Source organism: Corynebacterium sp. KPL3927, from assembly GCF_040225835.1.
Classification (GTDB): Bacteria; Actinomycetota; Actinomycetes; order Mycobacteriales; family Mycobacteriaceae; genus Corynebacterium.
This window is the reverse complement of the sequence record NZ_JBEHGD010000009.1, coordinates 1-57671: the sequence shown is the minus strand read 5'-3', so window position 1 is coordinate 57671 and position 57671 is coordinate 1. Positions and strand designations below refer to the sequence as shown.

Genomic DNA, 57671 nt, shown 5'->3' with positions numbered 1-57671 from the left:
TCAACGAACGGGTCCCAGCGGAAGGCTGCAGCAAGAAGCGTGGCCGCTACGGCGGAGAGCAGCGCGGTGGCAATCTGCTTCCATTCCCTGCGCACAAGGAAGTAAAGCAGCATCGCCAGAGGGGTTATCTTGATGGCGGCCGCCACGCCGATGAGGATTCCCTGCGGCAGGAATCGCTTGCGCGGAACGAGATCGAGGATAACCAGCGCCATGACCACGATATTGATCTGGGCAAAGCTGTTATTGAGGTCAACCGGCTCAAAGTGTAAGACAATCGCCCAGGTAATGCCGGTAGCGGGCAAGAGGAACTCCGTATTCTTGAGCACCGCTTTGAAAACGAAGTAGAGGCTAACGAGCACCAGGAGATCCGAAAGGATAACCATGATGTTGCCGGCCATGTTGTGGTCGATGGCGTCGAAGGCCGTGAGCGGGACCATCGCTAAGGCGCCAAAGGGCGGATAAATGAACGGCAGCTGAATATCGCCGGCAAGCATCGGCTCGCTGTAAACGGATCGGTGCTCGAGGAAGGCCTTGACTCCCTCGCGGTAGATCACCATATCGATGGGGAAGTCTGTGATGCGGGTGTCTTCAACGACCTGCCAGGCGCCGAAAAGGAGCCCCAGCAGGGCCACGGTATATCGGAATAACGGGGTATGAGCGAATTTCATCGCAGTACAAGGTATAGGAACTTCTGATACTGAGGTCGCACCCCACCGGGGTCCCAGCGATTTAGCAGCTAATTATGTTAATTTACAAAGCCATCTACCACGCGCACCGCGCCGCGATCTGCTGAGGTGGCCATTGCGGCATAGGCACGCAGTGCCTTGGTAATGGGGCGGTTGCGGTCCACCGGGGTCCACGGCTTTTCGCGCTGCTCTTGCGCGGCGCGGCGGCGCTCCAGAACATCCTCGTCCACGTCGAGCGTGAGCTCGCGCTCGTGGATATTGATGGAAATGGTATCGCCATTTTCAATGAGCCCGATGAGTCCCTGGTGGGCGGCCTCGGGAGAAATGTGGCCAATGGAGAGGCCGGAGGTGCCGCCGGAGAAGCGGCCGTCGGTAATCAAGGCGCAGGCCTTGCCCAGTCCGGCGCCCTTGAGGAAGGACGTCGGGTGGAGCATTTCCTGCATGCCGGGTCCGCCGGACGGGCCCTCGTAACGAATGACGACGACATCGCCGGGCTGGACCTCTTTATTCAAGATGATGGACACGGCCTGCTCCTGGGACTCCACCACGCGGGCAGGGCCAGAAAAGGTCCATAGCTCTTCCTCTACGCCGGCTGCCTTGACGATGGCCCCGTCCGGCGCCAAGTTGCCGCGCAGGACCACAAGTCCGCCGTCGGAAGAAAAGGCGTGGTCAGCATCGTGAATGCAGCCATTGACCGCGTCGGTATCCAGTTCATCCCACCGGTTGGACTGGGAGAATGGCTCCGTGGTGCGCACGCCGCCGGGAGCCGCGTAGTAGAGCTCGCGGGCCTGGTCGGTGACGCGTGGGTTGCGGATATCCCAATCATCGAGCCACTGCTCCGCATTGTCATAGAGGGCGGTGTGGACCTTGAGGTTGAGGTGGCCTGCGCGGCGCAGCTCGCCCAAGATGGCGGGAATGCCGCCGGCGCGGTGCACGTCCTCGATGTGGTAGGTGCCGTTGGGTGCGACCTTGGACAGGCAAGGCACGCGGTAGGAGATGTCATTAATATCATCCAGCGTGAAGTCCACTTCGCCCTCTTGCGCTGCGGCAAGGGTGTGCAGGATAGTGTTGGTGGATCCGCCCATGGCCATATCGAGGGCCATGGCATTGCTAAAGGCTTCCTTGGTGGCGATATTGCGCGGCAGGACGGACTCGTCTTCTTCGCCGTAGTAGCGCCGGCACATATCCACGATGGTAGAGCCGGCCTTTTCAAAGAGGTCACGTCGCGCGCTGTGGGTGGCCAGCGTGGTGCCGTTGCCCGGAAGCGCCAAACCGAGAGCTTCTGTCAAGCAGTTCATGGAGTTAGCGGTAAACATGCCGGAGCAGGAACCGCAGGTGGGGCAGGCGGATTCTTCGACCTGGGCCAAGCCGGAATCGCTCACGCTATCGTTTGCGGATGCGGTGATAGCGGTAATCAGGTCGGTCGGCGCATGGGCGACGCCATCGACCACGACGGCCTTACCGGCCTCCATCGGCCCGCCCGAGACAAAGATCGTGGGGATATTCAACCGCATTGCGGCATTGAGCATGCCCGGGGTGATCTTATCGCAGTTGGAGATGCAGACGAGGGCATCGGCAGTATGCGCATTGGCCATGTATTCGATGGAATCGGAGATGATTTCGCGCGAGGGCAAAGAGTACAGCATGCCGCTATGCCCCATGGCAATGCCGTCATCGACGGCAATGGTATTGAACTCCTTGGGTACGCCACCGGCTTCGCGGACGGCGTCGGCGACGATATCCCCGACGTTTTTCAGGTGCACGTGGCCGGGGACGAACTGCGTATAAGAGTTGGCGATGGCGACAATCGGCTTGCCAAAGTCATTTTCCTTGGTGCCAGTCGCGCGCCACAAGGCACGCGCACCGGAGGCTTGGCGTCCGACGGTAGTTACTTTAGAGCGCAGTGGGAACATGGATTAAGTCACTATTCCTTATAGATTGGTCAAATAGGGGAGAAAGTAGATTTAGTTTTCTGCCGAATCTTTAAGCTCGGGGTGCTTTTCTAGGTATGCAGCGTATTCCTCTTTACTTAAGAGGATCTGCTGCCCGTCGCGGTGTACGATGACGACCTTGTCGTCGGCTGCCTCGCGGCCCTGGGTGAGGGCATCGGGAATGCGCCCGCGGGATGCTTGTGCCAAGCGGGGCAGTGAGTTGAAGGTTACGCCAGGCAGGTTATGTTTCGCACCATTTTTAGTCTGCGCGAAGGCCCGGGCGCGCTGGAAGCCAATTCCGGCGAAATCATCCCATGCGATGGAAACGTTTTTCCGGAATGCATAAGAAATGGAGATGCCTTTCTCAGAGACCCGCGTGCGGGCCTTGATGACCCACCAGAGGCCGATAACGGGGATAATGAGCAACCACCCTAGGTATTTGGGCGCCCATCCAATGCTCAATAAGGCGATCGTGGACAAAATTAAAATGCCCAAGATGTGGTCGCGAGAAGGGGTGAAGACCTCTGCCTGGGTGGTGGACTGACGAGGTTGTTTGTCCTGTGCTGGTGGGGTCATAGTGTGCCAGCCTAATTGACCATGCGGTGGGGAAGCGAACCATTTTTTCGCCGTGTTTCAACGTATGAGAAAGTTTTCCCAAAAGGGGGTAACTGCTTCCAGATATAATTCTATCGGTATATAGTTGGAAATATGATCATTATTCGACTTCAGGTGGTACGAGCGCGGCGGTGACCGCGGCGTTTCCTGAACGTCGACGCTTTCGCCCCCGCAGACCACCGGCCCGCGGGGGCTTTAGTTGTAACTAGGGCGTTTTCCGATGATCAGTTTCCATGACAGACCAACCCAAGGAGCACATACACCGTGGTAACGACATCCTCGCCCACGCCTAGTTCCGCGGCCGCTGCGACTACCGCTGCGCCCACGGAGCGAATGAGTGGGGCTCATGCAATTGTCCGCACGCTGGAAGATCTGGGCACCGATCTCGTATTCGGTATTCCAGGCGGTGCCGTGCTTCCGCTCTACGATGCACTGCATGGTTCAACCAAGCTTCGCCACGTGCTAACTCGCCATGAACAAGGCGCCGGCCACGCCGCCGAGGGCTATGCGCAGGCCTCCGGAAAGGTGGGCGTGTGCATCGCTACCTCCGGGCCCGGTGCGACCAACTTGGTTACTGCGCTTGCCGATGCCAACTTGGACTCCGTTCCCATCGTCGCCATCACCGGCCAGGTGGGCAGTAACCTTTTGGGCACCGATGCCTTCCAGGAGGCCGATATCCGCGGTGTCACCATGCCAATTACCAAGCACAACTACATCGTGACGGATCCTGCAGAGATCCCTTCTGCTATTTCGGCCGCCTTCCACTTGGCCTCCACCGGTCGCCCCGGTCCGGTGCTCGTTGATATCCCGAAGGACGTGCAAAACGGCTTTGTGGATTATCGCTTCTCGGAAGCGCTGGACCTGCAGGGCTATAAGCCAGTCACCAAGCCGCACCACCGACAGGTGGCCCAGGCCATGGAATTGATGGGGCATGCGGAAAAGCCCGTGCTCTATGTCGGTGGCGGAGTCATTAAAGCCAACGCCTCCCAGGAGCTGTTGGAGTTTGCAGAGCTGACGAATATCCCCGTGGTTACTACCTTGATGGCCCTGGGCTCCTTTCCAGATTCCCACCCACTGCACCTAGGGATGCCGGGCATGCACGGCACCGTCCCAGCCGTCGCGGCCATGCAGCGCGCGGACCTCATCATCGCCATTGGCGCCCGCTTCGATGACCGCGTGACCGGCGATACCTCTACCTTCGCGCCCAATGCGAAGGTCATCCACGCCGATATTGACCCGGCCGAGATTGGCAAGATCCGCGAGGTTACGGTCCCCATCGTCGGCGATGCGAAGAAGTGCTTGACCGCGTTGGGCAAGGAGTACCGCAAGAAGGACGTGCAGCCTGCCGCCGATGTGAAACAGTGGCACGATTACCTGCGCGGCATGCAGGAGCGTTTCCCGCGCGGTTATGAGCCCACCGATGATGGCCTGCTGAACCCACAATTCGTCTTGGAAAAGCTCAGCGAGACCGTTGGGCCGGAGGCTATCTACTGCGCGGGCGTGGGCCAACACCAGATGTGGTCCGCGCAGTTCTTGGACTTTGAACACCCGCGTTCCTGGATCAACTCCGGTGGCGCCGGAACCATGGGCTATGCGGTTCCCGCTGCCTTGGGTGCAAAGGCAGCGCGCCCTGATAAAGAAGTATGGGCGATTGACGGCGATGGTTGCTTCCAAATGACCAACCAGGAACTTACCACCGCCGCCTTGGAAGGCTTCCCGTTTAAGGTTGCTGTCATTAATAACGGCAACCTTGGAATGGTCCGGCAGTGGCAGACGCTGTTTTATGATCAGCACTATTCGCACACCAAGCTGCGCGAAGAAAACGCCTTCACCCCGGACTTCGTCCGTTTGGCGGAGGCACTCGGTTGTGAAGCCATCCGGGTAACGAGCGAAGAAGAAGTCGTTCCGGCCATTAAGCGCGCGCAGGCAATTAGCGATAAGCCAGTCGTCATTGACTTCATCGTCGGCCAAGATGCACAGGTGTGGCCGATGATCGGTGGCGGTGCCTCCAATGAGGAAATCCAGTACGCCCGCGGCCTGCGCCCGCTTTTTGATGAAGCTGAATCCGCCGCGGAGACCCCAGCTGAGATCGACGAAACCATCCAGGAGGCATAAACCATGACGCAAAACGAGGTAACTCGGCATACCTTATCGGTATTAGTTGAGGATGTTGAAAGCATCATCGCCCGCGTGGTGGGAATGTTTAGCCGTCGTGGCTATAGCTTGGTGTCCTTGGTGTCCGCGCATACGGAAACCCCCGGAATTAACCGGCTGACCATCGTCGTGGATGCTTCTGAGGTGATCATTGAGCAGGTAACAAAACAGCTCAATAAGCTCATTCCGGTCATCAAGGTCGTGGAACTCAAGGAAGATTCCACCGTTGCTCGCGCCATCATGCTGGTGAAGGTATCGGCCGATAATTCCAACCGCGCGCAGGTGGTGGATGCGGTGAATATCTTCCGTGCCCGCGTGGTCGACGTGGCAAAGGAATCGGTCGTCGTGGAAGCTACCGGTACGCCGGGCAAGCTCGCGGCGCTGCTCGAGGTCCTCGAACCTTTCGGGATTCGCGAACTCGTGCAATCGGGCCACGTAGCCTTGGGGCGCGGCCCGAAGGCTACGGCTCCCAAAAAGTAAATAAAATCTCACGATGTGAACACATTGTCCCGCGCAGTGATATATACTCTGCGTTAGGACGCTTCATTACAACTTTTCCTACCAAAGAATTGAGGATTTGAAATGGCTATTGATACCTACTACGACGACGATGCTGACCTGTCGATCATCCAGGGCCGCAAGGTAGCGGTCATCGGCTACGGCTCTCAGGGCCACGCCCACTCCCAGAACCTGCGCGATTCCGGCGTTGAGGTTGTTATCGGTCTGCGCGAGGGCTCTAAGTCTGCAGCCAAGGCAGAAGAGGCTGGCTTCGAGGTCAAGTCCGTCGCGGAGGCATCCAAGTGGGCCGACGTCGTTATGCTGCTGGCGCCGGATACCTCCCAGAAGGAGATCTTCGAAGAGCACATCGCCCCGAACCTGGAGGACGGCAACGCACTGCTGTTCGGTCACGGCCTGAACATCCACTTTAAGCTGATTGAGCCGACTGCGTCCGTCACCGTCGGTATGGTTGCCCCCAAGGGTCCAGGCCACCTGGTCCGCCGCCAGTTCGTTGACGGCAAGGGCGTTCCTTGCTTGATTGCCACCGAGCAGGATCCGAAGCACGAGGGTCATGACCTGACCCTGTCCTATGCCGCTGCCATCGGTGGCGCTCGCGCCGGCGTTATCCCCACCACCTTCGAGGCAGAGACGGTCACCGACCTCTTTGGCGAGCAGGCCGTCCTGTGTGGTGGCGTTGAGTTCCTCATCCGCAATGGCTTTGAGGTCCTCACCGAGGCCGGCTACGAGCCAGAGATGGCCTATTTCGAGGTTCTGCACGAGATGAAGCTCATCGTGGACCTCATGTTCGAGGGCGGCATTGCCAACATGAACTACTCGGTCTCTGATACCGCTGAGTTCGGTGGCTACATCTCCGGCCCACGCATCATCAACGCTGATACCAAGCAGCGCATGAAGGATGTCCTGTCCGATATCCAGGACGGCACCTTTACCAAGCGCCTGCTCGACAACGTTGAGGGCGGCAACAAGGAGCTGGAAGACCTGCGCGATGAATTTGCGCAGCACGAAATCGAAAAGACCGGCACCAAGCTGCGCGATCTCATGAGCTGGGTCAAGAACCCATTGGACGCTACTGCCTAGTCAGTCGCTGCTGTCATTGCGGCCCGCGGGAAACTCCCCGTGGGCCGCTTTGTGCTTTGGAAAGCTTTATCCCATCGCCTTAGTCTGTGAGGTGCCGCCGAGGTGTTGCGGGTAGTATTAGCCCTATGGGTTTTACGACGCCAAGCTATGATCTCAAGGATCTTTTTTCGCGGATCGACCGAGGCGATATCCAGCTTCCGGATTTCCAGCGCAGCTACGCCTGGGATGAAGACCGCATCCGCTCACTTATCGTTACGGTCCTGCGTGGTTACCCCATCGGAGCGCTGATGGCCCTGGATACCCGAAATGAAAAAATGCGTTTCCGCCCGCGGGTTTTGGCGGGCGCGCCCGAGGTTGGCGTCGAGCCCGGATTGCTCCTTCTGGACGGTCAACAGCGCCTTACCTCCCTGTATCACTGCTTTAACGGCGAGGGTTTTGTCAAGACCACCGATTTCCGGAAAAAGAAGGTCCACCGCCGCTTTTTCATTGACGTTCGTGCCGCGGTCAGTGGGGACTTGCTTGCCGATGACGCCATTTTCGCCGTCGACCAGAACGGCGAGATCTGCTCGCACTTCGGCCCCGATATTGATGGGGCTATCACCTGCCGCCAGGATGGGCTGGATAATATGTGCATTCCTGTGGCCTCGCTATTGAGTGAGGAAGGCATCAGCATGCTTTTCGAGCTTGCCGCCACTCACGAGCAGTATAGCGCCGAGCTTGCAGCGTTTAATAACCGCATCGTGCGACCTTTGGCCGGCTACGACATCCCGATGATCCGGCTATCCCGTGAAACGGAGCGCTCGGGAATCGGTTCTATCTTCGCCCAGGCGAACTCCGCCGGCCTGCAGATGGATGTCTTCGATCTCTTAACGGCCGTCTTTGCTTCCGAAGACCCGACCTTCCACCTTGCTAACGATTGGCAGCAGGTGGAAAAGGACCTGCGGGATTCACCCGCGCTCGATGGCATCGGGCGCAATGAATTTCTTTCCGCAGTGTCTCTCTTGGTCACAGGGGAGAAGGGCAATGCCGGCGGTCAACGCGAAGACATTTTGAAGCTGTCCCTATCCGAGTACAAGGCGGCCGCGCACGACCTGCGCATCACCTTCCACGAGGTTGCCGAATTCTTGGCGCAGCGCCGAATTCTAAGCCTGGATCAAGTTCCTTATACCGAACAGATCGTGCCGCTGGCGGTCATCATTGCGCGCTTGGCAAAGCGGCCTGGAGCCCTGTCTAGCCAGCAGGCATGGGATCGCATCGACCAGTGGTTCTGGTGTGGCGTCTTTGGTGAGCTCTACGGTTCTTCCGCGGTGCCACTGCGCGCCGCCCGCGATGTGGACGAGGTAACGGAGTGGGTTGCTGGGGCCACCAATGACGTTCCCAAGACGGTCGCAGATGCAGGATTCCGGGAATCCCGCTTGCTGTCGGTCGATGAAAACGATGGCGTATGGCACGGTATTTATGCCCTGCTCATGGCCCGAGGCGCGAAAGATTGGCGGACGGGCAGCGAATTTACTCGCCACACCTTTGAAGAGCTGCAACCAGGGTTTTTCCCGGTATTCCCACTGAATTGGTGCCAGCGCCACGGGGTGGATTCGGTCTTGGCCCATTCGGTCATGAACTACACCCCGATGGGCAAACGCACAGAGGTCGTCCTCGATGGATTCGCACCGAATCGCTACCTGCCACGCGTGCAATCCAAGTCCATCATGGAAGACGAGGAATTTGATGCCGTCTTGGCGTCGCACGACCTCGATGTCGCTAACCTAAGGGAGTCAATGGTTCAGGAATTCTTGGCGGATCGGCGCCATCGTTTTGTGAACCTGGTGGAAGAAACCTTGGGCATTCCCGTCATTCGAGATGTCGATGAAGCAAACCTGGCCGGCGGTGAAGAGGGGCCACATGCATTTGGCCGCTAAGAGGTTCCGGGCGGCTGCAGCGGTTATCGCAGCCTCCCTTGTACTTGTCGGCTGCGGCGATGCCTTGCAGGAGCCCAAACTGGTAAAGCGTGGGCTGTCGGATCTCTCCGAGTCCGACGTTGAGCTTGAGCGCGCCAAGTCAGAGAATCAAAACCGCCTTATCGATCCCAAATTCGCTGGCAAGTTTGAAATCATCGATGATCCTAGCGGCATTGACGCTGCGCGGACTTTTTTCGAGGATTCTGACTCGATGGTGCTCTTTGCACCCGATGCTAAATCCGAACTGCGCGCGGCGACGTTGGCTATTAACCAGCACCTGCCGGCCGTGGAATACGATCGCTCGCGCCGCGGTGACATCCTCAACCTGGTAGGTGACTTGGAAGTAAAACGACTCGTCATCATTGGCGATATTCCATGGACACAATCCAGCGGTGATTTCACTGTCATCAAGGACCCGGGAACGCACGAAGCGTTGGGAGATTTCACGGCATTCCAATATGAGTCCAAGGTGGTCGCCTCGCCGAAACAAATGGTCAAGGACATCGCGCGGCTGGATAAAACACCTTACGTTGAGTTGCGCCCTGCCTGGATTCCTTATGAGGGTGAGCCCGACGACGATGGTAAAAAGTTATCGCCCGTTCCGGCACAGTCGCGGCGCGATGGCCAGATGGCGCCCAATATTGTGGCCACGGCGGATAGCCCGGTAGCCAATGTCATTACGGCCGCGGCCTATGGTGGCTCGGTATTGGTGATGCCGACGGCAGATCCGCTGGAAGATAAGCGGAGTATGGCCATGGTGGCGGGGCTGGACGAGGGGTCACTGATTGCTTTGGGCCCGGAATTCGGTCAAGTGAAAGAATTTAAGGAAAAAATAAGGCAGGGCACCCCAAACTGAACTACACTTCCTTCACACGCGGTGATTTTCGCGTAATGCACAACGAATTGAAACGAAGGATGATATGTCGAAGCCGGTAGTTCTTATCGCCGATAAATTGGCCCAATCCACAGTGACGGCTTTGGGGGATTCTGTCGAGGTGCGCTGGGTAGATGGCCCGAACCGCGAGGAATTGCTTGCTGCGGTTCCAGAAGCAGATGCGCTGCTCGTGCGCTCTGCCACCACGGTCGACGCTGAAGTTCTAGAAGCCGCGCCCAAGCTTAAGATTGTGGGTCGCGCGGGCGTGGGACTCGATAACGTGGATATTGACACCGCCACCAACAAAGGCGTCATGGTGGTCAACGCTCCTACCTCCAATATCCACTCTGCGTGCGAGCAGGCGATTGCCTTGCTTTTGGCCACTGCCCGCCAGATTCCAGCGGCGGATCAGTCCTTGCGCGAGGGCGAGTGGAAGCGCTCTTCCTTCAAGGGCGTGGAGGTCTACGGCAAGACTATTGGTATCGTCGGCTTCGGCCACATCGGTCAGCTTTTTGCACAGCGGTTGAGCGCCTTTGAAACGAAGATTATTGCCTACGATCCTTATGCCAATCCGGCGCGTGCGGCAGCGCTTGGCGTGGAATTGGTCGAGCTGGAAGATCTGATGGCGCAGGCAGATTTTGTCACCATTCACCTGCCCAAGACGCCGGAGACCGCCGGTATGTTCAATGCGGAGCTTTTGGCCAAGGCAAAGGAAGGCCAGATACTTATCAACGCCGCCCGCGGCGGCCTCGTAGACGAGCAGGCCTTGGCAGATTCCATTACCTCGGGTCACCACCGCGGTGCGGGTTTTGATGTGTACTCCACGGAGCCGTGCACGGATTCCCCGCTCTTTAAGCTCCCGCAGGTCACGGTGTCGCCGCACCTGGGTGCGTCCACTGTGGAGGCACAGGATCGCGCTGGTACCGATGTCGCTGCCTCGGTACTCAAGGCCCTTGCCGGCGAGTTCGTCCCTGATGCGGTCAACGTCTCTGGCGGCACGGTGGGCGAAGAGGTCGCCGGCTGGCTCGACCTTGCCCGCAAGCTGGGTCTTACCGCAGGGCGCCTGCTTGATCAGGCTCCCGTCGCCGTGGAGATTGAGGCCTGCGGCGAGCTGTCCACTGAGGATGTGGACGTGCTGGGCCTTTCGGCCGTACGCGGTCTGTTTAGCGGTGTGACTTCGGAGCCGGTTACCTTTGTCAACGCGATGCAGATTGCTGAGAGCCGTGGGGTCGAAGTTTCGGTCTCCACCAACCCAGAATCCAAGGGGCACCGTTCTTCCTTGCAGGTCAAGGTCATTAGCGCAGAGGGCGTGACGTCCTCGCTCACCGGTGCGCTCATCGGTATCGATGGCACCGAAAAGTTTGTGCGCATCAATGGCCGTGGCGTGGATATGCGGGCCGAGGGCCGCAACCTGTTCTTCCGTTATGCCGATGCCCCAGGCGCGCTGGGTACCGTGGGTACCAAGCTGGGTGCGGCGGGTATCAACATCATCGCTGCAGCCCTGACGCAGGGAAAGCAGGAATCCGATGCCGTGCTCATTTTGCGCGTGGAGTCCGAGGTGCCAGATTCTCTCATCGAGGAGATCAACTCCGCCCTTGGCGCTACGTGCCAGCAATTCGATATGGATGAATAACCTCACCGCAGGCTAGGACGATTAGCCTAACCGCGTACTCATGCCCGCCCATCGCGCAGACTTACTGCGATGGGCGGGTTTTCTTTGGTAGGCTAATGCCTAATCCACTATGTGAGAAAGGAATCCTATCCAATGAAATTAGCGGTTATTGGCGGCGACGGTATTGGGCCGGAAGTAACGGCGGAAGCCCTGAAGGTGTTGCGCGCGGTGCGCAGCGATATTGAAACTACCGACTATGACTTGGGCGCGCGGCGATACCTGCGCAATGGCGAGCTTTTAACGGACGCAGACTTAGCCAGCTTGCGCGAGCACGATGCCATTTTGCTGGGTGCCATCGGCGCGCCAGGCGAGGTTCCTCCAGGCGTTTTGGAGCGCGGCCTGCTATTGAAGATGCGTTTTGCGCTCGATCACCACGTGAACCTGCGCCCTTCCATTTTGTATCCCACGGCCCACTCGCCGTTGGCTAACCCTGGCGAGATTGACTTCGTCGTGGTGCGTGAAGGCACCGAGGGCCTGTACTGCGGCAATGGTGGCACGCTGCGGGAAGGAACGCCGCACGAGGTAGCCAGCGAGGTTTCGCAAAATACCCGCTTCGGGGTAGAGCGCGTGGTGCGCGATGCTTTCGAGCGGGCATCGCAGCGCCGCCAGCACCTGACCCTGGTGCACAAGACCAATGTGCTCGTCAACGCCGGCGATCTGTGGCACCGCACGGTAGAAGAAGTTGCGAGGGAATATCCGCAGGTGGAGGTGGACTACAACCACATCGATGCCGCGACCATCTACATGGTGACGGATCCTGCCCGTTACGATGTCATCGTGACCGATAACCTCTTTGGGGACATCTTAACGGACTTAGCAGGTGCTATTACTGGCGGAATTGGGTTGGCTGCTTCGGGCAATATTGATGCCTCGGGCGAGAACCCCTCCATGTTTGAGCCAGTGCACGGTTCGGCACCCGATATTGCTGGACAAGGCATCGCGGATCCGACTGCGGTTATCTTGTCGGCGGCGATGCTTTTGCGGCAGTTGGGTGATGAAGCCAATGCACAGAAGGTGGAAAAGGCGGTGGCGGAGGACATCGCCAAGCGCGGCGATGCCCCAATCAAGACCGTCGAGGTAGGAGACCGCATCGCGGCGAGCCTGCAAGCTTAAGCGCGAGGAGTCCTTTGTGTGAATGCGGTGTTGGCAGCGAACTGAATAATCTTTGCAAATTAACACCGCAAACTTTGCATACATGTAAAGGCTACCTTTTAGTAGGATGGCCGTTATGCGTTTAGGACGAATTGCACACCCAGAAGGAATTTGCTTTGCCATCATTGACGGGCCACAAGACGCCCCGATGGAGGAGCTTGTAGCTAAAGAGATCTCCGGCACCCCGTTTACCCCGCCGGAGCCCACCGGCCGAGAATGGAAGCTGGGCGAGGTGCGGCTCTTGGCGCCGACCCTGCCCACCAAGGTAGTGGCGCTCGGCCGCAACTATGCCGACCACGTGGCGGAGGTATTTAAGAAGTCCTCCGATAAACTGCCTCCAACCATCTTCTTGAAGCCCTCGACTGCGGTCATCGGCCCTAATGAGGCCATCAAGATTCCGGATTATGCCACCAACGTGGAATTTGAGGGCGAGCTGGCCGTGGTTATTTCCAAGCCATCGAAGAGTATCAAGGCTGAGAACTGGAAAGACCACGTGCTCGGCTATACCATCTGCAACGACGTCTCCTCCCGTGACCTGCAGTTCAAGGACGGCCAGTGGGCGCGCGCCAAGGGCATTGATACCTTCTGCCCCTTGGGTCCGTGGATTGAAACGGACCTGGATAGCTTGGATCTTGATGATCAGAAGATCAATGCGTACCTGACCCACGATGGTTCCCGTGAGCAGAAGCAGGATTCCAATACGGATCAGATGATCGTCAAGATGGGCGGCATCTTGGAAGAGATTTCTGCCGCATATACTTTGCTGCCTGGCGATGTCATCACTACCGGCTCGCCCGCCGGAACCGCCCCGATGGTGCCAGGCGATACCATTGAAATTGAGATTCCAGGGGTTGGCACTTTGCGCAATACCATCTCTAGGGCGCAGTAGGTTCACCCAAAAGCAGCTGCCGCTGGCGAGGTACTGGTAGAAGGAGGACGGCGTGCCGGAGCATTCGCATCAAGGCAACCACGGGTCTGCGCCCAGCGCACAGGAAATGGAGGAGCGCTATCGCTCTGCTGCGCAGGTGTGGTCGGGGAGTCCGAATGCCACGCTGGTGGACTATGCCAGCGACCTTCCAGTCGGTACCGCGCTCGATATCGGCTGCGGGGAAGGCGCCGATGCCCAGTGGCTGCACGAGCGTGGCTGGCAGGTGCTCGGCATCGACTTTGCCCCGACGGCCGTGGCTCGGACCAAGGCGCGGGGAGTGCCCGCCGAGGTTGCCACCTTTGATGAATTCAGCCACGCCCCATTTGATTTAGTCACCGTGCATTACGGCAGTGTCCGTGCCACCGCACGGGAAGTAGCACTGCTGGAAAAGCTCGTCGCCAAGGGCGGAACCTTACTCTATGTTCACCATGACATGCAGTCAGAAGAGATTGCCATGCCGGAATGGCTGGCGGAAAACCTGACCGAATTGACGGTGCAGACCTTTCGGCGATCGCCGCGCCGTGTTTCTGGCGGCGCGGGAGCCCACCACACCAGCGATGTAATCCTCGTGGCGAAGCGGCTCTAAGTCGCACCGCTTAAAGGCTCAGCGCCCGTAAGATCGTCTGGAGCTTGGCGGTGGTTTCTTCCAGCTCCGCTTGGGCATTGGAGGCACCCACTACGCCGCCGCCGGCCCAGGCGCGGGCGGAGAGGCCATCGCCGGCAACTTCCGCGCAACGGATAGCTACCATGTACTCACCGTCGCCGGAGTTATCGCACCAGCCGACGGTGCCAGCATAGAAGCCGCGGTCGGTCTCTGCGGTCTCAATAAGCGCCTGCGCCGCTTCCGTCGGCGTGCCACAGATTGCGGGGGTGGGGTGGACAACTTCTGCCAATTCCAGGGCGGTGAGGTCTTTATCCCGCAAGGTACCGGTAACCGGCGTGCCCAAGTGCCACATTTCATTGGTGTGTATGAGCTGCGGGGTATCGGGGATATCGAGGCTGCTGCACAGTGGTTCTAGCACCTTGCGCAGGTGATCTACCACAAAGGAATGCTCGAGCAGATCCTTGGCTGAGTGCAAGAGGTCTTGGCTGGCAATGTGGTCCGCCGCTTTATTGGCCCGGCGCGGGGTAGAGCCGGCGAGCGGGAATGCAGACACGGTCGAGCCTTGGCGCTTGATCAGCACCTCTGGCGAAGAACCGACCAGCATGGCCCCTGGGCGGCCCGCAGGGGAGAGATCCGCAATGAAGCCATCGCGGTTGACGGAGAGATCGATAAGGCGCGCGGCCACCAGCCGCGGATCGATGGGGGAGGTAAATTCGATATCGACCGCGCGGGCTAAAACCACCTTTTCTAGCTTCGAGGTTTCGATGGTGCCGATGGCCGCCTCCACGCGGCGTAGGTGCTCTTCGGGTTCTGGATCAAAGCCCACGACGCGGGACTTGAGCGTTTGATTGCGGTAGAACGCATGTGGCTCTAGCGGGCCGTCTTCCCGGATGATTGATTCTGGCACGGTCAGGGCGGCGGGGGTATCGGAATCAAAGGGGATGGCGCCAACGACCATCTCGGCCTCGCCTCGGTGCAGGGCGTCAACCGCAGCCTCGGCATTGGTAAAGGTGTCCCGCGCACCTTGGGTACGGACAGACCCCGTTGCCCGGGAGAGCAAAAAATCGGGGGCGGTGCTTGGTCTGTCTTCGTGCATGGGGATCTAGCTTAGTGCCTCATTAAAAGTTGGTAGAAATTGCCCTCCGCCAAGCGTGTGGGCACCCGCGGGCACAACCGATGTAACTATTGTTACTTAAGTGGCTAATGTGACTAAAGTTTTTCTTCGATTTACCTATCTCTTGTCCGCGCTCCTAGTGGCAGGCGCAGCCTTAAGCGTGCCGGCAATGGCGCAGGAACAAGAAGGTGCCGGATCACCGGTAGAACCGACGCACCCGGCGCCTGTGCCAGAACAAGACCACCACTCCGGCGAGCCCGTGATTCCAGAACCAGACGGCTCGCATCTGCTCCCTGAAGGTGTCACTGAATCGACGCCTCGTGATGCTGAGGCGCACCCGTCTACTGACGGTGAGCCTCCGCTTCCGGGTAATTCGGAGCCGGCTCCACCTGCACCTTCTGCTGATCACAGTATTAATCCTGATCCGGCTATTGCACCGGGAACTATGGAATCGCTCGAGATGGAACACGAAGGAAAACAGCGCCGCTACCTGGTGCGTATCCCCGATAATTATTCGCCCGAGAAACCATCCCCGGTGCTTTTTGGATTTGGCGGTTGGGGAGATTCCCCGGAAAACTTCTCCAGTTACGCCCGAATGGGAAATACGTCAGCCACCGATGAGGCCATCATCATTTACCCGGAGGGCTACGAACGCGCGTGGGAAGCAGCTCCATATGCCAAAACCCATGACGGCGAAGATATCCGCTTCATCAAGCGCATCCTGGATGCGGTGGATGCGGACTATCACGTGGATCGCAACCGCGTCTACGCCATGGGAATGTCCAATGGCGGAGGTTTTACCTCCGTTTTGGGCTGTCACGCGCAAGATACGTTTGCTGCGGTTGCCATGGTCTCTGGAGCTTTTTATACCCCCGTTGAAACCAATTGCGGGGATGCGCCAATGCATACACTTATCATGCACGGCACCCGCGACCAGATGATGACCTATGAAGGCGGCGACCGGCACGAAGCTGGCTATCTTCCCGTGCGCACAGTCTTGGGAGGCTATCTTAACCGCAATCGCTGCGATATGACCTTCCAATCCCAGGCGGATATTGGAGGAGCCGAGCGCCTGAACTTCAACGGTTGCCAGAAGGACGTGGAATTGGTCAAGGTGCCTGCCGAACACACGTGGTTTTGGCAGCCGGATACCCCAAATGTTGTGTGGGACTTCCTATCTACCAAGACACGCGTGTAGCCCTAGGCGGTACTTTTCAGGCTTCTAGTCGATGCGCGGGATCTGCGTCGTGGCATCATCGGCCTGCGGCGGCATTGGCTGTTCTGGCTCCTCAGGCTGTTCGCCGGCTAGCTTTTTCTTGCGGAAGAATTGGACATAGACCAAAAGGCCAATCCCTAGCACCAGTGCGAATGCACCGAGGCCCGCCAAAATGCCCGCCCAAAAGCTGCTCTTGGTCAGTGAGGCGGTGTAAGCGGCACCGGAAAGCGCCTCATTGTTGTGGTCCTTGCCACCCGCGGACGCGTTTGGCACCGGCGCCGTGCTGCGGTTCTCAGACTTAGCGCCCTTAGATTTGCTGTCCTTAGCTTTGCTGCTCTTGGACTTCGGGGTGGACTTGCCCGCGGATTTCTGGCCAAAACTACCGCCGGATTTGGATTGTGCAGCCTTAGAACCGGAGCGAGAGCCGCTGCTTGCCGATGCTCCCTTCGACGAACCCCCACCCGATTTGCGCGACGCAGCACCAGAGCCGGCCCCAGAACCGTGGGCTTGGTTGGTCTTGCTCTGGCCAGAACCGCGAGCAGAGCCCTTGGTGGATCCGGACTTCGACCCAGACTTGGAGCCTTGGTTAGATCCCTGCTTCGAACCAGATTTCTTGGCTTCTTTCGAGCCTCCGGATTGGCCCTGCTTCGCTGGTTTATTGCCGGATTGATCCTTGGCGTCTTTGTCTTTCTTTTTATCGCCTTCGAGGAATTTTTGGCCTTCCTTCAGGGTATTTTCCAGCTCCTTATCCAGGCCCGCGATGGCCTTATCTACGCCTTTAATATCCTTGGCCAGCTGTTCTGGGCGGGAGGTTCCGCCCGAAGGGGCACTGGCCTCGGCATCGTCGGATTCTTCGTAGTCGACACCGCACAGCTCTGCTGCATCCGCATCATCGCCGACGAGGAATCCCGCGTGCAGGTGGTGGCGGGAGCCATCGGGAAGCTCAAAGGTAAAGCTGACGGCGTAGGTGCCCGGCTTGGTAAAAGCGAAGGCGGGGTGAGCGTGGGATCTGCCGGGATAATCCCAGGCGGTCCCGTCCTCGGTATCCATCCGCACCTTAAGCTCGCCGATGCCCTCATTTTGGAAGGCCACAATGCGCCCATCTTCGGGCCCGGACGCGATGGCCATGCTGAGAGTCGCGGTCTGCTTGGATCCGAGGTAGTCCTCGGAGAGTTCTTGGGTATTAAAGCCCAACCACGGAACATCCTCAATCTGGGTTTGCGGCAGCACCCATCCTTCCTCGGGCAAGGATGGGATATCGAGAGCAGAAATACGCTGCTTGTTCTTATCCGCTACCTCGACCGCGAATTCTTCCGACTGGTATTCCTTGCGTGCGTGGTCATCTTTGACCACAAAGTCGATATCCCCGCCATCATCTTTCAACGCCATGTCTTGGTGGCCTTCGGTAATGCGGATAAAGTCCTCAGCGCTGCAGGTCTCTGCGGCATGCGCGGTGGTTAGAACGGAAGAGGGCAGGCCCACACCGGTGAGGGTTCCCACGCTGAGGAATCCGGCGGTGCCTAGGGCAAGAGCGGTACGGCACAAGGGTTTCATGATTCGATGGTTTCCTTTCGTGGGGTGTTCTCGGAAGCGTTCGCTGGCACGCGAAGAGAAGAGTGGCCTGGCTTGCGGCGAGAGCGTAGGAAGGGATGCAGGGCCCAGACAATGAGAAAGAGGACCGTGAGCGTGAGCACGATGGTTGCGCCCGCGGGAAGATCGATGGCCCACGCCAAATAGATGCCAAAGAAGCTGCACACTGTGCCGATGATGGCGGAGAGGAACATCATCGTGGTCAGGTTGGCCGTGAGCAGGCGCGCCGTGGCGGCCGGGGTAATCAGCAGGGCGAGGACCAAGATATTGCCGATGGTGCTCACGGAAATGACCACCGCGGCGGTCACGCACAGGTAGAGGATGATATCCAGGGCGAAGACCGGCAGGCCCATGGCGCGGGCGGTCTCCCGGTCCAAGCAGGTGGCGTTCAGCTGCGGACCAAAGGCCACGACCACTGCCAGGACCACCAGGCAGACGCTTGCGGCGACGGTGATATCTGAACGCGAAACGCCGGTGAGCGATCCGAAGAGGAAGCTGGTCAGCGATGCGCTATAGCCATCCGTGCGCGAAATAATCACCATGCCCAAAGCAAAGGCGGCGGCAAAAAATATGCCGATGATGGAATCCGCGCGCACGTGGTTGCGTTGCGAAAACGCAGCGATGAGCACCGCGACGACCGCGCCGGCAACCGCCCCGCCCAGCAACACCGAAGTCTGCAGCGCAAAGGCGATGGCCAGGCCAGGGAACACGGCGTGCGAGACGGCATCGCCAATAAAGGCCATGCCACGCAGCACCACATAACAGCCGATGACCCCGCACACGATGGCGGCGATGAGCGAAATGCCCACCGCCCGAGCGAGGAAATCGAGGTGGGGATTGGTCAAATCCCGCAAGAAATCGATAAATGAGATATCAATCATGCAGCTACTCCAATCGCAGCGAGCAACGGGGAAGAGGCACTGACGCCAAACGCGCGGGTCCACGGATCCTTCTTGGCCAAAAGCTCATCGGCGGGACCATCTGCAATAACCGTCCGATTAAAAAGCACCAGGCGCTTGCACGTGTGCGCCGCCTCCGACAGGTTATGGGTAGACATCACGATGGATTTTCCTTGCGCCGCAAGCTCGGCGAAAAGCTCTAATAAGGCCTCGGTATTTGGGGCGTCGAGGCCGGTAAAAGGTTCATCGAGTAACAAGACCTCTGGCTGAATGGCCAGGGCGCGTGCAATCAATACGCGCTGGCGCTGGCCGCCGGAAAGCTCCTCGATGGGACGGGAGGCAAATTCCTCCATATGTACCAAGCGCAGCGCCTCCGCGGCGGCTGCGTGATCCTTTTTCCCAGGGCGCTTAAACCATCCGATGAGCCCGGTGCGCCCGCTGAGCACGGTGCGGTACACGTTGATGGGAAAACCCCATTCCACCTCGTGGCGTTGCGGAACATAGCCCACAGAGCCGGTGACGGTGCACGTGCCAGAGGAGGGTATAAGACCCAAAATGGCGCGCATCAGTGTGGTTTTGCCGGCACCATTGGGGCCTAAGAGCCCAATGAATTCACCGGTGCCTACTTCGAGGTTGGCATCTTCAATAACGGTGCGGCCAGATAGTGCTACCTGCAGTCCGCGCACCTGAATGCACGGCTTAGGCATGGCCATCGCCCCGCTTGCGGGATTTCACGAGCACGGTAACACCAGCGATCAGCACGATTATTCCGCCGCTGACCAAAACATAAACCCAGACCGGAAGGGAAGAATCCTCGGTCGTGGCGTCTGCTGGGCTCCACTCCGCATCCTGGGCGGCCTTGATATCTGCGCCGTCGCCCACAGCGAAGGTCAGCACGCCGTCGGTACTAAACTCCTCGCCGTTTGTGGTTTCACCCTTAATCCGGATGCCCACCTGGTGGGTGCCCGGCTCAGTAAAAGTCCAGTTGGCGTGGGTGTGCGTATTGAGATCTACCCAGAACTCAGACTCGCTTTTTTCTGCCGTAGACCACAGCAGCTGGGGTGCCTCAAAGCCGCCGTTTTGCAAGAAGAGGGAAAAGTCCCCTGGGCCGGAGTGGCCGAGGAATTCCATGGTGACGCCGCGATCGGCGTTATCGACAAGCGAAGGCGCCTGGGTATTCCACCCCAGCCACGGAACGCCGACCTGCTCAGTTTGCGGGACAACCCACACATCCTCACCGGATTGTGCGCCGACGAAGCTGAAGTCCTCGGTATCCGGCAGCGTTTGCTGGGCCGCATCGCCTACCGAAAATACCAGGTCATCGAGGTGGCGCCACACCGGGGATTCGCCCGCATCATCCCGGGCCAATAGCTCGGCATCAGACCCGTTGAGCAGCGTGCCGATATCAACGTGGCCCGCATCGATGACCTTTTCTTCGCCCTCTGGCGCAACGGTCTCATCCGCGCCGACCACCTGCGCGAGGTCGCTGGCCCAGGCAGGCGTTGCGGATACGGCGAGGCCCGCAGTGACGATGCAGGCCGCCGTGCGAGTGGCCGCGCGGGCAACGGTACGAGAGGCAAGGTTAAGCATGGTTATCTCCATTCGAAGGATGTAGGCAACGCTGCAGAGAGTCAGCATTGAATTTCATGAGGTCGATATAAGTAGGCACGGCATCATCAAGCGTGTCGCCGTAAATGGGGCACAGCTCCACGTTTTGTTGTGCGGCGGCTTCCTTCAGCGTGCTGGCGCTGGCTTGCTCCACCGGTTCCACAAAGACCGCAGGAAGGTGCAGGTTCTCCAGCGTTCGGCGCAGGGCAATGACCTCTCGTGGTGAAGGCTCAATGGCGGGATTGGGGGTTACGAACCCGGCCACGGAAAGGCCGTAGCCCTGCTCTAAGTAGGCGTAGCCGTGGTGGGTGGTGACCAAGTGCCGATTGCTCTGCGGAATAGAGGAAATCGCGCGGTCTATGTACTCGTCCAGCTCGCGCAATTCCGCGATATAAGACTCGGCGCGGGCGCGGTAATCGGCGCCGTGCGACGGATCCGCATTCGCCATTTCTTCAGCGATGACTTCGACATAGGCAATGGCATTGTCCACGTTGTGCCATAAGTGTGGGTCCACCTCGCCGTGGATATGTTTGCCCAAGACCGCCTGGGGGAGCAGGTACGTATCCGCGCCGGGCGTGCCCAAAAAGCGATAAGCAGGATCCGGTGGAATGGGCTGCAGGACCGAGGAGGGGACCGCCACCGCGGTATGCGCGGGGTCAAAATGCTGGTCTTGATCGCGCAGATCAATAGATCTCTCTGCTACATCAGCGGCGATATCCACGTGGCCGGAATCAATGACATCCATATCTTCCGGCGGGTTCACGCCAACCGCGACAGTTAGGTGCTCTACCTCCGGGCCATCTGCCTGAAAGCCGAGCTTATAGATGCCCGGTTCCGAAAAGCCCCACGAGACGTGCGTGTGCGCATTAGCAGGGAGGGTGACCGCGTCATCGCCAGCTTCGATGCCATCGGCGCTATTAAATAGCACTTCCGGCGTACCGAAGGTGGAGACCACGTAGGCTGCGACATCGCCAGGGCCCTCGGCAGAGACCATGCGAAAGTCGACGCCGGAGTTGCGCTGTTCGGCGCCGCTGATGCGCAGGCCCAACCAGATGGCATCCAGGGAGACATCTTCTACCAGCGGCACGAGGGTCGCTCCCCGGGTAGAGGCCGAGTCAGCGACTTCCACCACGGGTGCATCCGTGGACTCGTGCAAGGTATCTATCAGAGACTGCGGTTCCAGGAGGTACCCATTGCTCAAGGCAAGATCCGCATTGGCCACATTGCGCACCGTGCGCAGCGTCGGCTCAAAGGTGTGCGGGTCCTTTCCACTGGGGATGAGTCCGGTGACCGAGGCATCCTCGCCAGCGACGTGGCGCGCCATATCCGCCAAAATCGGCGTCGTCGCCACCACGCTGAAGCGATCCGAGGTATCCACCGCTGTCGAGGTCGTGCATCCTGTCGCAAGGAGGGAGACGCTAAAGAGCGCCCCGACGGCCTGCAGCCCGCGTGGTATGAAACGGTAGTGGGGCACTGGCATTAATTCTTTGCCCTCGCGACAGCGAGCCGTGCGATGCCCAGGCCAAGGAACAGCATGCCCAGACCGAGCACGCCGATACCGAGCGGCATGGTGGGGGTCCCAGTATTGGCGAGAGCCGCGTTGCCGCCCTTTCCGGATGCGTTCGCACCGGAACCGCTAGCGGCATCCTGGCCAGCGCCGGAGCCATTAGAGCCCGCGCCGGCTGCGGCGCCAACACCGCAGTCGCCGCCCTCCGGGTTTACTTCCGCGCCCAGGTCAAAGTGGCCATTATCGAAGGCACCATCTGGCTTGCCGCCGCCCACGACGAAGTGCAGCGTTGCCTGGCCGGCTACCTGCTTGTCGGCGGAGGTTTGGGCCACTTGGCGGATGGTGACGTCGTAGGTGCCCTGCTTTTCGAAGACCCAGTTAGGGTGCACGTGGGTATTGGGCGCGATATTGTAGCTGCCTTCAACGGCGCCGTTTGCGCCGCGGAACCATTCATCACCGACGATCTTGCCCAGGCCACCCTGGCTGTAGACCATCATGGCGCCAGGGCCCTTCATATCAACGAGCTCCCAGGTGACGTCACCCGGAATGTGCTCGCGCATGGAAGGGCTCTGGGTATTTGCACCGAGCCATGGCACGCCATCGACCTGCGTAGAACCGATCATCCACGCTTGGCCGGCCGATACGGGACCAACATCTTCTGGCAGTTCGACGCTGGAATTATCGGAGAGGTAAAAAGTCGCGCCATCGGCATCGCGCCACTGCGGCGGCGAGACCGTATCGTCTTTAATCTGCGGGATAATACCCGGCCGGCACTCTGGATCCGAGGACTGACCATCGCTTGCGGCGCTGCCGCCCTGTCCACTCTCGGAATTGCCATGTCCGGCTTCATTACCGGAGTTGTCTGCAGCGCCGTTGCCGCCCGCGGAGCGGTGAGTGGAGGTGGCATCGCCGCCTTCGCCCACCTGCCAGGTATAGGTCACCGCGTTACTGGTTTGGCCGTTGGAGGAGGCTTGGACGGTCATCTCATACGTACCGGCCTCGCTGAAAGCCCAGTTGACGTGGCGGTGTGCAGGCTGTGGCTGGTTAATCACCTCGCCGCTGGTGAGCTCCATCGAACCGGAATTGGTCACGGCGCCGACGTTGCCGAACCCTGAGGTTTCAAAGACATAGACCGAGCCCGGCCCAGAGATGTTGGTGAACTCGAAGTCAACACTAGTAAAGCCACCATCGCGCGCCGGCTGAGTATCCCAGCCTGGCCAGATGATATTCGGGTCCTGGGTTTGGGGCAGGAAGTAGGTCGATTCGCCAATCTCGGGAACGCCCTCGGTGGCATCGGACCATGCCGATTCTACGACTTGGAGCAGTACGTCATCGCCAGGGCGCTCGACGTGTGAACCTGTGACATCTTCCTGCATGGATAGGTGCAGCTGGCCGTCCGGCGCAGTGACGTAGAACACATCGATATGGCCGGAATCAAAGACATCCTCGAAGGCAAAGGCCGGTGAGGCCGGAACGAAAAACGCGATAAGGGCGGTAATCACCGCCGCGATGATGCGGCTGCCAGGCCGGTGGGCTCTGGTGCGCGAAATGGTGTTGGTATCCATGGTTGAGCTTCCTTTAAAGCGCCTGGGGTGGGTTCCCATTTGCTGCGGATTAGTAGTTAGATGCGCCAGCCAAAGCGCTCACGAATGAGGTCTTGGTTGTCGCGGAAGAAGTTGTAGAAGGCCTTGAAGGTGATGCCAAGGACCGCGGGCAAGACCAGAGTCCAAGGATTAAACGAGGACCCTGCGGGATCCGACGGCTTAGATGGCTCGGATGGCTTCGATGGCTTGGAAGGCTTAGACGGTTTCGATGGCTTGGACGGCTTTGCCGAGTCCGAAGGCTTCTCGGACGGCTTCTCGGAAGGCTTGTCCGATGGGGCATCGGATGGCGCAGGCGTAGAACAGGACTTCACCGCCTCATCACCAATGGCAAAGGTCAACGTCTGTGGTTTGGATGCAAGTTCTTTACCATCGGTGGTAGTCGCCGTATAGGTTGCCTCAAACGTGTAGATGCCCGGCTTGGTAAAAGCCCAATGGGTATGCTTGTGCGATGCGAAAGTGGTCTCGATCGTGTGATCGTTTTCGGCGGAATTGGCAAGGACGTCATAGCCGACACCCCTGGCCTTATCGATGTATGCGCCCCACTCAGCGCCCTCTGGCGTGTGCGTGGGCTTGAGGTTCAAATTGACCGTGCCATCTTTCATCTTGGAATAATCCAATTTTTCGGTGTTATACCCCGGCCAGATGATGGCTTGGTTCTGCGTCTGCGGCAGGTGGTAGAAGCGGTCTCCGATATTGCCAAGGAAATCGAACTTTTTATCACCCAGCTGCTGGCCGCGGGGAGTAAGCGCGTTTTTGTGCACGCCGAGCACCACGTCATCCAGCGAGCGGTCTACCGACTCCTTATCTACTTGGCCTGTGTCATCGCGCAGGACAGTGCGGAAACCGTCGTCAGTAGGCAGCGCCTTGATATCGACGTGCCCGCGGTCAAGTACCTGCTTTTCGCTGCAGCGTTGAGCCTCCTCGTCCTGTGGCGGTTGAGATGGTGCCGGCGTATCGCCGGGCGCAAGTGAATCGCCAGCCCCAGGCTTTTCGCCTGGAGTAGCGGCGTTCCCGTCCGCGCTGGTAGAAAGCTCGCCTTCTGCTTCGTAGTTTTCACCGAATTCGAAGGGCTCGGCTAGCACCGTGCTACCGTGGCCGGCCTTGACCGTGGAGTGCGGGAAGACGTTTACTTTGGCAATCTTGTTCTCAAAGTACTCGCCATTGGTAAAAGTAGCCTCTCCGTGCCCGTTGGTAATTGGGGCTTCCACTGGTGCCGTGGGGTCCGCGTCGTTTTTGTCGGCATAGAGACCACCAGTCATCACGCCGCTGAAGTTTTTATCATCCATATCGATGATAATTTTGGTTCCGCCTTTGCCCTGCTGGCGTATCCGCACCTTATAGCCGGTTTCTTGCAGCGTTACCTCTTCGGTAGGGGCCAGCTGGCGCGGATTCTCGGCTTCTTCCCACTTCTCTTCGGAAGAGGAGGAGTCGGTGTGGGCGGAAGAGCCGGGGGTAAATTTCACCTGTTGCGAAATCCAGCGCGGCGCATCGCCTTCTGGGGTAAAGACGGCCTGGATATTGGACGATTCTGGACCCATGTACTCATCCCACTCGGCGTGGCCGTCGGTGACAGGCAGATCGGTGAGGAAGTAGCCATCGATAAGCAGCGTAAGCGTGCCAGATGCCTTGTTCTTTGCATCGAAGGAAATGGTGGTGAGCTTATCGTCACCGTCCTTTTCCGGATGCTGCTTCTTATCCATGCTCAGGCTGTAGCCAGCAGCGGCCACATCACCGGAGGAGGAGTTCTCGAAACGTTCCTTGAGACTGGGGGTCTTTTCATCCTTTGGCTTTTGCCCGCCCACTTGATAGCTGGTGGTCTGCGGCTTACTGGCCACGAGCTGCCCATCCGCCGTGCGCGCGGTGGTGCGATAGGTCAAGCGATAACGGCCGGGCTTGGTAAAGAGAGTGGCGTTATGAGTGTGGGTACCGGCATTGAGGTATGTGGAGTGCGGTGAGTCTTGGAAGGAGCCCAGCATGCGATGGAGCTCGGCGCCGTCTTCATCGTCCTTGTTGGTAAAAAGCTCCACGTCGCCCGGGCCATCCACGCTTAAAAGGTCGAGGAAGGCGATGTTATCGCGGAAATCTTTCACGGGAAGCCCAGTGTCTGCGCCGAAACCGATCCAGATGGGTTCTTGGTTGGCGGAGGCCTGGTAGGGAGCCGTGTAGTAGGTGGTGCCTGGGTCACCGATGTAGTCCTGCGTGCCGTTTTCAGGCAGGGAATACATAAAGTTCTGGTGGCGCTTACCGTCCTCGTCTTCGCGGGTATAGCCTTTGCCTATCCAAGCAACGGTGTCATCGATAAGCGGAGTTTGGCCGGAAAATTCGGATTTCAGCAGGAAGTTGTCTTCTTCCCAAAAGCTCTTGGGGGAGTCGACGTGGGTTTGGGTTGCGATGTGTTTGCCATCGTCTGGGCCGGCGTAGGCGGTAGCCGGGGTGATCAGCGCGATCGTGCTGAGCGTGGCTATGAAGCGGATACGAGGAGATGCCACCAGCGCGTTACCTTTCTGCAGTTGTCAGTAGTTCACCTCGAAACTATAGAAAATGATTCCCAATACTGAATAATCGATTGAAAACCGTTCCCGTTTACCTGTGGGTTTATAATGAAACTCGTTATCATCTACCCCTTTTTGTGTGTAAGAAAGTAAATGAAGACGCACTTTTGGGTAGTAGAGTGAGGCGCTGGTTTGGGCTGGTGCGGACTGTGTCCCGCGGCTCCACTACGATGGTGGCCATGACTGAAGTTCGCGTTAGATTTTGCCCTTCTCCCACTGGTACCCCGCACGTCGGCATGGTGCGCACCGCCCTATTTAACTGGGCCTACGCCCGCCACACCGGCGGAAAGTTGATTTTCCGAATCGAAGATACTGATGCTGCCCGCGACTCGGAAGAGTCCTACCAGGCCATCATTGATTCCTTGACCTGGCTCGGATTGGGCTGGGATGAGGGCGTCAATGTGGGCGGCCCGCATGAACCGTACCGGCAGTCCCAGCGCATGGACATTTATAAAGACGTGCTCAATAAGCTTATCGATGCCGGGCACGTCTACCCCGCCTACTCCACCGCGGAGGAAGTAGAAGAGCGGCACAAGGCAGCCGGGCGCGATCCTAAATTGGGCTATGACAACTACGACCGTGACCTGACGCAGGAACAGATCGAGGCCTTTGAGGCTGAAGGCCGCAAACCTGTCTGGCGCCTGCGCATGCCGGACAAGGATTGGGCCTGGACCGACCTCGTGCGCGGCGAGATGTCCTTCAAGTCTGAAACTCAGCCTGATTACGTGGTGGCGCGCTCCAACGGAGCTCCGCTCTACACCCTGGTAAACCCGGTAGATGACGCGCTGATGCGCATTACCCACGTACTGCGCGGCGAGGATCTTCTCTCATCCACCCCGCGCCAGCTGGCAATGTATGACGTGCTGAAGGAAATCGGCATCGCGGAATTTACTCCGGAGTTTGGTCACCTTCCCTTCGTGATGGGCGAGGGGAAGAAGAAGTTGTCCAAGCGCGACCCGCAGTCCAACCTCTTCAATCACCGCGATAACGGCATCATCCCCGAGGGCATGCTCAACTACCTGTCGCTGTTGGGTTGGTCCCTGTCCGCGGATCAGGACATCTTCAGCATGGATGAGCTGATTGAAAGCTTCGATGTAAACGACGTTCTGGGTAACCCGGCCCGCTTTGACCAGAAGAAGCTCGAGGCCATCAACGCCGACCACATTCGACTTCTCGATCCTGAGGAATTTGCCTTCCGCCTGCGCAATTACCTGACGGAGTACACCGACTTCCCGGCCGATTATGATGGCGAGAAATTCGCCTTCGCTGCGGACCTGGCGCAAACGCGCATTAAGACGCTTGCCGATGCCTATGGGCTACTCAGCTTCCTTATCACGCCCGATGCAGAGCTCACCTTGGACGAAAAGGCGGCCAAGAAGAACCTGAAGGAAGATGCCGTCCAACCCCTCGAGGTGGGCATTGACACCCTTGAAGCGGTAGAGGAGTGGAAGACCGATGCTATTGAAGCCGCGCTATCCAAGGCGCTCATTGAGGACCTAGAGCTAAAGCCGCGCAAGGCCTACGGTGCGCTGCGCGTAGCCATTTCTGGTGCCCAGGTTTCGCCACCGCTGTTTGAGTCCATGGAGCTTTTGGGCAAGGAGTCCACCTTGGCGCGCCTGCGTGCTGCCCGCGAGGTAACTCCGTACGTTCCTGCGGCCGAGTAAGGCTGGCACCACCAGAAGCATGGTGGGCGCAGCCCGCTAAAGCGGCGGATGAACATCGAACTACACAGATGTCATCTGCCGCTTTAGTTTAGCTCAAGAAAAACGCCTAAAAATGCCGGTTGCGCTGGCGATTTGGCGCATTGGATAACGATCATTATAGTTATAACACGTTGCAGCGAGCAAGGGAGCGCAGCCGATAAGGATGCGATTCCAAGCGAGTGAGCAAATGGCCTATGGTGTAATTGGCAACACAGCGGTTTCTGGTACCGCCATTCTAGGTTCGAGTCCTGGTAGGCCAGCAGTGAAAATGCTTTTAAAGCAGGCTCACTAGTTCTATGCCCCGTTCGTCTAGAGGCCTAGGACGCCGGCCTCTCACGCCGGTAACACGGGTTCGAATCCCGTACGGGGTACAAATAAAATGATTCCTCCAGCCACCACGGTTGGAGGAATTTTTCATATGCGCCCGCGGCTCAATCGGGGGTTAAACGACAAAACGTGTTGTTTTTCGGCGTGTCGAGTTAAACGACATTTTGTGTTGGTGGGGGTAGGGGTTTAGCGTATGTGGCCTTTACGTATTCCCATAGAGTGGTTGTAGGCAGTGTCGATGGCGCTGTCGAAAGTTGCTGGTCGGCCATCTTCATGGCCGCTGGTGGCTTGTGTTTCCTGGTCGGCTAGGGTGTGTGCTTTGGCGAGTGCGTCCTGGCCCCAGTTGTGCTGCCTGGCGATCTCTACGGGGTCGTCAGGCAGTTGCGTGTGTAGGTACAGCCACCAGTCGCAGGCGAGGCGTTGTTGCTCGTCACGCAGTCCTCGGTGGTCGTGCATCAGTTTCTTGATTTGCGAGTTCACGCCACCTTCCAAACTGTTTGTCGTGCGCTCTAGACGCTGGCCTTGTTCTGCTTGAATGAGATAGGAAAATAGGTGACCATTCCTGCTCATTTTCTTCAGCTCCAGGTAAATACCCCGGTGGATATGGTGGGTGTACCACCATTTTTTGTTGCCGCGTTTAGATTTCGGGATTTGCTCAAAGGGGACGTCTTTGACGTAGGTACGGGCTTTGAGTTGAGTTCTAAATACGGTGCCGAACTGGTGTAGCTTGCCTGTCCATTCAGCGGCTTCATCTAGAGTGCTTACTGCCAGTAGCTCAAATGAAAGCCGTCGCAGTGCTTTACCCATCGGGGAGGTGGGGTGAAGGCCGGTGCCGCGTTGAATGTTGCGTTTGACGTGGACAATGCATCGCTGCACGGCGGTGTCAGGCCACAGGCGGCTTACTGCTTTAAGCCCTCCTGAATGCCCGTCACAGGTGACAAGTCGTGGTGGGGCCAGAGGGTCTAGCAGGCGCATATACGACCAGGATGATTCCTTAGTGCACCAGAACCAGTTGATGACATGGCTGGCATCGGCGACTACGACTAGGCACTTGGTGTTGACGTAAGTGCCGTCGATGAAGATTTGATCGTATATTCGCTGCTTATCAACGCTTCGGGGAGGTTGGATGAGCCAGAAAGATTTGAAGCGTCGTTGCAGAGTTCGCGTTGAAACACCGCAGGTTTTAGCGGTCTCTGCCAGGCTGCGGCCTGAGGTGAGCCAACTGATAAAAAGGCGGAACCATTTTGCTTGAACTGCGTCGTCATTGGCGCGGGTGAAGGTGGCTTTGCAGGTGCGGCATCGCCAGCGTTGACGCCCAGTACTCGTCGTTCCGTGTTTGGTGCACGCCCCGCTACAGACGGGACATCGAGGATGATTCTTACTCATCCATTCATCGTGAACCTCGGCACCTAGCACATCAGCACGCCCCCGACGGTATTTCAGGTCCGAGGCTGCGTTATCCCTCCGGATAAGTGAAATAATCCTAATACCAGCACGCCAGACCGGCTAAACATATAACTTCACCAACACATCCTGTCGTTTAGGCCTCAATCGGGACCAAAGTGGGTCTGAACTGGGGGATTTACCGGCGCGAAGTCACTTACTATCTGCTGATTTGTATTGTGTTTACCCATCGTTTACTGTTTAACGAGTCCGCAGCAAGCAAGTGAGAAAGCAGCACTGCTTTTGATTTGCATGCTACGTGCGAACGAGCCCCGTTCGTCTAGCGGCCTAGGACGCCGGCCTCTCACGCCGGTAACACGGGTTCAAATCCCGTACGGGGTACATATTTTGGCTGCGAGGTTCACCGCTCGCAGCCTTTTCTTTTGCCATTTTTTCTCGCGTCTCCAGGGGGCTAGAGAAGTAGATTAAGTGGGTTAAACGACAAAATGTGTTGTTTTCTGGCGTGTCGGGGTAAACGACATTTTGTGTTGGTGGACTGCGTGGTTTAGGGCATGTGGCCTTTGCGTATTCCCATAGAGTGGTTGTAGGCAACTGTCGAAAGTTGCTGGTCGGCCGTATTCACGGCCGATGGTGGCTTGTGTTTCTTGGTTGGCTAGGGTGTGTGCTTTGGCTCGTGGGTCTGCGCCCTGATTCGCCCACTTTCCTGGGTCGGCCTCTAGCGCGAGTGACAGTGGCTTTACAGGCGTTCCATCGCCATCGCTGGTGCATAGGTGCTTGTAGTCCCGTATTTTGGTGCACACCTCGCTACAGACGGGGCATCGAGGATGATTCTTACTCATCCATTCATCGTGAACCTCAGCGCTTAGCACATCAGCACGCCCCCGGCGGTATTTCAGGTCCGAGGCTGCGTTATGTCTCCGGATAAGTGAAATAATCCTAATACCAGCAGGCCAGACGGGCTAAACATATAACTTCACCAACACATCCTGTCGTTTAGGCCGATTAAGTGGCGTTTAAACGGCTCTCTCTGCACCACATGGAGCATCGCGTTGTCGGGGTGCGGTGAGCGAGGGAGGCATCGGAAAGCGCCTGCTATGGCCCCAGAGTCCGCCCTTCGCGCTCACTGGCTATGCGAGAGCTGGGGTGGGTTGTGGGCCTCCGTGAGCGCCAAGGGAGGGTGGTGGCTCGACCACTGCAAGAAAGAACGCCCAGCGAGCCTCTCAGGCTGCATTGGGCGTTGTTCGAAGGTGGAAGCTAAGCCATGACCTTCGTCTTCTTAATCGCCTTCTGGAGGCGCTTGTGGTAGTTATCCATGGCTGGGCGCAAGAACAGGCCGAGGATGAGCGCTGGGATGGCGAAGAGGAGGAGCATGCCGAGCTCGTGGAGGATATCGGCTTCGTAAATGCCGGCGATGGCGCTGCGGAACGCGTCGATGCCGTAGGTAGCCGGCAGCCACGGGCTGACATTTTGGAACCATTCCGGAAGCAGCGGCAGGGGATATGCGCCGCCGGAACCGGAGACTTGGATAACCAAAAGCAGGACTGCGAGGGCCTTGCCCGCGCTATCGAATGTGATAACCAGTGAATATATTATCAACATAAACACCAGTGAGATTATCCACGAGGCAAAGAGCATCATGAATGGGTGCTCGGGCTCGATCTCCACGAAGAAAATCAGGCTTAGGACGACGAGGGTGGCTTGAGCGATGCCGATGAGCCCGAACGTAAGGAAGCGGCCCAAGAAGGCTTGGTTCCTAGTGAAGTGGTCCTTCTTGTCGAGGCCTTCGTTCTTCTTCAAGAATTTGCGCTCAGCGTTGGTGTGCACCAGCACACAGGCGAGCAGGGCGCCCACCCACAGCGAAAGCGTGAGGTAGAACGGCGTCATTCCAACACCGAAAGCAGCAACATCGTAGATGGGCTGGCGGTCCACATTGACCGGCGAGGCGATGCGGGAGGCCAGAAGCTCGGGGTCATCGCCAATGAGACCGGCGAGCTGGCTGAGGTCACCGCCGTCGCGGATTTCATCGATCTTTTGGCTGAGTTCGCCAAAGCGGCCTGCCTGCTGCTGCAATGTGCCGGATAGACTTGCGGTTAGATCGCGCACCCGCACGAGTGCATCGTTGTCGTCAGAGACGGTATTGCGGATGCCCGCGATATCGCGCTTGACCGCATCAACATCGCTAGCAACCGTACCTACACTATCTCCCAGAGCCGCTAGCTGTGGCTTCAGATTAGAGTTATAGGAGTTGCGGGCGTTTTCGACGGCCTGCTTGGCGCTGGCGATCGCATCTTGCGTTTGCTGCTTAAAGTCCTGGGAATCCCCGCCACTTTCGATGTTATCGGCTGTAGAAGTCAAAGAATCGTGCAGCGCATTGCTCTGGGCAATGCTGGCATCCAGCTGCCCCATCATAGCCTTATATCCTGCCGCTACAGGGCCTGGAAGGTCGACCTTATCGGCTTCCTTCTGGATGCTGTCTTTGACGCCTTGGAACGCGGCGGTTTGCTGTCCCACGCGGTCTGCGGCAGTGCGGAAGGTCTGGGCGGTTTGCGCGGAGGTGGCGCTGGCGTTGTTCAGCAATTCCTCGATTTGTGAGGATAGTACCTCGTAGCTCTGCGTCGTTGCGGCAAGGGAAGCATCCAAGGAACCAGTGGATTCATCCAGCGTGGACTTTAGGATATCGATGGGGGAATCGCCGTTGTCATTGGTCGTGCTGGAGGCTTGGTTTCCCGCCTCATTCAGGATGTTATTGGCCGCCTGGGTGAGCGGAATGGTGGAATCTACCAGGTTGCTCAGCGCCATGACCGTGCCAGAGGCCGCATCGAGGCGCGACTGTACGGTATTGACTCGGTTGTGCACGTTATTGAGCGCAGCCTGGGTATCACCCTCATCAAGGTACTGGTCTAGCGAGGAAATGACGCCTAGGCCCACATTGGATACGACGCGGGTAAATGACTCATCGATCTTCTGGATCACACCGGTAGCACTGCGTTGGGTAATCGTGGTCGACAGCGCGTTCTTCTTCTCATTGGTGTAGAGATTGAGCTTGCTCGGCTCGGTTCCTTCCACATAGAAGGTGAGGAGGTTGGAGCTAAAATCCTTGGGCAAGACGATGCCGGCGTAGTACTCACCGGATTTGGTCCCTTCTACGGCATCATCGCTGTTGGTGAGGACCCAGTTGATTTCGTCGTTGCGACTGAGCTGGGATAAAACCTCATCGCCTAAGTTGAGCTTAAGCGAAGCGAGGTCGCTTTGGTGTCCCTCATCCTCACTGGCGACGGCGATTTTGAGCTGTTTGGTGTTGGCAAATGGATCCCAGCTGGCGAGCACGTTAAAAGTGGTAAAAAGCAGCGGGATAATGGCGAGGCCGAAAATGATGACGGCGGTCATTACGTTGCTACGGATGGCCTTAAGGTCATCGCGGAGAATGGTCAGGATATTGTTCATGACTTATCTCCCTTTCCGGATTCTTCGCCGTCGTCGGCGGGCTTATCTGTAGTATCGCCCTGCGATTGTGGGGCAGAAGATATTTCGGGGTGTTTATCTGACTGGACATCTTCTAGCCGATATTGATTGGGGTTTTGGCGTTGATGCTCTAGGTGCTGCTGAATTTCTTCATCGCTGAGATCCGCCAAGCGGTTATCGTGCGCGATGCTTTGCTTCACGTATTCCAGCGAACAAATTGTCGCGACCGCAATCAGCGCCACGAGGCATGCAATGCCGAAAAGGATCGCTTTCTGGTCCGGCATGAACCGGGAGCAAATCACGAGCGCGAGCACCAAGGCCACCCCGATGGCAATGGTCAGCTTCATCAGCTGCGAATAATTCTTCCGCGCGGTCATCCACTTGGTATCCAAGCTCTTTTGGTATCCCTCGCGGTCTGCGGAGGCATACAGAAGATCGGTGAAGCGGTAGCGGCTGCCAATCAGGTGGACCTGCTCGTTGATAACGAGCCCGCCCTTGGCCAGCTCGTCATTGACCAGCATGGTGACGTTGGACAGGCTGCGCCTTAAGAGTGTGCCCATGAGGTAGGCAACAACCGCCATTCCGGTCAGCGCGGCGATATCGCGGATGTAATGGGTGCCGTAGAACCCGCCCACCGTCTCGCGCATCGCGTCGATGCCGTAGGTAAAGGGCAAGAAGGGGTGGACGGCGCGGAAGAAGTCCGGCGTCATCTCGATGGGGTACAAGCCCGATGCGCCGGGAATCTGAATGAAGGCAAAGACCACCGCTATGCCGCGGCCCACGTGACCGAATGTCGAGACTAGGCCATAGGTAATGCTGAGGTAGCACAGGCTGATGAATACGGAGGTAAGGACATAAGCGGTGGCGCTGACGTGCTCAACGCCGATGACCAAGTTACCGATGGAAACGATCAGCGCCTGGGCAATGGCGAAAAAACCGAGCAGCAAGAAGCGCGAGAAGTACGCCTTAGTGATGGTCAGATCCCGGCGGCCCTGTGGGTCAACCTCGGCGCGGAAAATGATTAGGAGCATAAACGCGCCGATCCACAGCGTGAGGTTGATAAACAGCGAGGACATGCCGGAGCCGTAGTGCGTGACGGGGAAGACCGCATGGCTTTCCATCTCTGCAGGCGAGGAGAGGAAGGAAGACACGTGGTCCGTATCAAGACCGTTGACGGACTTCAGCACGGTGTTGTTATTGGCCGTGTTGCTTAAGGCAATAACATCGGTGCGCGCGGAGCGAAGGCCTTCTTCGACGCGATCCAGATCAACCGAGAAGCGCTTTACCACTTCTTGGGCGTGGGTTAGCTGCTCGTCGACGCCCCCGAGAAGCCCGTCCGTTTGCCCAACCAGAGCCTTTTGGCTGTTGAGCGAGGCAGATAGCCGCCCAGCGGTAGCGGAGACATTAGACAGCGCAGAATTGAGCTTAGGTAAGCCGTTGGCCACGTCATCGCGCAGTCCGTGGGAATCATCGCGGGCCTGGGATGCCATGGAATTGAGCAATTCCGAGGTCTTATTCAGCGAATCAAGGGTGGCATTAGTATCGCTATTAAGGGAATCCAGCTCTCCTAGCACCGCGCGGTTTTGATCGTTGCGGTCACGCAGATCAGAAACCGACTGGTTGATCTGCTGCGATACCTCTGGGGGAAGGGCTGGCAGGGAAGCGACTCCGGCTAATTGGTCGATGGCTTTATCAGCCTGACCGAGGATGCCTTGGGCGCCGTCTGTCGCGGCATCGACGCGGTTGAGAGCGCCGTTTAACCGCCCGGTGACAGAACCGATATTGGCATTGGCGTTTGCGGTGCCATCGGCAAGCGCAGTCGTGCCTTGGATATAAGCAGCTGTTGCATCGTCGGCGAAGGAAGTTACTTCCTTTTGCACCTCGTCGGTCAAGGAGGTGACCTGGTTTAAGGCCTGCTGCGCGTCATCAATCGTGGTCTGCACGGAGCCTAGCGACGTGCGCGCCTGTGCGATAGTGGGGCGCGCATCGTCGATAGTGGCGTTGACATCCGCCAGGGAATTGCGCGAATTGGCCACGGTATCGGCGGTCTCTGAGAAGGAGTTCGCGGTATTGCCCGCGGTGCTATTGATCCTATCGCTGAGGTCGCCGCCAGAATTTCTCAGCTCGGTGGAAACCGATTTCGCGACGTTTTCATTAAAGGTCGCGCTAATCGTGGTTTCGAGGGTAGAAGAACCAGAGTCGGTGACCTTGGGAGCAATGGCATTGATTTTCTCATTGACCTGGTACTCCAAGGTGGGCTGAGAATAAGTGCCTTGGAACAGGCTGACAAAGTCAGAAGAAAAATCCTCCGGCACGATGATGGAGGCAAAAACGTCGCCAGATTTTACGGCGTGTTCAGCTTCGCCGCGGTCCATAAACTGCCAGCCGAGCCTGTCATTGTTGTGCAGCTTTTCCATCATTTGCCCGCCGACGTCAATATCGCCGGTGAGATCTGACGAGGCACCCTTGTCCTCGTTCACCACGGCTACCTTGAGGTGTTCGGTATTGCCATAGGGATCCCAAAAACCGGAGACATTGACCCAAGAATATAAGGCAGGGGTAATCATCAAACCGATGAGAATCACCCAGACTTGCGGCGTCCGCCACAGGCGGACGTAGTCTTGGAGAAAAAGCTTCCAACTAGTAATCACTCGAAAGACCGTAGCACCGAAACGGTGTTAACTAATAGTCAAGCGGGCAGATTCCGCGAAATTGACAGCTTGGTTACCTCTTGGCCACCGTGTTCCGCGAACGACTGCGACTAAGGTTAATAAAAGGTTAATTCACGCTGGGCTAATACGTAGAAAAGCGCCGCCATAATCCATGCTTGAAAGCGGTGGATTATCGCGGCGCTCGGGCCCTGCAGGGCGCTAGGCGGCGAGGCTTAGTGCTCGTCGTAGTGATCGCCGTGGGCGGCGTGGCGGTGACCGTCGTGGATGTAGTCAACGTGGTCGCCGTGCGGGACAGCAACGTGGCCGCAGCCCTCACCGTGGGTGTGGTCGTTGTGGGCTTCAGCCTCAATGTGCTCGTTGGTCTCGCATTCGTCCCAGTGGCCTTCGTGCTCGCGGTGGATGTGGCCATCGTGGACGAAGTCGGTGTGGTCCTTGTGTGGGAAAGCAACGTGGCCGCAGCCTTCGCCGTGGGTGTGCTCGTGTTCAGTGTGGGTAGCGTGAGTCATAATCATGAATCCTTTCCGTGTCTTGGTCGGGGAGTGACCTTTTCGTTTTCACTCTGTTTTCATTAAATCATGTTTTCAGTTCGGTTTCAATAGCGTGCTGGAGTTTTTCGGTATTTTTTCACTAGGCCGCAACTTGGGCGGTTTATGCGGGAGGTAAAACACGGCAACGCCCTGGGCCGAAGGGCGGCGCAGGGTGTCGGTTAAGGAAATTGGGGCGCTAGAGCAGCTCTGAAAGCTCTTGAGCGGCGGAGGTAAGGAGGTGGGCGTACTTCTTAGCGGGCGAGGGGCGGAAGCGCTCAGCGGAACCTGAGATAGACAGCGCTGCGCGAAAAACACCAGAAGAGTCAAAGACGGGGGCGGAAATGGAAGCTAGGCCAGCTTCGCGTTCCTCGATGGATTCTGCGTAGCCTTGGCGGCGGGCAGCTTCCACCTCGGCAGTGCTGAATTGCGCGGCGTCAAGGGGAAAGTCCACGTAGCCGGCGATAATGCGTGCTGCAGAACCAGAGGTTAGTGGTAGCTGTCGCCCCACCGGAACCACGTTGTGTAGGCCGGATTTGGGTTCGCGAGTGGCAATGCAGGTGCGGGTGGTTCCCGTGAACTCATAGAGCTGAATGGACTCACCGGTGCGGTTGAGGAGCTGATCCATGATGGGGCCTGCGACTTCTAAGATGTGATCGCGGTTGCCGGGGAGTGCTGGGCCGGCCTTCCACTTTCCTTCAGGGGTGCGCACGAGGATACGGTGTGCTTCTAACGCGGTGGCTAGTCGGTGCGTCGTTGCTCGAGGTAGTCCCGTGGTTTCACATAACTCATTAAGGGTCGATGGATGGTTTGCGGCGGCCATCATGATGGCCATTGCACGATCTAGTACCTTAATGCCGGAAACTGCGCTATACTCTCCCATATAATGAAATCTACGTCCCAAATTATGAGATTTCAAGTGTGGAGTGATGTTTATGAACCAGCAGCTGACCTTGGCAGAAAAAGTATGGCGTGACCACGTTGTCCAGCAGGGCGACGCGGGCGCACCAGACCTTATCTATATTGACTTTCAACTTTTGCACGAAGTTACCAGTCCGCAGGCCTTCGACGGACTGCGCCTGCAAGGTCGCACAATGCGGCACCCGGAATTGCACCTGGCAACCGAGGACCACAACGTGCCGACGGAGGGTATTAAATCCGGCAACCTCTTAGAGATTAAAGATGAGGTATCGCGCACCCAGGTTTCTACCTTGCGCAAGAACTGCGAAGAATTTGGCGTGCGGTTGCACTCGATGGGTGATGAGCAACAAGGCATCGTGCACACCGTAGGCCCACAACTGGGCATTACTCAGCCCGGGATGACTATCGTGTGCGGCGATTCGCATACCTCGACCCACGGTGCGTTCGGCTCCATCGCCATGGGCATCGGCACCTCAGAGGTAGAGCACGTCATGGCCACCCAAACGCTTTCCTTGAAGCCTTTTAAGACAATGGCCATCGAAGTCACCGGCGAATTGCAGGAAGGCGTCTCTGCAAAGGACCTCATACTGGCGATCATCGCCAAGATCGGCACCGGCGGGGGCCAGGGTTACATCATCGAATATCGCGGTGAAGCCATCCGTAGGATGTCCATGGAAGCCCGCATGACCATCTGCAATATGTCCATTGAGGCCGGCGCACGTGCCGGTATGGTCGCGCCCGATGAAACGACGTTTGAGTACGTCAAGGGTCGCGAGTTCGCCCCAAAGGGCGCCGACTGGGATGCCGCGGTGGATTACTGGAAGACGCTGCCTACTGACGATGGCGCCGAATTCGATCGCGTCGTAGAAATCGACGGATCAGCGTTGACACCATTCGTAACGTGGGGAACGAACCCGGGTCAAGGCCTGCCACTGGGCGAAACCGTACCGGATCCGGAAGACTGCGGCGATGACAATTCCAAGGCCACCGTGAAAAAGGCCTTGGAGTACATGGACTTACAACCAGGAACCCCACTGCGCGATATCAAGATCGATACCGTCTTCGTGGGATCGTGCACCAATGCCCGCATCGAGGATCTGCGCGCCGCCGCTGAGGTGGTCAAGGGGCGGACCATCGATGCCAATACGCGCATGATCGTGGTTCCTTCCTCCACGGTGGTCAAAGCCGATGCGGAAAAGGAAGGCCTCGACCAAATCTTCCAGGAGTTCGGTGCAGAGTGGCGCACGGCGGGATGCTCCATGTGCCTGGGCATGAACCCTGACCAGCTGAAGCCAGGGGAGCGATCTGCATCCACGTCCAACCGTAACTTTGAAGGCCGGCAGGGCCCTGGCGGGCGAACCCACCTCGTTTCCCCGCAGGTTGCTGCCGCTACCGCTGTCACCGGATACCTGTCCAGCCCGGCTGACCTGAAATAAGCACGCGAGAAAGGTTGAAATAATGGAGAAATTTATCACCCATACTGGCACTGGAGTCCCGCTTCGGGCATCAAACGTGGATACGGACCAAATCATTCCCGCGCGTTACCTCAAATCGGTCAAGCGTACGGGCTTTGCGGAGGGCCTGTTTTCCAACTGGCGCTCTGATTCCACCTTCGTACTTAACCAAGAGCAGTTCAAGGACGGCTCCGTTCTCTTTGCCGGGCGCGACTTTGGCACCGGTTCCTCTCGCGAGCACGCAGTATGGGCCCTGCGCGAATACGGCTTCAAAGCAGTATTCTCCTCGCGTTTTGCGGATATCTTCCGTGGTAACTCAGGAAAGTCTGGTTTGCTTACAGGGCTGATGGAACAAGAGGACATCGAGCTTATTTGGAAGCAGTTGGAGGCAGGGGAAACCCAAGTCACTGTCGATCTGGAGGCGCGCACCGTTCAGGTTGGTGAAAACACCTACTCATTCGATATTGATGACTATACGCGCTGGCGCCTGATGGAAGGCCTCGATGACATCGGCATCACTCTGCGCAATGAAGAAGCGATCACGAGCTTCGAGCACTCCCGCGCCAGCTTTAAACCCGCGGTTCACGCGGACTAATCTAGCAGGTGCGCCCCACGCTGTGGCGGGGAGCGCACACCACCGTCGCCATGATCCGGGGCAGTGGTGGGGTAACGGTCGAATAACAATACTAACTTTGCAAGCGTGCAGCTGGGTTTATCTATTATTCTCTGCGGTATGACTTCGCCTTATTCCGGATCACGCGACCATGATGGTTACAACCACCACTCCCAACAGGCCTACTCAGGTGGGCAACCGGGATATTTTCGTGAGTCGCCCGCTCCAGGCGATATTGATACCGTCAGCATTATTGGCGATAGTTTCCGCTATTTCGGCCGCAATTGGGTACCGTGGCTTGTTGCCCCGCTGGTGCAAATGGTCGTCCTTTTCGTCGCATACCTCATCATCGCCGTCATCTTTGCCGCCGGTGGCGGCTCCCTTTCCATCGAGGCGGCGACCGAGGGAACAGCCTTGGACGGTTCCCTCGGCGTGCTGGGCGTGCTGTTACTCGCCCTCGCGGTAGTAGCCCTGATAATTGTCTGTCTGTGGGCAACTGCAATCTGGTGCCAAGCCGCTAATAAGCAGGTCAATGGCCAGGATTTAACATTCGGTGATTTCTTCACGTTCAAAGGCATGGGTGGCATCATGCTGGCCTACCTCGTAACCAGCGTGGTCATCGGCATCGGCTTAGTCCTGCTGGTAATTCCCGGACTTTTCGCCCTGTTCTTCTGGTGGTGGGTCCCAGCCGTCAAGGCGGCGCGCCCCGACCTATCCTTAGGGGCCTGCTTCAAGCTTTCCGCAGAGATCGCAAAGAAGAACGTCGGTACCACCTTGCTGGTCGGTATCGCGCTCATCATTCTCCACATGGCGCTAGGCTCAACCGTGGTGGGTTTTGTCGTGCTGCCGGGACTCATGGCCTTAGCCCCCATCCTTTTCGTGCGCCGCAACCTCGGCATGCACGGCTAGGCGGGTAGGGACTCGTGCGTCCCAGGCTAACTAGCGCACAGGCAGGGGGCTGGGAAGATAATCGGCGCCAGTTAATTCACCGTTATTGAAGGACAAAACCCACACCGAGGCCTTTTTAAACTTCAATTCCTCCTGCGGCTTCTTGAGGAATTGCGGTGCTAAGTCCTCAATGATGCCAGGGATGGTTTGTCCCTGGCTGATAATGACAGGCACCCCGCCATCTTTTACAACGCGGAGGAAAGCTTTCTTGGCGGCCGCCGGGTTCTTTTCCCACACCTCATCGCCAAAGTCCTTATTAATGGCAATGTCTTTACCCAGTTCATCGGCAAGCGGTGCGGCGGTTTGCTGGCAGCGGTGCGGGCGAGCAGAATAGATCGCGGTGGGGTGGTATGCGGCCAGCATGGGCACGAGCATTTCCGCCTGGCGGCGCCCCTTCTTATCCAAAGGTCGCAGATTGTCATCGCCCTCCCACTTCTTACGGTCATGGGCGTGAGCGTGGCGAACGTACAATACGCGCGTCGTGGGGGCGAGCTGCAGCCGCTTTTGTGCCTTTGCAACGACGTCGGTGTCAACGTCATAAGACAAAAGCTGTTGCGCTTGGCCTATGGGCACCCAACGCAGCTCATCAGTCTCATCGTTGGGCGTATAGGTGCCGTTGAGGTAGAACGCCGCCCAGTAATAGACCACCTTGGTGCGACCCTGTACGGGGTAGGTAACCTTGCCAATCAACTTGCCAAGGCGCACGTGAAAGCCGGTTTCTTCCTCGATTTCCCGCGCCGCGGTAGTAGGTAGCGATTCGCCTGGGTCCACCTTTCCCTTGGGCAGGGACCAATCGTCATAATGCGGGCGATGGATGAGTGCGATTTCTGGGTTCGCAGGCTCGCCGCGCCAGACGACGGCGCCAGCGGCAAGGGTAGTGCGGGGAAATTCCTTAGCGGGCTCCACCGGAATTTCTTGGTGCCGGCCGGAAATGAATTTTTCGGACTTTTTATCTTTATCGGTCTCGTGCATCTTCTTCGCGCTCGGCATAGCTCTTTGTGCCTTCCTTCGGTAAGTAAAAAATTGGCGTTAACCTCATGATCATTGTTCCACGGGGGAGATCCCTGCCGCATCCTTGCCACGCCCAGAATGATAAATGCCTTAAGGTGGAAATAATAGGAAAAACGTTTGGAGGAAGCCATGGTAAATGTAGCGGTGATGGGTGCCGGTTCCTGGGGCACCACCCTAGCCAAGGTATTCGCGGACGCAGGAAATGATGTCACCCTGTGGGCGCGACGGACCGAATTGGCGGACGCGATCAATAAAACGCACACCAACCCGGATTATTTGCCGGATATTCACCTTCCCGCAGCGCTGCGCGCTACACACGATGAGGCAGAGGCGCTCTCCGGCGCGGATATCGTGGTATTCGGTGTGCCGTCGCAGTCCCTGCGCGCCAACGTGGAGCGCTGGGCGCCCGCACTACCTGAAGATTCCACCCTGGTCTCCATTTCCAAGGGCGTAGAGACCAGCACGCTCAAGCGCATGAGCGAAGTCATCGTGGATGCGGCAGGCGTGGATCCACAGCGCGTGGCGGTACTTTCTGGGCCCAACTTGGCTAAGGAAGTGGCGCAGGGGCAGGTTGCGGCCACGGTCATCGCGTGCACCGACGAAGAGCGTGCCAAGGCAGTGCAGGCGGCTATCGCAGCGCCCTACTTGCGGCCCTATACAAATACCGATGTCATCGGCGCTGAAATCGGTGGTGCTTGCAAAAACGTCATCGCCTTAGCCTGCGGCATGGCCTCAGGCAAGGGGCTGGGCAATAACACCATGGCTACGATGATTACCCGCGGCTTGGCGGAAATTACGCGCCTTGGCACGGCGTTGGGCGCGGAGCCTTTCACCTTTTCCGGCTTGGCAGGTTTGGGCGATTTGGTTGCTACGTGTAACTCAACGCTTTCGCGCAACAGGACCTTCGGTTACCGCCTTGGTCAAGGCGGCAGCCTAGAAGAAGCGAAAGCGGCTACCAATGGCCAGGTGGCAGAAGGTGTGTTTTCTTCGGATTCCATCTTCCGCTTAGCCCAGCAGGCTGGTGTAGAGATGCCCATTACGGAAGCCGTCTACGGAGTGTGCCATCAGGGCATGGCGGTAGACGATATGATCATCGCCCTTATGGGTCGCTCCAAGAAGTCGGAGTAGCAAAAAGGTAAAATCATCGCCCATGACTGAAAAGACCCGCGTGGCCGTCCTTTACGGTGGCCGCAGTACCGAGCACTCCGTGTCCTGCGTATCCGCAGGCGCAATCATGAAGCACCTCGATCCGGAAAATTTCGAGGTGGTGCCTATTGGCATTACGCGCGAGGGTGCGTGGACACCCGGTGATACCGAGGGGCTAGAAATCGTCGATGGCGTCATGCCGGAGGTCAAGTACGGCACGGAACTGGCTTTGGCTGCCGATCCTTCGCGCAAGGGCGAAATCCGCGCGATTAATAATGGATCGTTGTATGCCCAGGTCGACGTTATTTTTCCCATTCTCCACGGTCCCTATGGTGAAGACGGCACAATGCAGGGGCTTTTTGAGCTCTCCGGTATCCCATATGTGGGCCCTGGCGTATTGGCGTCCTCGGTAGGAATGGACAAGGAATTTACCAAGAAGATTCTTTCCGCAGCGGGCCTGCCGGTGGCACCAGAGGTCATTGTCCAAGGGCGCAAGGAATTAACCGCGGAGGAAAAGGAGCGGCTTGGCCTTCCGGTCTTTGTTAAGCCTGCCCGCGGGGGCTCTTCGATTGGGGTATCCAAGGTGAGCGACTGGGCGGATTTCCCAGCAGCCGTGCGCATTGCCTTGGAAGACGATGACAAGATTCTGGTCGAGCCAGAAATCGTCGGCCGTGAGGTAGAGGTCGGCGTGCTGCAATACCCGGATGGCAAGCTTATTGCCTCGGTGCCGGCCCTGCTCAAGGGCATTGATGACTCCGATGAGGGCTTCTACGGCTTTGAGACCAAATACCTAGATAACGTGGTCACGGCCCAGATTCCCGCGCGTTTCTCGGAAGAGCTCACGGCGCAATTGCGCGATATGGCGATTCGGGCCTTTAAGGCGCTCAACTGCGCCGGCCTTTCCCGGGTGGATTTCTTTGTCACCGAAGAAGGCCTGTACATCAACGAGGTCAATACCCTGCCGGGATTTACCCCGATTTCCATGTACCCGCAGGTGCTGGCGGCCTCTGGCGTGGATTATCCCACGCTGCTTGAGGTGCTCATCGCCAGCGCCCAAGCCCGCACTGCGTAGGTCCGCGGGCCGGCTTTACCTTTCTGGAATGTGCTTCGCGGTGATATCGCTTAGGGCCACCAATGCTGCCTGCGCGGAATCCTGCGGGGCATGTAACGCCAGGTAATTCTCGCGGCCTAGCGCAAACCAGGTTCCAGCAGTAGTGCCTTGCGCCAAGGTCGTGTCCTCAAACCAGGCGATGTCGTTAACCTGTTGGAGCTGCACGCCCGCCTCGTAATTTTCCGGCTGGGCGACGCCACAGCGCGCGACGATGTCCTCGTGCCCCTCAGAGCTCCATACGTAGGTGTCCTTATCGTCTACATCGCGGCGGTGGTAGCCATCCGCAATCTCATCCGGTAGCGCCTTTTCTACCGCAGCGCAGCGGTCATTTTTTGCCGGTTTCAGATCGCGCAATGGGGCTGGGTGGGTCTCCGCTGGCTTATTCTCCAGGGTAGAAACGGCCTCGTTGAGGTCCTTCGGCTCTTCGTCATTAAAGGTGGTTACCGCCACGACGGGAAAGCGTTGGGTCGAATACCAGGTAGAAAGGTTGGAGCCAGAGGTTGCGTCCTTGACCTTGAACCACTGCTCACCATCGATATCTTGCGTGGTGGAGTAATCGGTGTACTGGAAGGGCATGGCAACACCACAGCGCGCCGTTACCTTTTCCTGGGAATTGGCGGCCCAGGCGGCAACGCCGGCGGGAACGGGTTCCGCAACATCGGCGCGCGGTTGACCCATGGCTTCATCGGGAAGCGCATGCACAAAGTCCGTGCACGCCTGCGAGTTGGCCTCCGGGGAATCCACCGGGGAGACCGCCACGGGGGCCTTGGCCGTGTTTGTGAATACGTATTTCGCGCCGAAAAGGACCGCTAGAACCATCACTATGGACAACCCAAGTGAAATGAAGATCGCGGTGCGGTTAAATTGGGATGTCATAGGGGCTCATTTTATCGAAAGGATGCCGGTGAACTTAAGTCAGACTCTCGCGGACGTGGGGGAGCAGGCGGTGATTCGAGAAATTACCGCGGCCGCTCCCAGTAGCTTGAATGGTGATGATGCTGCTGTGCTTTTCGCGGCACCACCTAATTCACGCACGGTGGCCTCTACCGACCTGATGGTAGATGGCCGGCACTTCCTCCGGGAATGGTCCACTCCGCGCGAAATTGGCAAAAAGGCCATCCTGCGTAACTTTGCCGATATCGAAGCCATGGGTGCGCGCCCAGTGGCGGCCCTTTTAGCCATCGCTGCACCGAGCGACACGCCGGTGAGTTTTGTCAGGGACGTGGCCAAGGGCATCGCCGAGCATTGCTCTTTCTACAACGCCGAGCTGGTGGGCGGGGATATTACGAAATCAGACCTGCTGGTCATCAACATCACCGCCATAGGCTTTTTGGGCGGCAGCCGGGCAGCGTTGACCCTTGATGCGGCGCGCGCGGGCCAGAAAGTCGTAGCCCACGGCGAGATTGGCCACGCCGCGGCGGGGCTGTCCCTGCTGCAGCGCTTTGGCCGCGATCTGCCGGCAGAGCATGCGGATTTGTACCCGCTCATTGATGCCCAATGCGCCCCCTGGCTCAGCCCCGGCCGCGGCGTTATCGCCCGCGCCGCCGAGGTTACGGCCATGACCGATAATTCCGATGGCCTCATCCAAGACTGCGGAACCATGGCGGAGCGCTCTGGTGTGCACATTGATTTGGATGCCGATGCCATCCAGCCCGATCCGCTCCTGCACGCCGCGGCCGCCGTCCTCGATTGCGATCCGTGGCAGTGGGTCCTTGCCGGCGGCGAGGACCATACGCTGATCGGAACCACCGCAAAGCAGGCGCCTTCAGGTTTCCGGGAAATCGGCACCGTCTCGCGCGGAAGCGGCGTTACAGTAGATGGCACACGTCCCCGTTATGCAGAAGGGTGGGCAGGATTTTAAATATGCACCCGACCTATCATCCCTCGTGGGAACCGGTTCTCGCACCGGTGCTGGAGCGCCAGTGGCCACGGATTTCTCAGGCGCTGGAAGGCCAGGATTACCTGCCCCCGGCAGAAGATGTATGCAGGGCATTGCAGATGCCGCTTGACGATGTCCGCGTGCTCATCGTTGGCCAAGACCCCTATCCCACCCCGGGCCACGCCATGGGGATGGCCTTTTCCACCAAACCTGGGGTCAAGCCCCCACGCTCCTTGGTTAATATTTATCGCGAGCTTAATGACGATGTGGGCGTTCGCGGGCGCGAAGACGGTGATCTGAGCGCCTGGGCCGACCAGGGGGTATTGCTCCTCAACAGGGTGCTGACCGTGGCGCCGGGGCAGGCGGGATCGCACCGGCGCATTGGTTGGGAAGAAGTGACCGAGGCCGCTATCCGCGCCCTCAACCGCACGCCGATGGTCGCCCTTTTATGGGGCCGCGATGCCCAAACCTGCGAGCGCTTCCTCCCCGATGTGCCCTGCATTACCTCCCCGCACCCGTCGCCGCTTTCCGCCAGCCGCGGGTTCTTTGGCTCCCGCCCATTTTCCCGGGCAAACGCCCATTTGCGCGACCAAGGCGCGCGAGAGATAGCGTGGGACTTGTAAACTATTGTGCATGTCATACCCCAGCACGCTGGACGCTCGCGGATTGCGCAATTGGGCGCACCGCGCTGTAGGCGAGCTTTCCCATCGGCGCGCCGAGATTAACGCGCTCAATGTTTTTCCGGTTCCGGATTCAGATACTGGCTCAAATATGGCGCACACCATGGAAGCCGCCGTCGCCGAGGTGGAAAAGGGCGACGGCGACGTTGCGGCGGCGCTAGCCATGGGGGCCGTGCGCGGGGCGCGGGGAAATTCCGGGATGGTGCTCTCGCAGGTCCTGCGCGGGGTCGCGGAGGCCACCGTGGATTCCACCATCGATGGCGCCATTTTTGCAGCTTCGCTTATGCACGCGGTTGAGCTCGTGGACCTCGCGATTGCGGAACCGGTGGAAGGAACGGTCATTACCGTATTGCGGTGTGCCGCAGAAAGGGCGGAGAGCACCGCTCGGCAACCCGATTATAGTTTTCACGGCGTCGTATCAGAGACGATTTCTTCTGCCCGCACAGCTCTCGCGGAAACGCCCTCGCAGCTGCCAGAACTGCGCGCGGCCGGGGTGGTGGATGCGGGCGGTGCCGGCTTGGTCATCCTCTTAGAAGCCCTCCTTGCAGAAATTGAGGGCACGACGAGCCACGCACCCGAATCCATGCAGGAAACCGTCACTGAACTTGAGGTTGTGTTCTTTTTCGAAGGCAATAGCGCGGCACTGAAAGAGAAGATTGCCCCCTTGGGCACGAGCTTGGTCATCGCGCAGGCAGGCGACGATAGCGCCTCGATCCACATCCATTCCACCCAGGCCGGCAAGGTCATCGAAACCGCCTTTGCTGAAGGATCGGTCAGCAACTTGCGCCTCGAGGCACTTCCGGAAACCTCGGCCCCACGCGGAGACACTGAAGCCGGTCAGACGCGCACAGTCTATGCCGCGGTGCCCGCCGGCCCTATGGCCGAGTTAGTACAGTCCGCTGGGGTTACGGTGGTCGAACCAGGAGAAACCTTCCACGCGGCGGGCGAGGACATCGTTTTATCCAGCGGGCTAGAAGAGTACGCAACTGCAGAGCATACCGTGGACATTTCTTCGCTCGCGGCGGGGCTGGCCGCCATCTCCGTCTATGAGCCGGATAATGCGGATACCGCCGCGGTCGTAGAATCCATGTGCGATGCGGCGCAATCGATGCGGGTGGCACACCCAGCAGAAGAGACCGAGGCCGCCATCGCGCAGATGTGCCGCCAGCTGCTTGCCGCAGGCGGGGAACAGGTCACGGTCATTAGTCCGCTTAATATCTCGCAAGAAGCTTTGGCAGCAGAGCTCGGCGTCGACGTGGTGGCCTTGCAGGTACCGGATATTCCCACTGAGATTGGGGTGGAATAGCGATGCTTGGCTGGCAGGATGACCGCCCATTGACCGATGTGCTGGATAAAAAAGACGCCACGAAGATCAACAAAGCGCTAGGTTATAAGACCTGCGGGGAACTCTTAGCGCACTACCCGCGCGACTACATTCGCCACAATCAAGACGTGGGGCTTGGCGATGCCGCCGAGGGCGATATCGTCACCGTTACCGGAACCGTAACGGGAATAACGACTCGCGATACGGGCAAGACGACCATCATTAACGTCCAACTCGATGGCCATATCATCGCCACGTTTTTTAATGCCATGTATGTCTTGCGCATGCTCCATCGCGGGCAGCGGGTGATGATGAGTGGAAAATTGAAATATTTCCGCCAGCAGCCCCAGCTACAACAACCGGATTTCGTAGAAATCGATGCCTTCGGGCGCCCAGACGGAGAACTTGCCGCCTACCAGGCGCCTGCGGCGGGAAAGAAGAAGCCCCAAAAGGCAACTGGGTCCCTGCGCAACCTGTCCCAATTCGGCCGACTCGATAAATTATTGCTCGAGCGGGAATGGATCCCAGTTTATCCCGCCACGGCAAAGATCACCTCGTGGTACCTCATGGGGGCCATCCACTACGTGCTCGCGCATACCCCAACCATCCGGGAACCTTTAGACCAGCAGATGATTATCAGCCTGGACCAAGCGGTGCGCGAAATCCATGAGCCCGGCGCGGCTGGCCCGCAGCGCGCGATCCAGCGCCTCAAATACAACGAGGCGCTCTCCATTGGCCTGGTCATGGCGCTGCGCCAGCGCGATGCGCACGCGCACACGGCCCCGACGATGCCCGCCATTTTGGGCGGCTTCCGCGAAGAGTTATTGACCCACCTACCCTTTGAGCTCACACGGGGCCAGCGACGGGTCATCACTGAGATCGATGATGACCTGTCTGGTTCCTTACCCATGATGCGCTTGTTGCAGGGCGAGGTGGGCTCGGGGAAAACGATGGTCGCCACCTGCGCCATGCTGCAGGCCGTCGATGCTGGGAGCCAGGCGGCGCTGCTTGCTCCCACCGAGGTTTTGGCTTCCCAGCACGCGGCCTCTATTGGTACGTCGGTGCCAGAAGGTGTCAAGGTTGTGCTCTTAACCGGCTCCATGCGGACCGCCGAGAAGCGCCAAGCCCTCCTGGATATCGTCTCGGGTGAGGCGAATATCGTCATCGGCACGCATGCCATCATTCAAGAATCGGTCGAGTTCTTCGATTTGGGGTTGGTGATCGTGGATGAGCAGCACCGCTTTGGCGTAGAGCAACGCGATAGCCTGCGCTCTAAGACGCGCGAGGGGATAAGCCCCCACGTTTTGGTCATGACGGCAACCCCCATCCCGCGCACCATCGCCATGACGATTTTCGGTGATCTCGCGGTATCGACGCTCGCTGAGCTGCCCGGCGGGAGAAAGCCGATTCAATCCGCAGTGGTGGCGGAGTGGCGGCCCATATGGGTGGCGCGGGCGCTCGAGCGCATCCGCGAGGAAGTGGCGCATGGCCACCAGGCCTATATCGTCTGCCCGCGCATCGAAGGCGAGGGCGGCGTGCTTGAACTGGCGGAACAGCTTGCTGCTGGCCCGTTTAAGGGGCTGAGGGTAGATATCTTGCACGGCAAGATGCCGAATAAGGATGAGGTCATGACCTCATTTGCCCGGGGCGAGATCGATATCTTGGTATCCACCACGGTCATCGAGGTGGGCGTCGATGTTCCCAACGCCACGGTCATGCTCATCCGCGAGGCGGAGAATTTCGGCGTCTCCCAGCTACACCAATTGCGCGGGCGCGTAGGCCGCGGTGGCAACGCGTCCATTTGCCTGATGCATACGAAAGCGGAGGATAACTCGGCCTCGTATCGGCGCATTACCCAGATTGCCCAGACCTCGTCTGGGTTTGACCTTGCGGAATTAGACCTTCGGCAACGCCACGAGGGCGATATCCTGGGTGCGGTGCAATCTGGTACGCACCGGACGCTGCGGTTGCTCAACCTTGCCGATGACCAAGATATCGTTGAGCGCACTCACGCGGATGCGTATGCCATGGTCCAGCGCAATCCCCAGTTGGCCGAAGAGTTGACGCGGAATTTGAGTCAAAGCGAGCAGGAATACTTGGAGAAAAATTAAGAGGGGATAGGCTATAGGTATGAAAATCTACGCCCCCTTCGCGGGCATCGTTCGCTGCCATGTCGATGTAGGCGAGAAGATCAGCACTGGTCAAGAGCTAGCTACCGTTGAGGCGACGAAGCTGGAATCGCCCGTCGTGTCCCCAGGCCCGGGGACGATTACTCGCATAGCGGTGGCAGATTTTAGCGATGTTATTGGCGGAGACTTAATTATGGAGATTGGAGAAACGTAAATGACGCGGATTATTGCAGGCGAAGCGCGGGGGCGGACTATTAAAGTTCCGGCAGAGGGAACGCGCCCGACCGCCGATCGCGCGAGGGAAGGCCTGTTTTCCTCGTTGAATGCCCGCTGGGGGTTCCCGGGTTCCAAGGTGCTTGACCTATTCGCTGGATCCGGCGCCTTGGGGTTGGAAGCATTAAGCCGTGGGGCAGACGAGGCAGTGCTGGTGGAATCCAACCCTGCGGCGGTATCCATCATCAAGCACAACATAGGCGTGGTGAAACATCCTGGTGCCCGCGTGGAGGAGAGGAAGGTATCTACGTACCTGGCCAGCGCCCCGCGCGGCTACTTCGATCTGGTTTTAGCGGATCCGCCCTATGCGTTTGACGATGTCGCAGGGCTTATCGCCGCAATAGAGCCAGTGCTTACAGATAGCGCGATGGTGGTCATTGAACGCCACGTCGAGTCGCCCGAGACCGAATGGCCCGAAGGGTTTGAACCGACGGGGCAGAAATTAAAGAAGCGTACCTTCGGCATCGCGCGCATGGATATGGCAGTCTATACCCGTCCCGGTACCGACGATGCCGATGACACCTTAGATAACTAGAGAAAGCGATATTTTATGACCACAGCCGTGTGTCCTGGGTCTTTTGACCCCATCACTCTTGGCCACGTGAATATTTTTGAACGCGCCAGCCAGATGTTTGATGAGGTTACGGTGCTTGTTACTGGCAACCCAGAAAAGCCTTCCGGATTATTTAGCGTGCACGAGCGCATGGACCTTATCCGCCAGAGCGTGGATTCGCGCATTAACGTGGATTATTGGTCCGGCTTGCTCGTGGACTATACCTCGCAGCACGGCGTTGACGTTTTGGTCAAGGGACTGCGTTCTTCCCTGGACTATGAATACGAACTGCCGATGGCGCAGATGAACCGGCGCTTGTCTGGCATCGATACGGTCTTTTTGCTTACCGATGAAAAGTACGGCTACATCAGCTCTTCGCTGTGCAAACAGGTCGCGCAATTTGGCGGCGAGGTCACCGGCATGCTTCCTGATCCGGTAGTACAAGCGGTCAAGGAAAAATACCGCCGATGATATTGGCGCTGATTATTTTTGCCGTCGTTGTCGCGGGATCCACCCTGCAACGCGTCTCCGGCATGGGGCTTGGCCTTATTGGCGGCCCCATTCTCATGCTGGTCATGGGCCCGGTAGAAGGCATCCTCGTGATCAATGTCTTGGCGGCGGTCAATGCGCTGCTCACCACGGTTACTGTCCGCCGCAATGTGAGCTGGAGAATGTTTGGACTCATCGCGCCAGTGATGATTATCGGTTCTCTCGCAGCGGCAGCGTTGATTAGCAAGATCGATACCGCAGGACTATTGATAGTGGTGGGTGCAGCGCTTCTTATCGCCTTGGCAGTAGTGACCTATGGCGGTAGATTCATCCCGCCGATGGAAGGCAAGGGACCCGCCATCTCCGCGGGCATTCTTGGCGGATTTACCAATACTCTGGCGGGAGTGGCCGGCCCGGTCATTACCGTCTACGCTCAGGCAGCCAAATGGCCGCAAGCCATGTACACGGCGACCCTGCAACCGATTTTTGTGGTGGGCGGAATCTTTTCCGTTATCACCAAGACCGCGCTCGGTGCCGCGACATTTGATGGCTTGCCCTGGATCATTTGGCCCGCAGGCGTTGCAGGCATGTTCATCGGCATCTGGCTGGGATCGCGCATCGCGCACGTGGTGTCCAGGGATATCGCGCGCGCACTGTCGCTATCGGTCGCTAGCCTCGGCGCTCTCAGCGCACTGATTCGCGGTATCGTCACCTACGGTGCCTAGGGCGCGGCTGGCACCGCACGAGGTTTACCTAAAGAAGCGAGGACAAGAACTCTTTGGTGCGCGGCTGCTGTGGATTGTCGAGCACTTCAGCCGGGGTACCGGATTCAAGGACTACTCCGCCGTCCATGAAGAAGATTCTATCGGCGACCTCGCGCGCAAAGCCCATCTCGTGGGTGACCACGAGCATGGTCATACCCTGGGCGGCGAGATCCTTCATGACGCGGAGAACCTCGCCGACGAGCTCGGGATCGAGGGCGGAGGTGGGTTCATCGAAAAGCATGAGCTTGGGCTCCATCGCCACGGCGCGGGCGATGGCAACGCGCTGCTGCTGGCCCCCGGACAGCTGAACCGGGAAGTTATCGGCCTTGGAAGCAAGTCCCACCTCGTCCAACAGCTCCATGGCACGCTTCCGCGCCTTATCCTCCGGCACCTTCTTGACCTGTATTGGTGCTTCAATGATGTTTTCAATCACCGTGCGGTGGGGGAAGAGGTTGAAAGATTGGAAAACCATGCCGATATCGGAGCGCTGCTGCGCAGCTTGCTTCTCGCTAATTTCGTACAGAATTCCGTTCTTTTCGCGGTAGCCAATGAGTTCACCATCGACATAAAGGCGGCCTGCCGTGGCCTTATCCAGGTGGTTAACGCAGCGCAGGAATGTTGACTTACCGGAACCAGATGGGCCCAATAGGCAGGCAACCTCGCCGGGCTGGACCTCTAAGTCGATGCCCTTGAGCACCTCGAATTGACCGAAGGATTTGTGCACATTTTGCGCGGAGATCATGGGAATAGTCATTAGTTTTTACCCTCCTGGATTACGGAGACGTTGCGGGGGATAGTACCTTCGGCATCGGCAAGCGAGGCAAGTTGGCGCCCGGTGAGCTCGCGGGTGGCGCCGCGCTCAAAGTGGCGCTCGAGGAAGTACTGGCCCACCATGAGCAGGGAAGTAATGACCAAGTACCACGAGGCAGCGACCATCAAGAGCGGAATGGGCTGGAAGAGGGCTGCGGAAATGTCCGTAGCGCGGCCGAAGATCTCGTGGGTATAGGGGATGGCAACCACCAGTGACGAGGTCTTGAGCAAGGAAATGAACTCATTGCCTGTCGGCGGGATGATAATGCGCATCGCCTGCGGCAACACGGTGCGCCGCATGGTCATCCACCAAGACATGCCGAGGGCCTTGGATGCTTCTTTTTGGCCTTCTGGCACCGAGGAAATGCCCGATCGCACGATTTCTGCCATATAGGCGGCCTCATTGAGGCCCAAGCCCATGACAGCCAAGAAGAAGGCATTGGTCAACACGCTTTGCAGGGAGATCTCTGTAAAGCCCAAGTTGATGGACTGGTAAATCGCAGAAAGCAAGCCCCAGAAGACCAGCTGGACATAAATCGGGGTGCCGCGAAAGATCCACAGAAAGATCCAGGAAATGGCGCGCAGGATAGGGTTGGGCGACATGCGCATCACTGCGAGGATGGCGCCGCCTACCACACCAATGATCATGGACAAGATGGTGATCGCAATCGTGTGCAGGGAGGCGATAGCGATGCGCTGATCAAAGAGATACTGGAAGTACGTATCCCACCCAAAGGCCTCATTGCGCGCGGAGGCAATGACAAACCACAGGCCAAGAATAAGTAGCACGGCTGCGCAGAGCCACCGCCAGGGGTGGCGCAGTGGCCGGGCTTCGATCTTGGCTGGTGCCTCCTGCTGCGCCGTGGGGCCGGCTGCCTCTTTGTGCTCGTTAACCATTGATGGGCCTTTCATTAATCATCGCCTGGTCTACTAATCCATCTTCAATTCCCCAGCGGGCCAAGATCTCCGCGTACTCACCGGTATCGATGAGGTGCTGGAGGGCAGCGGCTGAGGCTTTGGCCAAGTCCGAGTCCTTTGGAACCGCGAACCCGTAAGGGGAGGCCTGGAACATATCGCCCACAGCTCGCATCTTTCCCTCGGAACGATTGACCGCCCAAGCCGTTACCGGCGAGTCTGCGGATAGGGCATCGGCGCGGCCCATAAGGACGGCGAGCGCGGCATTATCCCCGGTGTCATAGGACAAGACGGTGAGATCGCCATCGCAGGCTTCTTGCTTGGGGCGCACATCGTCGGTCTCGGACACGGTGGTGCGCTGCACGGCGACGGTCAGACCGCAAGGGTTTTGGGGATCGACCCTATTGGGGCCATCGACAAGCTCTGCCCACTGGATGCCCGCATAGAGGTGGTCCACGAAGTCGAATTCATCGCGGCGATCGGCCGTATCCGTAAACCCGGAGGCGCCCATGTCTATCTGGCCGGACTGTACCGCCGGCAAGATCATGGAGAAGTCTTGCTCCAGGGCCTGGAATTTCAGGCCCAACACGCCTGCGACGGCGCGGGCAAGGTCGAGCTCTACGCCCTGCAGATCGCCGTGGGAGTCCTTGAGCTGAAACGGGGCATAGGGCGGGTTCGTCCCTGCCGTGAGCACGCCGTCATCGTCGTGGTACATCGCGGCGATCTCTGGGACCTCGGTGGTTTTTGGTTCCTCCCAACCCTGCGGAGTGGAATCCTCCTCGTTGACCACGCACGCGCTCAAGGGGAGTGCGCACGCCACCACGGCGGCCGTTAGTGGTCGATGATTAATCGCCCAGGGCATTAATATTCCGCCGTCCTTTCCTCGATGGCTTGCGCGTTCCTGCGGTCGACGTAGATGAAGATGGACACGATGATGGCACCGAGGATGAAGTATCCGATGATGGCGCCCGAAGAGGCGTCCTGGTCTGCACCCCACGGCCAAAGGGCGCGCAGGGATCCCAGCATGAAGCCCGCCATGGCGGCCAGGGTGGGAGCGCGGTGGGTGCTGAGCAAATAGTTGAGCAATTTGATAAATGCGGCAAGGCCGCACAGGGCACCGAGTGCAAAGACGCCCATGGTGCCCAACTCGCGGTCCGATACCGCGCCGATGATCGGCTGGTATAGCCCCATGGTCAGCAAGATAAGCGAGCCGGAAATACCCGGCAGGATGAGCGCACATACAGCAATCGCCGCGGCAAAGAAGACCACGATGAGGCTCGGGTCATCTTGCGGCTCGGAGGTAAAGCCCGTGACGATGAAAATCACGATGGTAGCTACGATAAACGCGATGATGGAGGAGGGGGCGGTGCGCTCTGCCTTGGACAACATGGAAAGCGGAACGATGATGGAGACGACCACCATGCCTAAAAAGAGGGCGCTGGAGGTAGAGACGTTGTTGTCGACGAAGTTGGACAGGAGGGTGGAAAAGCCGAAGACGGCGATGAACATGCCGACGGCGACGGAGGCTAGAAAAGACCACTCGACCTTTTTAAAGTTGCCGGAGATGAGGTCGTTTGCATTGCGGACGGCGCGCTCATAAATCCCCACGATGAGGGCGACGGTTCCGCCGGAGATGCCGGGAACCAGTTCGGCCATACCGATGAGGGCGCCACGAATGGCATTCAAAATATACTGCATAAATTAAAAATCTACCTGGGTATAAGACATGACTGCGGTTGACGAGCCACTCGGGGTGCCAAAAAGCTCGTTGCTCAAGACCGAACGGCGTGATGGAACACCGCCCGTGGTGGCTTAATCCTGCATATCTTTCATTACTTTAACGGTTATCTACCTTATATGAGATGGGCTGCTGCTTAAAGTCTCGAGGTAAGAAGGTATTATTTTGCAGCGATCTTGCTTCTCGGGCGTTGTGTAAATATGCAATTCGCGGAAGGATATACGTAGAATCGAAGCAGGAAGATAAACAAGGTGGCATGACGAAACCCGCTTCCTCCGTGGATATTTATCCGGAAGGAAGCGGGGTTAAAATGTGCCCCTGGTGAGACTCGAACTCACACCAACTAACGTAATGTAAGGGTCTGACCAGGGAGTAATTTATGTTGCCACGTTTTGCGACAACGATTTGACAACGCCAATACCCAAAAATCTCACAAAACCAATACTGATAAAAACATCCAAAGTTAGAAAGGAACCCCATTGCGGCAAAAAGTAGCAAAGGACCTGACCCCTGTTTGGTAGACACCTGATATCCAGCCCGGTTGGGTTGGGAAGAAAGGTAATCTACCACCATGCCTAGGTACTCCGAACAGTTCAAACGTGATGCTGTGGCCCTCTACGAAAATAATGAGGACCTCTCACTTCACGTGGCTTCAGCAGAGCTTGGAGTCAATCGTTCCTCACTTTATTCCTGGATCAAGCAGTACGGCACCGGCAAACGCGCCCGCACGAAGACCCTGCGTGACAAGGCCCAGGCGACGACTGATTCCGAACGGATCCGCCAGCTAGAAAAAGAAGTCTCTAAGCTGCGCGAAGAACGCGATATCCTGCGCAAGGCCGCGAAATATTTTGCCGAAGAGACACGCTGGTAATCCGCTTCCAGTTTGTCTATGACCACCGAACCGAGTACTCGGCTCACACGGATGTGCCACGTGTTAAAGCTCAATCGATCCTCATTCTACAAATGGCTCAACACCCGCGAAAATCGCAGGTTAAAGACGTGTTCCGATGCTCTTATTGGTGCAAGAATTAAGACCATTTTTGATGATGAGCACGGGCTTTATGGTGCTAAACGCATCGCTGCAAGCCTCAACGACGATACGGGCTTTCCTCCGATCAATCACAAGAAGGTCGCACGCATCATGAAATCCATGGGGCTGAAAGGCTTTACTAAGCGGCGTCGGTGTATCACCACCAGGCGCAAGCCTGGCCACCGCGTCATGCCAGATTTAGTAGGCCGTAAATTCAGCGCTGACAGGCCGAACCACGTGTACGTAGGCGACATCACCTACCTGCCGTGTAAGGGCGGCAAGAATATGTACCTAGCTACGGTCATCGACGTCTACTCGCGCAAACTCGTTGGCCATGCACTGGCCGATCACATGCGGGTATCGCTGGTTATCGAAGCTTTGTCCCATGCCAGGAAAGTCCGCGGAAGCCTTACTGGGGCAATTTTCCATTCTGATCACGGCAGTGTGTATACCTCACAGGTATTTAGGGACCACTGCGCCCATCTTGGTGTGCGCCAGTCCATGGGAGCAGTGGGTACAAGTGCCGATAATGCCCTGGCAGAATCCTTTAATGCCGCCTTAAAGCGTGAAGTCCTGCGTGACCGGAAAGTCTTTGACAATCCCATTGTCTGCCGCCAAGAAGTCTTCCGGTGGTGCATACGCTACAACACGCGCAGACGACACTCCTGGTGTAACCTTCAAGCCCCCGATGACTTCGAAGCACTTAATTCAGCTACATTGAGCCAAGTAGCATAGCGACCCTCCGACGTGTCTACTTTCCGGGGGCAGGCCCCGTAGTTCGGGATGGTGGAAGGTGAACAGATATATAAGATCACATAAAGGTACCGTAACAATAATGATTATCGGTTATATTGGAGCTTTGGGTGTGGTGCACTAGCCGAGTCCATCAAGATTCGAGAAAGGCCTAAATATGAAGGCTATGAAGGCTTTGGGTGTAGTAGCACTACTATCGATTGGCGTCACGGCGAATGCTTTGGCAGCATCGCCAGCACATGCCACACCAGCAGAAACTGACTCTTACGAGCGCATCGCTCAGACGACGATTGAACTGCGTGAGAAAGAGCACATTGATCCGAAGGCTGAGACTCCAGACCATATCGTACAGCAAGTTTTAAATGAATCCGGCTCTGCAGGGGATAAAACAGGCCTTCGAGACTCCGGCGACAATTATGGAACCAACATCGGTAGGCATGAAGCGGCAGCCTGCGCGACCAATCCTTATGATTGTAAGCGCGCGAAATCAGCAATCAAGGACGCGGAACGTATTTCCTCGCAAACGTTTCCAAACAAAGTAACGAACGATAACATTCAGGACGCTGATAGGCATTGTGTATGGCAGGCGCTGACAACGATCCGGGCTAACGCAGATTTTGCACGAAAAATTGGCGATGCCCACGAAACAGACCATCCTGGTTCTCCTGAAGCTGGGCACATGGATCAAACAAACAATGCCATTGTGGGGTTGCCCGCAAATCGTGGACACGTAGTGGAGCTACCTAGTGGTTAGGCAGCGATTTCTTTTCTGCTGGTGGTT

General features: G+C 57.9%; 47 protein-coding genes, 3 tRNA genes and 3 pseudogenes (1 of these 53 running past the window's edge). 29 read left to right on the top strand and 24 right to left on the bottom strand.

What is annotated here, in order from left to right; genetic code table 11:
• The 3 genes from ABRP86_RS06270 to ABRP86_RS06260 form a co-directional block, all read right to left on the bottom strand.
• Positions 1-668: the 5' portion of a glycosyltransferase 87 family protein gene (locus ABRP86_RS06270; protein WP_349863132.1), read on the bottom strand. It extends 604 nt beyond the left edge of the window; 668 of the gene's 1272 nt are visible here — the first part of the coding sequence; it begins with the start codon at positions 666-668; the stop codon falls past the left edge of the window.
• A gap of 77 nt (positions 669-745) precedes the next feature.
• Positions 746-2599, bottom strand: a complete 1854-nt coding sequence (ilvD, locus tag ABRP86_RS06265; protein WP_349863129.1) for a dihydroxy-acid dehydratase — start codon at positions 2597-2599, stop codon at positions 746-748.
• 51 nt (positions 2600-2650) lie between these two features.
• Complete coding sequence (locus ABRP86_RS06260) at positions 2651-3193, bottom strand: PH domain-containing protein (protein ID WP_284782927.1); 543 nt, start codon at positions 3191-3193, stop codon at positions 2651-2653.
• A 303-nt stretch (positions 3194-3496) separates the two neighbouring features.
• On the opposite strand from ABRP86_RS06260, the gene ABRP86_RS06255 reads away from it, so the two are divergent.
• The 9 genes from ABRP86_RS06255 (at position 3497) to ABRP86_RS06215 (ending at position 14149) form a co-directional block, all read left to right on the top strand.
• Complete coding sequence (locus tag ABRP86_RS06255; RefSeq protein ID WP_349863127.1) at positions 3497-5347, top strand: acetolactate synthase large subunit; 1851 nt, start codon at positions 3497-3499, stop codon at positions 5345-5347.
• A 3-nt stretch (positions 5348-5350) separates the two neighbouring features.
• Positions 5351-5866 carry an acetolactate synthase small subunit gene (gene ilvN, locus ABRP86_RS06250; protein WP_023026400.1) on the top strand — a complete coding sequence of 172 codons (516 nt, stop codon included), beginning with the start codon at positions 5351-5353 and terminating at the stop codon, positions 5864-5866.
• A 102-nt stretch (positions 5867-5968) separates the two neighbouring features.
• A complete protein-coding gene (ilvC, locus tag ABRP86_RS06245; RefSeq protein WP_349863125.1) occupies positions 5969-6982 on the top strand; it encodes a ketol-acid reductoisomerase in 1014 nt (337 codons plus the stop codon).
• A 125-nt stretch (positions 6983-7107) separates the two neighbouring features.
• Positions 7108-8898, top strand: coding sequence for a GmrSD restriction endonuclease domain-containing protein (locus ABRP86_RS06240; protein WP_349863123.1), 1791 nt, complete (start codon positions 7108-7110; stop codon positions 8896-8898).
• Positions 8882-9793, top strand: coding sequence for a hypothetical protein (locus ABRP86_RS06235; RefSeq protein ID WP_023026406.1), 912 nt, complete (start codon positions 8882-8884; stop codon positions 9791-9793). The genes ABRP86_RS06240 and ABRP86_RS06235 overlap by 17 nt, the downstream gene beginning before the upstream one ends.
• Positions 9794-9857: 64 nt before the next feature.
• Positions 9858-11444, top strand: a complete 1587-nt coding sequence (gene serA, locus ABRP86_RS06230; RefSeq protein WP_349863121.1) for a phosphoglycerate dehydrogenase — start codon at positions 9858-9860, stop codon at positions 11442-11444.
• Positions 11445-11576: 132 nt separating this feature from the next.
• Positions 11577-12596 (top strand): 3-isopropylmalate dehydrogenase, encoded by a 1020-nt coding sequence (locus ABRP86_RS06225; protein ID WP_349863119.1) that lies wholly within the window; start codon positions 11577-11579, stop codon positions 12594-12596.
• Positions 12597-12711: 115 nt separating this feature from the next.
• Positions 12712-13524: a fumarylacetoacetate hydrolase family protein gene (locus ABRP86_RS06220; RefSeq protein WP_023026413.1), complete on the top strand. Its 813-nt coding sequence runs from the start codon at positions 12712-12714 to the stop codon at positions 13522-13524.
• A 52-nt stretch (positions 13525-13576) separates the two neighbouring features.
• Positions 13577-14149: a class I SAM-dependent methyltransferase gene (locus ABRP86_RS06215; protein WP_502880305.1), complete on the top strand. Its 573-nt coding sequence runs from the start codon at positions 13577-13579 to the stop codon at positions 14147-14149.
• 10 nt (positions 14150-14159) lie between these two features.
• Here the strand turns inward: ABRP86_RS06215 and ABRP86_RS06210 are convergent, their stop codons facing one another.
• Positions 14160-15263 (bottom strand): isochorismate synthase, encoded by a 1104-nt coding sequence (locus ABRP86_RS06210; RefSeq protein ID WP_023026417.1) that lies wholly within the window; start codon positions 15261-15263, stop codon positions 14160-14162.
• A gap of 109 nt (positions 15264-15372) precedes the next feature.
• On the opposite strand from ABRP86_RS06210, the gene ABRP86_RS06205 reads away from it, so the two are divergent.
• Entirely contained in the window at positions 15373-16479 is a 1107-nt protein-coding gene (locus tag ABRP86_RS06205) for a CE1 family esterase (RefSeq protein ID WP_349863116.1), read from the top strand.
• Positions 16480-16503: 24 nt separating this feature from the next.
• Here the strand turns inward: ABRP86_RS06205 and ABRP86_RS06200 are convergent, their stop codons facing one another.
• From ABRP86_RS06200 to ABRP86_RS06170, 7 genes are read right to left on the bottom strand one after another with little or no spacing between them, the layout of a single operon-like run.
• The gene (locus ABRP86_RS06200) at positions 16504-18051 is read right to left on the bottom strand and encodes a choice-of-anchor M domain-containing protein (protein WP_349863114.1); all 1548 of its coding nucleotides are present in this window, start codon (positions 18049-18051) and stop codon (positions 16504-16506) included.
• Positions 18048-18968: an anchored repeat-type ABC transporter permease subunit gene (locus tag ABRP86_RS06195; protein ID WP_349863112.1), complete on the bottom strand. Its 921-nt coding sequence runs from the start codon at positions 18966-18968 to the stop codon at positions 18048-18050. Before ABRP86_RS06195 ends, ABRP86_RS06200 begins: the two co-directional genes overlap by 4 nt.
• Positions 18965-19699: an anchored repeat-type ABC transporter ATP-binding subunit gene (locus ABRP86_RS06190; protein ID WP_349863110.1), complete on the bottom strand. Its 735-nt coding sequence runs from the start codon at positions 19697-19699 to the stop codon at positions 18965-18967. Before ABRP86_RS06190 ends, ABRP86_RS06195 begins: the two co-directional genes overlap by 4 nt.
• Positions 19686-20576: a choice-of-anchor M domain-containing protein gene (locus ABRP86_RS06185; RefSeq protein ID WP_349863107.1), complete on the bottom strand. Its 891-nt coding sequence runs from the start codon at positions 20574-20576 to the stop codon at positions 19686-19688. Before ABRP86_RS06185 ends, ABRP86_RS06190 begins: the two co-directional genes overlap by 14 nt.
• Entirely contained in the window at positions 20569-22074 is a 1506-nt protein-coding gene (locus tag ABRP86_RS06180; RefSeq protein WP_349863104.1) for an anchored repeat ABC transporter, substrate-binding protein, read from the bottom strand. The genes ABRP86_RS06185 and ABRP86_RS06180 overlap by 8 nt, the downstream gene beginning before the upstream one ends.
• Complete coding sequence (locus ABRP86_RS06175) at positions 22074-23666, bottom strand: choice-of-anchor M domain-containing protein (protein ID WP_349863101.1); 1593 nt, start codon at positions 23664-23666, stop codon at positions 22074-22076. The genes ABRP86_RS06180 and ABRP86_RS06175 overlap by 1 nt, the downstream gene beginning before the upstream one ends.
• Before the next feature lie 56 nt (positions 23667-23722).
• Positions 23723-26194, bottom strand: coding sequence for a choice-of-anchor M domain-containing protein (locus tag ABRP86_RS06170; RefSeq protein ID WP_349863099.1), 2472 nt, complete (start codon positions 26192-26194; stop codon positions 23723-23725).
• A 233-nt stretch (positions 26195-26427) separates the two neighbouring features.
• Between ABRP86_RS06170 and gltX the strand changes: the two genes are divergently transcribed.
• The 3 genes from gltX to ABRP86_RS06155 all read left to right on the top strand — a co-directional run bounded on the left by gltX (position 26428) and on the right by ABRP86_RS06155 (position 28331).
• Positions 26428-27921 carry a glutamate--tRNA ligase gene (gene gltX / locus ABRP86_RS06165; RefSeq protein WP_349863178.1) on the top strand — a complete coding sequence of 498 codons (1494 nt, stop codon included), beginning with the start codon at positions 26428-26430 and terminating at the stop codon, positions 27919-27921.
• A gap of 227 nt (positions 27922-28148) precedes the next feature.
• Positions 28149-28220, top strand: a tRNA-Gln gene (locus tag ABRP86_RS06160).
• A gap of 38 nt (positions 28221-28258) precedes the next feature.
• Positions 28259-28331, top strand: a tRNA-Glu gene (locus ABRP86_RS06155).
• Positions 28332-28473: 142 nt separating this feature from the next.
• Here the strand turns inward: ABRP86_RS06155 and ABRP86_RS06150 are convergent.
• On the bottom strand, positions 28474-29673 hold the full coding sequence (locus ABRP86_RS06150; RefSeq protein ID WP_349863097.1) for an IS1249 family transposase: 1200 nt from the start codon (positions 29671-29673) through the stop codon (positions 28474-28476).
• 326 nt (positions 29674-29999) lie between these two features.
• On the opposite strand from ABRP86_RS06150, the gene ABRP86_RS06145 reads away from it, so the two are divergent.
• A tRNA-Glu gene (locus tag ABRP86_RS06145) sits at positions 30000-30072 on the top strand.
• A 163-nt stretch (positions 30073-30235) separates the two neighbouring features.
• Here the strand turns inward: ABRP86_RS06145 and ABRP86_RS11670 are convergent.
• From ABRP86_RS11670 to ABRP86_RS06125, 6 genes and pseudogenes are all read right to left on the bottom strand, one after another.
• Positions 30236-30371: pseudogene (locus ABRP86_RS11670) on the bottom strand (IS1249 family transposase); the annotation flags it as partial.
• A 37-nt stretch (positions 30372-30408) separates the two neighbouring features.
• Positions 30409-30530, bottom strand: a pseudogene (locus ABRP86_RS11665) (transposase-like zinc-binding domain-containing protein); the annotation flags it as partial.
• 415 nt (positions 30531-30945) lie between these two features.
• Entirely contained in the window at positions 30946-33135 is a 2190-nt protein-coding gene (locus tag ABRP86_RS06140; RefSeq protein ID WP_349863094.1) for a YhgE/Pip domain-containing protein, read from the bottom strand.
• Positions 33132-35804: a YhgE/Pip family protein gene (locus ABRP86_RS06135; protein WP_349863092.1), complete on the bottom strand. Its 2673-nt coding sequence runs from the start codon at positions 35802-35804 to the stop codon at positions 33132-33134. The genes ABRP86_RS06140 and ABRP86_RS06135 overlap by 4 nt, the downstream gene beginning before the upstream one ends.
• Positions 35805-36037: 233 nt before the next feature.
• Complete coding sequence (locus ABRP86_RS06130; RefSeq protein WP_349863090.1) at positions 36038-36331, bottom strand: hypothetical protein; 294 nt, start codon at positions 36329-36331, stop codon at positions 36038-36040.
• Positions 36332-36548: 217 nt separating this feature from the next.
• Positions 36549-37232: an IclR family transcriptional regulator gene (locus ABRP86_RS06125; protein WP_023031098.1), complete on the bottom strand. Its 684-nt coding sequence runs from the start codon at positions 37230-37232 to the stop codon at positions 36549-36551.
• Between the two features lie 52 nt (positions 37233-37284).
• On the opposite strand from ABRP86_RS06125, the gene leuC reads away from it, so the two are divergent.
• From leuC to ABRP86_RS06110, 3 genes are all read left to right on the top strand, one after another.
• Entirely contained in the window at positions 37285-38706 is a 1422-nt protein-coding gene (gene leuC / locus ABRP86_RS06120; RefSeq protein ID WP_349863086.1) for a 3-isopropylmalate dehydratase large subunit, read from the top strand.
• A gap of 22 nt (positions 38707-38728) precedes the next feature.
• Positions 38729-39319, top strand: coding sequence for a 3-isopropylmalate dehydratase small subunit (gene leuD / locus ABRP86_RS06115; protein WP_349863084.1), 591 nt, complete (start codon positions 38729-38731; stop codon positions 39317-39319).
• 138 nt (positions 39320-39457) lie between these two features.
• Entirely contained in the window at positions 39458-40246 is a 789-nt protein-coding gene (locus tag ABRP86_RS06110; protein ID WP_349863082.1) for a hypothetical protein, read from the top strand.
• 30 nt (positions 40247-40276) lie between these two features.
• Here the strand turns inward: ABRP86_RS06110 and ABRP86_RS06105 are convergent, their stop codons facing one another.
• Positions 40277-41275 (bottom strand): NUDIX hydrolase, encoded by a 999-nt coding sequence (locus ABRP86_RS06105; protein ID WP_349863081.1) that lies wholly within the window; start codon positions 41273-41275, stop codon positions 40277-40279.
• A gap of 150 nt (positions 41276-41425) precedes the next feature.
• Here ABRP86_RS06105 and ABRP86_RS06100 point away from each other — a divergent pair, with 150 nt between their 5' ends.
• Positions 41426-42424, top strand: coding sequence for an NAD(P)H-dependent glycerol-3-phosphate dehydrogenase (locus ABRP86_RS06100; RefSeq protein WP_349839052.1), 999 nt, complete (start codon positions 41426-41428; stop codon positions 42422-42424).
• A 22-nt stretch (positions 42425-42446) separates the two neighbouring features.
• On the top strand, positions 42447-43514 hold the full coding sequence (locus tag ABRP86_RS06095) for a D-alanine--D-alanine ligase family protein (protein ID WP_349863078.1): 1068 nt from the start codon (positions 42447-42449) through the stop codon (positions 43512-43514).
• 15 nt (positions 43515-43529) lie between these two features.
• Here ABRP86_RS06095 and ABRP86_RS06090 read toward each other — a convergent pair whose 3' ends face one another.
• On the bottom strand, positions 43530-44429 hold the full coding sequence (locus ABRP86_RS06090; RefSeq protein WP_349863076.1) for a DUF3515 domain-containing protein: 900 nt from the start codon (positions 44427-44429) through the stop codon (positions 43530-43532).
• Between ABRP86_RS06090 and ABRP86_RS06085 the strand changes: the two genes are divergently transcribed.
• From ABRP86_RS06085 to ABRP86_RS06050, 8 genes are read left to right on the top strand one after another with little or no spacing between them, the layout of a single operon-like run.
• On the top strand, positions 44377-45414 hold the full coding sequence (locus ABRP86_RS06085) for a thiamine-phosphate kinase (RefSeq protein ID WP_349863074.1): 1038 nt from the start codon (positions 44377-44379) through the stop codon (positions 45412-45414). The genes ABRP86_RS06090 and ABRP86_RS06085 overlap by 53 nt on opposite strands.
• Positions 45415-45416: 2 nt before the next feature.
• On the top strand, positions 45417-46055 hold the full coding sequence (locus ABRP86_RS06080; RefSeq protein ID WP_349863072.1) for a uracil-DNA glycosylase: 639 nt from the start codon (positions 45417-45419) through the stop codon (positions 46053-46055).
• A gap of 10 nt (positions 46056-46065) precedes the next feature.
• Positions 46066-47418, top strand: a complete 1353-nt coding sequence (locus ABRP86_RS06075; RefSeq protein ID WP_349863071.1) for a DAK2 domain-containing protein — start codon at positions 46066-46068, stop codon at positions 47416-47418.
• A gap of 2 nt (positions 47419-47420) precedes the next feature.
• Entirely contained in the window at positions 47421-49547 is a 2127-nt protein-coding gene (locus ABRP86_RS06070; protein WP_349863069.1) for an ATP-dependent DNA helicase RecG, read from the top strand.
• Positions 49548-49566: 19 nt separating this feature from the next.
• Entirely contained in the window at positions 49567-49779 is a 213-nt protein-coding gene (locus tag ABRP86_RS06065; RefSeq protein ID WP_349863067.1) for an acyl-CoA carboxylase biotin carboxyl carrier protein subunit, read from the top strand.
• Positions 49780-50373, top strand: a complete 594-nt coding sequence (rsmD, locus tag ABRP86_RS06060; protein WP_349863066.1) for a 16S rRNA (guanine(966)-N(2))-methyltransferase RsmD — start codon at positions 49780-49782, stop codon at positions 50371-50373.
• A gap of 15 nt (positions 50374-50388) precedes the next feature.
• On the top strand, positions 50389-50862 hold the full coding sequence (gene coaD / locus ABRP86_RS06055; protein WP_005280301.1) for a pantetheine-phosphate adenylyltransferase: 474 nt from the start codon (positions 50389-50391) through the stop codon (positions 50860-50862).
• Positions 50859-51605 carry a TSUP family transporter gene (locus tag ABRP86_RS06050; protein ID WP_349863064.1) on the top strand — a complete coding sequence of 249 codons (747 nt, stop codon included), beginning with the start codon at positions 50859-50861 and terminating at the stop codon, positions 51603-51605. The genes coaD and ABRP86_RS06050 overlap by 4 nt, the downstream gene beginning before the upstream one ends.
• A gap of 28 nt (positions 51606-51633) precedes the next feature.
• Here the strand turns inward: ABRP86_RS06050 and ABRP86_RS06045 are convergent, their stop codons facing one another.
• From ABRP86_RS06045 to ABRP86_RS06030, 4 genes are read right to left on the bottom strand one after another with little or no spacing between them, the layout of a single operon-like run.
• The gene (locus ABRP86_RS06045; RefSeq protein ID WP_349863062.1) at positions 51634-52398 is read right to left on the bottom strand and encodes an amino acid ABC transporter ATP-binding protein; all 765 of its coding nucleotides are present in this window, start codon (positions 52396-52398) and stop codon (positions 51634-51636) included.
• The gene (locus ABRP86_RS06040) at positions 52398-53351 is read right to left on the bottom strand and encodes an amino acid ABC transporter permease (protein WP_349863177.1); all 954 of its coding nucleotides are present in this window, start codon (positions 53349-53351) and stop codon (positions 52398-52400) included. Before ABRP86_RS06040 ends, ABRP86_RS06045 begins: the two co-directional genes overlap by 1 nt.
• Positions 53344-54231 carry an ABC transporter substrate-binding protein gene (locus tag ABRP86_RS06035; protein ID WP_349863061.1) on the bottom strand — a complete coding sequence of 296 codons (888 nt, stop codon included), beginning with the start codon at positions 54229-54231 and terminating at the stop codon, positions 53344-53346. Before ABRP86_RS06035 ends, ABRP86_RS06040 begins: the two co-directional genes overlap by 8 nt.
• The gene (locus tag ABRP86_RS06030) at positions 54231-55067 is read right to left on the bottom strand and encodes a DUF368 domain-containing protein (RefSeq protein WP_284771576.1); all 837 of its coding nucleotides are present in this window, start codon (positions 55065-55067) and stop codon (positions 54231-54233) included. Before ABRP86_RS06030 ends, ABRP86_RS06035 begins: the two co-directional genes overlap by 1 nt.
• A 611-nt stretch (positions 55068-55678) precedes the next feature.
• Between ABRP86_RS06030 and ABRP86_RS06025 the strand changes: the two are divergent.
• A pseudogene (locus tag ABRP86_RS06025) lies at positions 55679-56872 on the top strand (IS3 family transposase).
• A 175-nt stretch (positions 56873-57047) separates the two neighbouring features.
• On the top strand, positions 57048-57644 hold the full coding sequence (locus ABRP86_RS06020; RefSeq protein WP_349863059.1) for a DUF6973 domain-containing protein: 597 nt from the start codon (positions 57048-57050) through the stop codon (positions 57642-57644).
• The last annotated feature ends 27 nt before the right edge of the window (positions 57645-57671 follow it).

What these genes read in the sequence shown, in the direction of transcription:
- ABRP86_RS06150 (WP_349863097.1), bottom strand. Translation starts at nt 29,673, where the DNA reads ATGAGTAAGAATCATCCTCGATGTCCCGTCTGTAGCGGGGCGTGCACC.
- ABRP86_RS06260 (WP_284782927.1), bottom strand. Translation starts at nt 3,193, where the DNA reads ATGACCCCACCAGCACAGGACAAACAACCTCGTCAGTCCACCACCCAG.
- ilvC (WP_349863125.1), top strand. Translation starts at nt 5,969, where the DNA reads ATGGCTATTGATACCTACTACGACGACGATGCTGACCTGTCGATCATC.
- ABRP86_RS06090 (WP_349863076.1), bottom strand. Translation starts at nt 44,429, where the DNA reads ATGACATCCCAATTTAACCGCACCGCGATCTTCATTTCACTTGGGTTG.
- ABRP86_RS06195 (WP_349863112.1), bottom strand. Translation starts at nt 18,968, where the DNA reads ATGATTGATATCTCATTTATCGATTTCTTGCGGGATTTGACCAATCCC.
- ABRP86_RS06080 (WP_349863072.1), top strand. Translation starts at nt 45,417, where the DNA reads ATGCACCCGACCTATCATCCCTCGTGGGAACCGGTTCTCGCACCGGTG.
- ABRP86_RS06220 (WP_023026413.1), top strand. Translation starts at nt 12,712, where the DNA reads ATGCGTTTAGGACGAATTGCACACCCAGAAGGAATTTGCTTTGCCATC.
- ABRP86_RS06035 (WP_349863061.1), bottom strand. Translation starts at nt 54,231, where the DNA reads ATGCCCTGGGCGATTAATCATCGACCACTAACGGCCGCCGTGGTGGCG.
- ABRP86_RS06180 (WP_349863104.1), bottom strand. Translation starts at nt 22,074, where the DNA reads ATGCCAGTGCCCCACTACCGTTTCATACCACGCGGGCTGCAGGCCGTC.
- coaD (WP_005280301.1), top strand. Translation starts at nt 50,389, where the DNA reads ATGACCACAGCCGTGTGTCCTGGGTCTTTTGACCCCATCACTCTTGGC.
- ilvD (WP_349863129.1), bottom strand. Translation starts at nt 2,599, where the DNA reads ATGTTCCCACTGCGCTCTAAAGTAACTACCGTCGGACGCCAAGCCTCC.
- ABRP86_RS06225 (WP_349863119.1), top strand. Translation starts at nt 11,577, where the DNA reads ATGAAATTAGCGGTTATTGGCGGCGACGGTATTGGGCCGGAAGTAACG.
- ABRP86_RS06140 (WP_349863094.1), bottom strand. Translation starts at nt 33,135, where the DNA reads ATGAACAATATCCTGACCATTCTCCGCGATGACCTTAAGGCCATCCGT.
- ABRP86_RS06075 (WP_349863071.1), top strand. Translation starts at nt 46,066, where the DNA reads ATGTCATACCCCAGCACGCTGGACGCTCGCGGATTGCGCAATTGGGCG.
- ABRP86_RS06020 (WP_349863059.1), top strand. Translation starts at nt 57,048, where the DNA reads ATGAAGGCTATGAAGGCTTTGGGTGTAGTAGCACTACTATCGATTGGC.
- ABRP86_RS06040 (WP_349863177.1), bottom strand. Translation starts at nt 53,351, where the DNA reads ATGGTTAACGAGCACAAAGAGGCAGCCGGCCCCACGGCGCAGCAGGAG.
- ABRP86_RS06070 (WP_349863069.1), top strand. Translation starts at nt 47,421, where the DNA reads ATGCTTGGCTGGCAGGATGACCGCCCATTGACCGATGTGCTGGATAAA.
- ABRP86_RS06030 (WP_284771576.1), bottom strand. Translation starts at nt 55,067, where the DNA reads ATGCAGTATATTTTGAATGCCATTCGTGGCGCCCTCATCGGTATGGCC.
- ABRP86_RS06105 (WP_349863081.1), bottom strand. Translation starts at nt 41,275, where the DNA reads ATGCCGAGCGCGAAGAAGATGCACGAGACCGATAAAGATAAAAAGTCC.
- ABRP86_RS06110 (WP_349863082.1), top strand. Translation starts at nt 39,458, where the DNA reads ATGACTTCGCCTTATTCCGGATCACGCGACCATGATGGTTACAACCAC.
- ilvN (WP_023026400.1), top strand. Translation starts at nt 5,351, where the DNA reads ATGACGCAAAACGAGGTAACTCGGCATACCTTATCGGTATTAGTTGAG.
- ABRP86_RS06175 (WP_349863101.1), bottom strand. Translation starts at nt 23,666, where the DNA reads ATGGATACCAACACCATTTCGCGCACCAGAGCCCACCGGCCTGGCAGC.
- ABRP86_RS06130 (WP_349863090.1), bottom strand. Translation starts at nt 36,331, where the DNA reads ATGACTCACGCTACCCACACTGAACACGAGCACACCCACGGCGAAGGC.
- ABRP86_RS06045 (WP_349863062.1), bottom strand. Translation starts at nt 52,398, where the DNA reads ATGACTATTCCCATGATCTCCGCGCAAAATGTGCACAAATCCTTCGGT.
- leuD (WP_349863084.1), top strand. Translation starts at nt 38,729, where the DNA reads ATGGAGAAATTTATCACCCATACTGGCACTGGAGTCCCGCTTCGGGCA.
- ABRP86_RS06185 (WP_349863107.1), bottom strand. Translation starts at nt 20,576, where the DNA reads ATGCTTAACCTTGCCTCTCGTACCGTTGCCCGCGCGGCCACTCGCACG.
- serA (WP_349863121.1), top strand. Translation starts at nt 9,858, where the DNA reads ATGTCGAAGCCGGTAGTTCTTATCGCCGATAAATTGGCCCAATCCACA.
- ABRP86_RS06100 (WP_349839052.1), top strand. Translation starts at nt 41,426, where the DNA reads ATGGTAAATGTAGCGGTGATGGGTGCCGGTTCCTGGGGCACCACCCTA.
- gltX (WP_349863178.1), top strand. Translation starts at nt 26,428, where the DNA reads ATGGTGGCCATGACTGAAGTTCGCGTTAGATTTTGCCCTTCTCCCACT.
- ABRP86_RS06240 (WP_349863123.1), top strand. Translation starts at nt 7,108, where the DNA reads ATGGGTTTTACGACGCCAAGCTATGATCTCAAGGATCTTTTTTCGCGG.
- ABRP86_RS06190 (WP_349863110.1), bottom strand. Translation starts at nt 19,699, where the DNA reads ATGGCCATGCCTAAGCCGTGCATTCAGGTGCGCGGACTGCAGGTAGCA.
- ABRP86_RS06235 (WP_023026406.1), top strand. Translation starts at nt 8,882, where the DNA reads ATGCATTTGGCCGCTAAGAGGTTCCGGGCGGCTGCAGCGGTTATCGCA.
- ABRP86_RS06200 (WP_349863114.1), bottom strand. Translation starts at nt 18,051, where the DNA reads ATGAAACCCTTGTGCCGTACCGCTCTTGCCCTAGGCACCGCCGGATTC.
- leuC (WP_349863086.1), top strand. Translation starts at nt 37,285, where the DNA reads ATGAACCAGCAGCTGACCTTGGCAGAAAAAGTATGGCGTGACCACGTT.
- ABRP86_RS06050 (WP_349863064.1), top strand. Translation starts at nt 50,859, where the DNA reads ATGATATTGGCGCTGATTATTTTTGCCGTCGTTGTCGCGGGATCCACC.
- rsmD (WP_349863066.1), top strand. Translation starts at nt 49,780, where the DNA reads ATGACGCGGATTATTGCAGGCGAAGCGCGGGGGCGGACTATTAAAGTT.
- ABRP86_RS06065 (WP_349863067.1), top strand. Translation starts at nt 49,567, where the DNA reads ATGAAAATCTACGCCCCCTTCGCGGGCATCGTTCGCTGCCATGTCGAT.
- ABRP86_RS06085 (WP_349863074.1), top strand. Translation starts at nt 44,377, where the DNA reads ATGGACAACCCAAGTGAAATGAAGATCGCGGTGCGGTTAAATTGGGAT.
- ABRP86_RS06210 (WP_023026417.1), bottom strand. Translation starts at nt 15,263, where the DNA reads ATGCACGAAGACAGACCAAGCACCGCCCCCGATTTTTTGCTCTCCCGG.
- ABRP86_RS06125 (WP_023031098.1), bottom strand. Translation starts at nt 37,232, where the DNA reads ATGGGAGAGTATAGCGCAGTTTCCGGCATTAAGGTACTAGATCGTGCA.
- ABRP86_RS06095 (WP_349863078.1), top strand. Translation starts at nt 42,447, where the DNA reads ATGACTGAAAAGACCCGCGTGGCCGTCCTTTACGGTGGCCGCAGTACC.